The organism is Pseudomonas sp. ACN8, from assembly GCF_002303925.1.
GTDB lineage: Bacteria > Pseudomonadota > Gammaproteobacteria > Pseudomonadales > Pseudomonadaceae > Aquipseudomonas.
On the sequence record NZ_MRCS01000016.1, the window covers coordinates 57672 to 115342 of the forward strand.

Below are 57671 nucleotides of genomic sequence, written 5' to 3' on the forward strand. Positions count from 1 at the left end.
TGACGAGAAAACTCGCTCATTTCCGGTCAACGTCGGCATTGTGATTTACCCGCAACGCCTGGGCCAGGCCCACATCAAAATGCTCAAGGTGCTCAAGCATGATCCCAATGACGAAGCCGCTGGCGTGCGGCTGATCGGCACCTTCATCGAGAACGGCCTGCGTGCCCAGGCCCGCACCGGCAACTTCCTGACCGGCCAGTTGTACATTGCCCTGGACTTCTACCCCAAGGCCGACAAAGTCGCCTTCGATGCAAACGCGCGCCCGGTCATGATTCCGACCATTCCCGGAAGCCTCGAGCAATTGCAGGAAAAACTCGAATCCATGGTCGACAAGATCAACAAACTGCCGATCGAGCGTATCGCCGGCAATCTCGATGGCAACCTCGTCGAACTGCGCAAAGGCATGATGCAATTCAACGGCAAGATCCTGCCTGGCGTGCAAACCACCCTGTCGGATGTCAGCAAGACCCTGGAAACCGCCAATTCGACCCTGCAATCGGCCAGTTCGACCCTGGCAGATGATTCGCCACAACGGGAAAAACTGGGGCAGACCCTGGATGAACTGGGACGCACGTCGAGATCCTTGCGTGATCTCTCGGATTACCTGGGACGGCATCCGGAATCGCTGATTCGCGGCCGTCCGAACAATGCCGCCCCCATGGATCTGCAAGGGCCACCGCGCAATTGAACACAGGAGCAACACCCATGGCTTTACCGCTGAAGTTCACATTGGTCACCGCGATGTTGCTGCTAGCCGCCTGCCGCAGTGACCCGATTCAATTCCACACCCTGACCCCGGCGCAGCAGGGCGATCACTCAAGGACCACTGTCGGGGTGATCCAGATCGAGACGATCAGCGTGCCGCCCCAGGTCGATCGAGCGCAGATCGTCATTCGCGAGGGCAACAGTGGCCTGGCGATCCTGGAAACCCAATGGTGGGGCTCGACTCTCGTGGACGAATTGCGCAGTGCGCTGGTCGATCAACTGAGCAACAGTCCTGTACAAGGCCGACATTCGGTGCGGATCGATGTGCAGCGTTTTGACTCGGTCCCCGGCCAGTACGCCTTGATGGACGTGGAATGGCGCCTTCGCAGTGCCAGCACCGGCGACACGGCCCGGGTGATCTGCCGCAGCACCTTGCAAACGCCCTCGGGCGCGACCATCGATGACCTGGTGCTTGCCCAGCAAAACAACGTCAAACGCCTGGCCGCGCTGATCAGCCAGGCGGCAGTCAGACCACAGGTGAGTTGCCCCGCGCCCTGAACGCCTTCGCCTCCGGATTAACGGCGACAAGTTCGCCGTTAATCCGTCCCTTCTGTGTTCCGCTGTAATTCTGCGCAACAGAAAAAGATAACAATCCCCAGTAACCGACTAATGACTCGCTGGCCCCCTCCCCTGCAATTTTTTCACATTCCTTTCACTGTGCCGACACTTGCAGAGATGTAACTTTCGCTGCAGTTAATTTGCCGAACTTAGTCTCCGTGGAATTTTTGTACTGTTTCGTGTTTTGTTTAAATAGAACCGTCGCCGTGCCGGTCACCGGTTTTGTCCTGCGACCAGGATCCCCGACCACTCTGGCCCAAGAGAGCCCGCAAACCCGGGTCCGATCACGGACGCGCAGTACGACAGCGCGCTGTTTGTTCGCGTCGATGGCCACGGGCAGTTGTAAGTGCCAGGCCATGTAAATACCGAAGACTGGAACACTCTGCTACAAGAGTAAAACTTGAGCCATAAGGGATCGAAAACTTTGGCAATAAGTCATTTCAAAGCTAACTGAATAACAGCTGAACAAACAACGAAAAGCATGAATTAACTTCTTGCCATTCAATATCATTCCGATTTTCTCTCTGCAAGTTACCCATCACTCTTTAATCAGCCATCCGAGTGCCAAGGTCGAACCGTGACGACAATTCAGCCATTGCCAAAATTTGCCGGCCATTCTTCCCCCCTGCACGCCCCGACGGCGCCTGCCAGCGAGCGCTGGATGCTATTGGCCTTGCTCCTGGCGTTCATGGCGTTCTACTTGCTGCCGCTGATGAGCCACGGCCTGTGGATTCCCGATGAAACCCGTTATGCCCAGATCAGCCAGGAAATGCTGCACGGCGGAAACTGGATTTCGCCGCACTTCATGGGCCTGCGCTATTTCGAAAAACCCATTGCCGGGTACTGGATGATCGCCATCGGTCAGGCGGTGTTTGGCGACAATCTGCTCGGGGTGCGTATCGCGTCTGCACTGTCTACCGGGGTGAGTGTGTGGCTGACCTGCCTGATTGCCCGCCGGTTGTGGAACGATCCGCGCAAAAGCTTCGCCTGCGCACTGTTGTACATGAGCTTCGGGCTGATTGCCGGTCAGGCCGGGTACGCCAACCTCGACCCGCAGTTCACCCTGTGGGTCAACCTGAGCCTGATCTGCCTGTGGTTCGCCATTGACAGCCGCACCACCCGTGCCCGACTGGGCGCCTGGGCAGTGCTGGGCATTGCCTGCGGCATGGGCTTCATGACCAAGGGCCTTCTGGCCTGGCTGCTGCCGGCGGTGATCGCCCTGCCCTACATGGTCTGGCAGCGCCGCGTTGGCGAGTTGTTGCGATACGGGCCACTGACTGTCGTGGTCGCCGCGGCCGTCTGCCTGCCCTGGGCGCTGGCCATCCATCATCAGGAACCGGATTTCTGGAATTTCTTCTTCCGGAACGAGCACGTACGCCGCTTTGCCGCCGACAATGCGCAACACGCCCGTCCGTGGTGGTTCTACCTGCCGATGCTGGTGGTTTCCGTCCTGCCCTGGGCCGTGTTGTTGCCGACGACATTCATCCAGGCCTGGAACAACAAACGTCAGCCTGCCGGCGGTTTTCTCCTGCTCTGGTTATTGCTGCCATTGGCGATTTTCAGCATGAGCAGCGGCAAGCTGCCGACCTACATCATGCCTTGCCTGTTGCCGCTGGCGCTGCTGATGGGGCACGCGCTGACCGGCCTTTTGGAACGATCCAAATCACGGACCATTCGTTTCAACGGTTGGCTCAACGTGATCATTGCCACGACGGCGATGGCTGCTTTGCTTTACCTGCAATTGAGCAAAGAGATTTTCGAGAATACCGAGATGTTCAGCCTGTCCCTGGCGTTCATCGTGCTGCTGGGCTGGATCATCGCCAACGCCCTGCAGATCCTGCGGCCATTGACGTTATGGGCGATGCCGGCCCTCGGCATATGGCTGCTGGTAGCGCTGCTGCCCGCCGCCATGCCGGGCCGGATCGTCGACAGCAAGATGCCCGACCGGTTTATCTCCGAACACCTGGACAGCCTGAACCAGACCACCACGCTGCTGAGCAACGACCTGGGGGCGGCTTCGGCCCTGTCGTGGCTGACCAGGCGACCTGACGTTGCGCTGTACAACGTGGTCGGTGAAATGAAATACGGCCTCTCTGATCCGGCGGCGGCCTCGCGCAAGGTGACCCTGCAAGACGTCGGGCAATGGATGACCGAGGCGCGCAAGAAGGGCTCGGTCGGGGTGGTGATGAGGGTCAACAGCGTCGCCGAGGTTCAGGAAGTCGAGGCGCTGCCCACCGACGGCAAGCGCTATCGGCGCGGCAATCTGCAGGTCCTGATCTTCCCGCCCATCCAGCCCTGACGGAGAAGACGCCAAAAAGGGCCGGCAGGCATCCGAAACTGCGTCATATCCTGATCGACGATCATCCTTTTATGGACGAGTCGAACCGCAGTGGGCACAGTGCTGCTAATCTGAATGAAAATTACATGTATTAACGGTTTTTTTGACGTTATTTTCTCATTTGGACCTCTACATTTCCCGCACTTCAAAAACATGCAAATGATTCGCATTGGTTTACAGGCGGTTCAATGCGCATGACTTTCAAAAAAATGCACCAGGAGCAGCCCGCAGAATGATTCCAAAAATCCCTTCGTTCTTGAAAAAAGCCCTGTTGGCCACCGCTTTGCTGAGCGCCGGCCAGGTCTATGCCGCTGACTCCGTCGGCATCGTGGTGTACAACGCGCAACACGAAGGCCTGACCAAGGCCTGGGTCGAGGGCTTTACCCAGGAGACCGGTATTCCCGTCACCTTGCGCAACGGCGACGACACCGAGATGGGCAACCAGATCGTGCAGGAAGGCGCGGCTTCTCCGGCGGACGTGTTCCTGACCGAAAACTCCCCGGCCATGGTCCTGGTCGACAACGCCGGGCTGTTTGCGCCTGTCGACAAGGCCACGCTGGAACAGGTTGACTCTGCCTACCGCCCGGCCCATGGCAAATGGGTCGGGATCGCCGCGCGCTCCACGGTGTTCGTCTATAACCCGAGCAAACTGCCGGAAGCCGACCTGCCGAAATCGATCATGGACCTGGCTTCGCCGAGCTGGAAGGGTCGCTGGGGGGCATCGCCAGGCGGTGCTGACTTCCAGGCCATCGTCGCGGCCATCCTCCAACAAAAGGGTGAAGCCGCTACGCTGGATTGGCTCAAGGGGATGAAAACCAACTACGCCAACTACCGCGGCAACAGTTCGGTACTCAAGGCGGTAAATGCCGGGCAGATCGACAGCGGCGTGATCTACCACTATTACAGCCTGGTGGATCAGTCCAAGACGGGCGAAAACAGCAAGAACACTACACTGCACTATTTCAAGCACAAAGACCCTGGCGCTTTTGTTAGCATCTCCGGCGGCGGCGTCCTCGCTTCCAGCAAACACCAGGAACAAGCCCAGGCGTTCCTCAAATACATTACCGGCAAGGATGGCCAGGCCGTCCTGAAAAACGGCAAATCGTTTGAATACGCCGTGGGCAAAGACGCTGCATCCAACCCTAAACTGGTGCCTCTGAATCAACTCGATGCGCCCACTGTCGATGCTTCGAAACTCGACAGTAAAAAAGCCGTGGAGCTGATGACACAGGCCGGACTGCTCTAAATTGATGCCAGAAACCCTGCCTGCGGGGGTCGCTGAGGCGACGCCCGCACATTTGCGTCGACGATCCCGCGGAGTCTTTGCGGGACGTGGCGGTGTATGGGTGATCGGTTTGTCGGTGCTGGTTTCATTACTGGCACTGCTACCGATCGCTTACGTGATTGGCGTGTCCCTGCAGACAGGCTGGTCAACCGTTGTGGCCCTGGTGTTCCGCCCTCGGGTCGGTGAACTGCTGGTCAACACCGTGTTGCTGGTGCTGCTGACGATTCCTTTGTGCGTGGCGCTGGGGGTGACACTGGCCTGGCTCACGGAACGCACGAATCTGCCGGGGCGGCGTTGGTGGTCGTTGCTGGCCACCGCGCCGCTGGCGGTGCCGGCGTTCGTTCACAGCTACGCCTGGGTCAGCCTGGTGCCACCGATTCACGGTTTGTTTGCCGGTGTCCTGGTCTCGGTCATCGCCTACTTCCCATTCCTGTATTTGCCGGTAGCGGCCACCTTGCGCCGGCTCGACCCGGCCATCGAAGACGTCGCCGAATCCATGGGGCTCAAACCCTGGAAAGTGTTTTTCCGCGTGGTGTTGCCGCAATTGCGCCTGGCGATCTGCGGCGGTGCCTTGCTGGTCGGCCTGCACTTGTTGGCCGAATATGGCCTGTACGCCATGATCCGCTTCGACACCTTCACCACCGCGATCTTCGATCAGTTCAAATCAACCTTCAACGGTGCGGCTGCACACATGCTGGCCAGTGTGCTGGCGCTGTGTTGCCTGGCGATGTTGACGGCCGAATCCGCCGCCCGGGGCTCCGCGCGTTACGCTCGCGTCGGCTCCGGAAGCGCCCGGGAGCAACGGGTCGTGCGCCTGAAACCGGCCTCCACCCTGCTCTCGCTGACGCTGCAAATCGCGACCTGCGCCCTGGCCCTGGGCGTGCCCTTGATCACCCTGGGCAAGTGGCTAATTGCCGGTGGCGTGGAAGTCTGGAACATGGCCGAATTGTTGCCCGCCCTGGAGCAAACCCTGCTGCTTGGCATTGCGGGCGCGGCGCTGACCACCTGCGCGGCAATCCCGATTGCCTGGCTGTCGATCCGTTACCCCGGCCGACTGCAGCGGGTGCTGGAAAGCTGCAACTACATCACCAGCTCCTTGCCGGGCATTATCGTCGCGCTGGCACTGGTGACCGTCACGATCCATTTTGCCCGGTCGATCTACCAGACCACCTTCACCGTGCTGCTGGCGTATCTGTTGATGTTCTTGCCCCGTGCGCTGGTGAGCCTGCGCGCAGGCATTGCCCAGGCCCCGGTGGAACTGGAAAACATCGCCCGCAGCCTTGGCCGCTCACCGGCCCGGGCACTGTGGCTGATCACCTTGCGCCTGGCTGCCCCGGGGGCGGCCGCCGGCGCGGCACTGGTATTCCTGGCGATCACCAACGAATTGACCGCCACCCTGCTTCTGGCCCCTAACGGCACGCGAACCCTGGCGACAGGTTTCTGGGCCTTGACCAGCGAAATCGATTACGCAGCCGCCGCGCCCTACGCCGTATTGATGGTTGTGCTGTCGCTTCCGTTGACCGGACTTCTTTATCACCAATCGAAAAAAACGGCTGGCCGATGAACACTCTTGAATTGAATGCCCTCTACAAGTCCTATGGCGCCCATTGCGCCCTGGACAACGTCAGCCTGTCGGTGCCCAGCGGCAGTCGCACGGTCATCGTCGGTCCTTCCGGCTCCGGTAAAACCACGTTACTGCGGATGATTGCCGGCTTCGAATTCCCCGACGCCGGGCGTCTTTCGCTCAATGGCCAGACTCTGGTCGACGGCACCCACGAAGTGCCGGCCCATCAACGCCTGATCGGCTACGTGCCACAAGACGGCGCGCTGTTCCCGCACATGACCGTGGCGGCGAACATCGGCTTCGGCCTGGCGACCAAGGGCACTGAAAAACACCAGCGCGTCGCCGAACTGATGGACAGCGTGGCGCTGGACGCGAAGATGGCCGAGCGCTGGCCTCACGAGTTGTCCGGTGGCCAGCAACAGCGAGTGGCCCTGGCCCGGGCGTTGGCGCAACAACCACGGCTGATGCTGCTGGACGAGCCGTTCTCGGCGCTCGATACCGGATTGCGCGCCGCCATGCGCAAGATGGTTGCGCGGCTGCTGGAGGACGCGGGTGTCACCACCATCCTGGTCACCCATGACCAGAGTGAAGCCCTGTCGTTCGCCGATCAGTTGGCGGTGATGCGTCATGGCCGTCTGGTACAGTCCGGGCATCCGCTGGATCTTTACCGCTATCCCGAAGACGAACAGACCGCTTTGTTCCTGGGGGATGCCGTGGTGATGCCTGCACGCATCGAGGCCGGTTGGGCCCATTGCGACCTGGGGCGGATCCCGGTCAACAACCACCGCAACAACAGCTCGGCGCAGATCATGCTGCGCCCCGAACAACTGCTACTGGCCAGCATCCTCCCCAGCGACCCTGAAGCCAGCGGGTGCCGGGCCGTGGTCACCGATCGGGATTTCAGCGGCAACACCTGCACGCTGACGGTGGAGCTCCAGCCATTGACCCGCAACGAGCAATCGGGCCGATCATTGCTGGTGCGCAGTTCAGGCATGTATGCGCCACCGGCCGGCAGCGCGGTTCAAGTCTCGACCATTGGCCACGCCCATGTACTGAGCGAGATTTAATCGCTTACAGATCGAATCGATCCACCGCCCGGCGCCGCTCGTTGTCGTCGCGCACATCGTAGTTGGCCGTGGTCTGGATGTTGCTGTGGTGCGCCAGTTTCTGTGCAATCGACAAGTCATGCTCTTCGATCACCCGGGTGATGAATGAACGCCGGAAGTCGTGGGGCATGATTTTCACCCCGACCTGCGCACCCCGTTGCCGGGCGATGTAGTAGATCGCATGCTTGGTGATGCGCTCACGAGTAATGTGACTGCCGCGGCGGATGCGGTTGAACAGGAACGGGTCGTCCGGCTCGCCGTCCTTGAGCAGCGAACGGCGCAGCTCAAGCCAGGCTTCAAGCTTGGCGAAGGCCCAGGCCGGGGCGTACTTGATCAACTGTTTGTTGCCCTTGGCCGTCACCCGCAGGCTGCGCTCGGTGAAGTCGACCTGGTTCAGCTCCAGGTTCACCGATTCGGATTTACGCATTCCCGAACCGTACAAAATCCCGATGATCGCGGCATCCCGCAGGCCTTGCGGCCGCGGATCGGCGGCGCAGACCGCCATCAGCTCCTGGATCAGTGTGCGCCTGAGATTACGCCCCTGGGGCAGCCGCGTACCGGCCATGCCCTTCACCGAACGCATCTTCAGCAAGTGATCCTGAGAGATCAGGCTCATGCGCCACGCTTCGTTCATCACCCCGCGCACCGCGTTGACGTAGAGCGACGACGTGTTCGGCGCATAGCCGTCCGAACGCAAGGTGGCCACCAACGCAATGACGTCCTCTGGCTGCAGATTGTGCCAGGGGATTTCCTCTATATCGTGGTCTTCGAAGCCCAGGCGGTCGGCGGCGTCCTGCAGCACATAACGCATGGTCAGTTGACTGGACGGTGCCAGCCGCGCCAGATACAGGGTCAGCGGATTGGTGATGGCGGTGCGGGAATCAGTTACAGGTAAGTCAATCAAACGAAACGGCCTTGAATGAAAATAGTTCAATGAAACAACTAAGAAGTGAAATAACGATGAAGTAAAAGACATTACAGCTGTAGGACTTTTCCTAAGATCTACCATAAATGTCGGAAGTCTGAACAGCAGCTTAATAGCTTTCAGATAAACGATTCCCCAACCGTTTTTTCATGTTCCTTTCACAAAATCGGGCATAACCTTCTATAAAGTCGAAGCAACCCGAATGGACGTCCAACCTGCCGCCCATGGCGATAAAAGTCAACCGATGCAATTTTTACTGCTACTCGGTAACTATTTGATTTGATGCAGGTTCTTATTAAGCGTTCAAGCTGATTTGTGGATCCCCTTAGCCTCGAAGGCTATTTACGTTTACAGCCTCTGAGGTGCCCATGAGCAAGGCGTTTCTCCCTTTCTCCCGTCCCGGTATCGGCGACGAAGAAATCGCAGCCGTAGAGCAAGTATTGCGTTCCGGATGGATCACTACCGGGCCGAAGAACCAGGCACTGGAAGAACACTTCGCCAACTACGTCGGTTGTCGACATGCCGTGGCACTTTCCTCGGCCACCGGCGGGATGCATATCACCCTGCTGGCATTGGGTGTCGGTCCCGGCGATGAAGTCATTACACCGTCGCAGACCTGGGTTTCCACCGCCAACATGATCACCCTGCTGGGCGCCACGCCAGTGTTCGTCGACGTCGACCGCGACACGCTGATGACCGACGTGACCGCTATCGAGGCTGCGATCACGCCGCGCACCAAAGCCATCATCCCGGTGCACTACGCCGGTGCGGCATTCGACCTCGACCCGCTCTACGCCCTGGCCGACAAACACGGCATTGCCGTGATCGAAGACGCCGCCCACGCAGCTGGCACTTACTACAAAGGTCGTCACGTCGGCTCCAAAGGCACGGCGATCTTCTCGTTCCACGCAATCAAGAACATGACCTGCGCCGAAGGCGCCATGTTCGTCAGCGACGACGAAGCCCTGGCCTCGCGGGTACGCATGCTCAAGTTTCACGGGCTCGGGGTTGATGCCTACGATCGCCTGACCCATGGCCGCAAGCCCCAGGCCCAAGTGATCGAGCCAGGCTTCAAGTACAACCTGGCCGATATCAACGCGGCCATCGCGCTGGTGCAACTGGAACGCCTGGACGAGATCAACGCCAAGCGCACTCAATTGGCGCAGACCTACCTGCAGCGTCTGGAAGGCTTGCCGGTGCAACCCCTGGCCGTCCCCGCACATTCGCAAAAACACGCCTGGCACCTGTTCATCCTGCGTATCGACGCCGAGCTGTGCGGGCTGGATCGCGAAGCGTTCATGAAAGCCCTCCAGGAACAGAATATCGGCACCGGCATTCACTTCATTGCAACGCACCTGCACACCTACTATCGCCAACGTTTCCCCAACCTGTACCTGCCCAACACCGAATGGAATTCGGCGCGGCTGTGTTCGATCCCGTTGTTCCCCGACATGACCACCGATGATGTCGAGCGCGTCGTCGGCGCCATTGAAAACTGCATGGACAGAAGCCTTTGAGACCTTACCCAATCAACTTCGTTTCGATCGTCATTCCGGTCTACAACGAACAGGAAAGCCTGCCTGAGTTGCTTCGTCGCACCGAAGCAGCGTGTCAGCAACTGACCCATCCCTATGAGATCGTTCTGGTCGACGACGGCAGCCGCGATGATTCCGCGCAGATCCTGGAAGATGCCGCATCCCGTGAAGGCAGCCCGGTGGTGGCGGTGATCCTCAACCGCAACTACGGCCAGCATGCGGCGATCATGGCCGGTTTCGAGCAGTGCAAGGGCGATGTCGTCATCACCCTCGATGCCGACCTGCAAAACCCGCCCGAAGAAATCCCACGACTGATCGCGCAGGCCGAACTTGGCTATGACGTCGTCGCGACGGTGCGCAACAACCGCCAGGACTCAGCCCTGCGCCGCTGGCCATCGAAGCTGATCAACCTCGCCGTGCAACGTTCCACCGGCGTGGCCATGAGCGACTACGGCTGCATGCTGCGCGCCTACCGGCGCACCATTGTCGATGCCATGCTTGCCTGCCGTGAACGCAGCACCTTCATTCCGATCCTGGCCAACAGCTTTGCCCGCCACACCACGGAAATCCCCGTGACCCACGCCGAGCGTGAACACGGCGATTCCAAGTACAGCCCCATGCGCCTGATCAACCTGATGTTCGACCTGGTCACCTGCATGACCACCACGCCGCTGCGACTGCTGAGCATCGTCGGCGTCGGCATGGCGGCCCTGGGCATGCTGTTCGCCATCGCCTTGATCGTGCTGCGCCTGGTGTTCGGCGCCGGCTGGGCCGGTGGCGGCACCTTCGTACTGTTCGCCGTGCTGTTCGTCTTCACCGGCGGTCAATTCATCGGCATGGGCCTGCTGGGTGAATACCTGGGCCGCATGTACAGCGACGTGCGCGCGCGTCCGCGCTTCTTCATTGAAAAGGTGCTGCGCAGCCAGCCCGCCGCGCCCGCTTGCGTTGTTACCGTCGACGGCCTTACTTCCACTTCTTCAGACCGGGTTCCTTCATGAGTGCAAAAGCTGTTGTCTTCGCCTATCACGATATTGGCTGCGCCGGCATCGAATCCCTGCTCTCCTCCGGTTTCGAGATCGCGGCGGTGTTCACCCACGCCGACGATCCGAAGGAGAACGCGTTCTACGGCTCCGTCGCGCAACTGTGCGCGCGCCACGGCATCGCCGTGCATGCACCGGAAGATGCCAACCATCCGCTGTGGATCGAGCGTATCGCCAAGCTCGACCTCGACTACATTTTCTCTTTCTACTACCGCAACCTGCTGAGCGAGCAGTTGCTGGCCACGGCGAGCAAAGGCGCGTTCAACCTGCACGGTTCGCTGCTGCCACGCTACCGTGGTCGCGCACCGGTCAACTGGGTGCTGGTCAACGGCGAAACCGAAACCGGCGTGACCCTGCACCGCATGGTCAAGCGTGCCGACGCGGGCGCCATCGTTGCCCAGCAAAAGGTTGCTATCGAGCGCAGCGACACGGCGCTGAGCCTGCACGGCAAATTGCGCACGGCGGCCGCTGACCTGCTGCGCGACACCTTGCCAGCGCTGCTGCAAGGCAAGACCAGTGAAACACCGCAAGACGAATCCAGGGCCACGGTATTCGGCCGTCGCACCCCGGCCGACGGCAATCTGGTCTGGGCCAGGCCGGCCAAAGAACTGTTCAACCTGGTCCGTGCCGTTACCCAGCCGTACCCGGGCGCCTTCTGCGCGGTGGGCGAGCACAAGCTGATTGTCTGGAGCGCCGAAGTCGCCAAGGGCAACGAAGGCCTGGCGCCGGGCCGCGTCATCAGCGTCGACCCGCTGCGCATCGCCTGCGGTCAAGACTCGCTGATCATCAACGCCGGCCAGCGCAACGACAACGGTCTGTACCTGAGCGGCCCACAACTGGCCAACGAACTGGGCCTGGTGGACGGTTCCGTGCTGCGCGGCGCCGAATCCGGTCGCGCCCCGCGTCGCACCCGCGTGCTGATCCTCGGCGTCAACGGTTTCATCGGCAACCACTTGTCCGAGCGCCTGCTGAGCGACGACCGCTACGAAGTCTACGGCCTTGATATTGGCTCGGACGCCATCGACCGCCTGCGCAGCCACCCGAATTTCCACTTCGTCGAAGGCGACATCAGCATCCACTCCGAGTGGATCGAATATCACATCAAGAAGTGCGATGTGGTGCTGCCGCTGGTGGCCATCGCAACGCCAATCGAATACACCCGCAACCCGCTGCGGGTATTCGAACTGGACTTCGAAGAGAACCTGAAACTGGTTCGCTACTGCGTCAAGTACAACAAGCGTGTGATCTTCCCGTCGACATCGGAAGTCTATGGCATGTGCCAGGACAACAACTTCGACGAGGACAACTCCAACCTGGTGGTCGGCCCGATCAACAAGCAACGCTGGATCTACTCGGTCTCCAAGCAACTGCTGGACCGCGTGATCTGGGCTTATGGCCAGAAGGGCCTGAACTTCACCCTGTTCCGTCCGTTCAACTGGATGGGCCCACGCCTGGACCGTCTGGATTCCGCCCGTATCGGTAGCTCCCGAGCGATTACCCAACTGATCCTGAACCTGGTGGAAGGCACGCCGATTCGCCTGTTCGACGGTGGCGAGCAAAAACGTTGCTTCACCGACATCGCCGACGGTGTGGAAGCACTGGCGCGGATCATCGACAACGATAACGACGTCTGCAACGGCCAGATCATCAACATCGGCAACCCGGACAACGAGGCCAGCATCCGTCAGTTGGGCGAAGAGCTGCTGCGTCAGTTCGAAGCTCACCCGCTACGCGCAAACTTCCCTCCGTTCGCCGGTTTCCGTGACATCGAAAGCAAGGCGTTCTACGGCACCGGCTACCAGGACGTGTCGCACCGCAAGCCAAGCATCGCCAACGCCAAGCGCCTGCTGGACTGGACGCCAACCGTTGAGATGAGCGAAACCATCGGCAACACCCTGGACTTCTTCCTGCGCGAGGCCATGCTCGAAATCGCGGACAAGCGTTGATGCAGGCGGGACTGCGGATTGATGTCGACACCTACCGGGGTACCCGTGACGGGGTGCCACGGTTGCTGGAAATCCTTGATGAAGCTCAGGTCAAGGCGACGTTCTTCTTCAGTGTCGGGCCGGACAACATGGGGCGCCATTTGTGGCGTCTCATCCGTCCACAGTTTCTCTGGAAAATGCTCCGTTCCAACGCAGCCGGCCTGTATGGCTGGGACATTCTGCTGGCCGGTACCGCATGGCCCGGAAAACCGATCGGCCGCGACCTGGGGCACCTGATGCGCCAGGCCCGGGATGCCGGGCATGAGGTGGGTTTGCACGCCTGGGATCACCATGGCTGGCAAGCCAATGCCGGGACCTGGAGCGACGCGCAACTGATCGAACAGATCCGCAAGGGTGTAGACACGCTCAGCGACATTCTCGGCGAGAAAGTCGACTGCTCGGCGGTCGCCGGCTGGCGTGCCGACGAGCGCGTGATCGAAGCCAAGCAGGGCTTCGCTTTTCGCTACAACAGTGACTGCCGCGGCCAGAGTCTGTTCCGGCCGCGACTGGCCAATGGGCAATTGGGTACGCCGCAAATCCCGGTGGACCTGCCGACCTTCGACGAAGTGGTCGGTCCGAGCGTCGCAGCCAAAGATTTCAACCGTTTCATCCTGGACCGGTTCACCCCGGAAAAACTCAACGTCTACACGATCCATGCCGAGGTAGAAGGGATTCTGATGGCCAACGATTTCCGTCAACTGCTGAACGATGCGCGTCAGCGAGACATTCGTTTTCACCCCTTGGGCGACTTGTTGCCCCAGGCCCCTGACAGTTTGCCGATCGGCCGCGTGGTACGCGGTGCGCTCGAAGGTCGCGAAGGCTGGCTGGGAGTGCAAGGCGCATGAGCAAACGCTGGGCTTTGCCGTTATTGCTGGCCATGATGGCGCTGGCGTACTTGCTGCCACTGGGCAGTCATGGCTTGTGGATTCCCGACGAAACCCGCTACGCCCAGATCAGCCAGGGCATGCTCCTGAGTGGCAACTGGGTGTCGCCGCATTTCATGGATGTGCGCTATTTCGAAAAACCCGCGGCCGGCTACTGGATGATCGCCCTCGGGCAGGCGCTGTTCGGCCAGAACCTGTTCGGGGTGCGCTTCGCCTCGGCGCTGAGCACCGGCCTGGGCGTGCTGCTGTGCTATCTGGTCGCCCGCCGGATGTGGAACGAGCCGCGCAAGAGTTTCGCCTGCGCCATGATCTTCATGAGTTTCACCATCATTGCGGCCATGGCGGGGTATGCCAACCTCGATCCGCAATTCAACTTCTGGGTCAACCTGAGCCTGGTGGCGCTATGGTTCGCACTCGACAGCACGAGCCGTGGGCAACGCCTGGTCGCCTGGGCGGTGCTGGGCCTGGCTTGCGGCATGGGCTTCATGACCAAGGGTTTCCTGGCCTGGCTGTTGCCGGTGCTGATCGCCCTGCCCTGGATGATCTGGCAAAAACGCTGGCGTGAACTGCTGGTCTACGGACCCGTGGCGGTGGTGGTCGCCATCGTCGTCAGCCTGCCGTGGGCACTGGCCGTACACGCCCAGGAGCCGGACTACTGGCGATTCTTCTTCTGGCACGAGCATATTCGCCGTTTTGCCGGGGACGATGCCCAGCATGATGCGCCGTGGTGGTTTTACCTGCCGTTGCTGGTGGGTTTCAGCATGCCGTGGGTTGCCTTGCTGCCGCCCGCGTTCAAGCAAGCCTGGCAGAGCCGCCGCCAATCCAATATCGGGTTCCTGCTGCTGTGGCTGTGGATGCCGCTGTTCTTCTTCAGCCTGAGCAAGGGCAAGTTGCCGGCCTACATCCTGCCGTGCCTGCTGCCCCTGGCATTGTTGCTCGGCCATGCGCTGGCTGACCGATTGAAGCTGGAACAAGGTCGCGCCCTGGGCATCAACGGCCTGCTGAACCTGGCAGTGGGTGTGGTCACCCTGCTGGCTTTGGTTTACCTGCAATTGAAAAAGCCGATTTACGATCATGAACTGCACAACCTGATGTTGGTGTTCATCGGCTTGATCGGCTGGATCATGGCCAACCTGCTGCAGGCCTTCCGCCCGTTGCAGTGCTGGGCGGCCCCGGCGTTTGGCAGCCTGTTGCTCGCCGCCGTGCTGCCCGCCGGACTGCCCAACTCCGTCGTCGCCAATAAAACCCCTGACCAATTCATCCTCGATCATGCCCAGGAACTTGGCCAGAGCGCCAAATTGTTAAGCAACGATCTGGGGGCCGCGTCGGCGTTGTCCTGGCGGGTGAAACGGCCTGAAGTGGCTTTTTTCAACACGATAGGCGAATTGAAATATGGCCTTGCCTATCCTGACTCGCTTAAGCAGCGCGTCAACTCCGATCAGGTGCAACAGTGGATGCACGACGCCCGCCAGCAAGGCTCGGTGGGTGTGGTCATGCGGGTCAAGGGCGAAGAAGAGTTGCGCGAACTTGAACAGTTGCCCAAAGAGGGCAAGCGGTATGAACAAGGCAATCTGGTGATTTTGATTATTCCTCAGGCGGCACCATGAGCCTGCTATTGCTGTTAGTGGCCTGCCTGCTGACCTGCCTGGGCCAGATCGCCCAGAAACATGCGGTAGAAAGCTGGCGCGGCCAACCTGCCGGATGGGCGGACAAACTGCGTTCGCCCTGGCTTTGGCTGGCCCTCGCCTCTTTGGGCCTTGGCCTGCTGGTGTGGCTGCTGGTGCTGCAACGCCTGGAAGTCGGGATTGCCTACCCGATGCTGAGCCTGAACTTCGTGCTGATCACCCTGGTCGCGCGTTTCGTGTTCCACGAAACCATCGACCGCCGCCACTGGTTGGGTGTGGCACTGGTGATTGGCGGTGTGGCATTGCTGGGGCAACACGCATGAACCTGAGTCGCGGTATCACCTTCGCACTGGGCAGTGTTTTGCTGGTCAGCGCCGCCCAACTGGGCATGCGCTGGAGCATGAGTCACCTGCCGCAACCCGAACAATGGCTCAGCGCCCCCATCGACCTGACAGCAGTTGCCGTGGTGCTCCTGGCCATCGTCGCTTACGCCCTGTCGATGCTCTGCTGGCTCGCCGCCCTGAGGGACCTGCCCCTGGGCCGCGCCTACTCGTTGCTGAGCATCAGTTACGCATTGGTGTACTTGCTGGCCGCCAGCCTGCCGCTGTTCAACGAAACGTTCAGCCTTACAAAAAGCCTTGGCGTGGCATTGGTCATCCTCGGCGTCATCACCATCAATTCTCGACCTGCTCGTGCGCCCGAATCAAGGAGTGTTCCATGAAAATCAGTGTGTTTGGTAGCGGTTATGTCGGCCTGGTGCAGGCAGCGGTATTGGCGGAAGTCGGCCACGATGTGGTCTGCATGGATGTTGACGAGAATAGAGTCGACCTGCTCCAGCAGGGCCACGTGAGTATTTTCGAACCCGGGCTGGCCAGCCTGGTACGCGAAGGCCTGGATGCCAAGCGGTTGCAGTTCACCAGCGACGAAAAACTCGCTGTCCAGCACGGACAGGTGCTGTTCATCGCGGTCGGTACTCCGTCCCGGGACGACGGCTCGGCGGACTTGCGCTACGTGATGTCGGTGGGCGACGCCGTGGCCCGTCATCGCGAGCAACCGGCGATCCTGGTGGAGAAATCCACCGTCCCGGTCGGCACCGGCGATGCCTTGCGTGCACACATCGACAAATGCCTGCTCAACGCCGGGCGCGTGTTGCAGTTCGATATCGTCTCCAACCCGGAATTCCTGAAAGAAGGTTCGGCCGTGGCCGACTGCCGACGCCCGGACCGTATCGTCATCGGTTGTGAGCGCGAAGAAGTGCGTGACGTGATGCGTGACCTGTACTCGCCCTTCAACCGCAATCATGAACGCATCATGTTCATGGACCTGCGCAGCGCCGAGCTGACCAAGTACGCCGCCAACTGCATGCTGGCGACCAAGATCAGCTTCATCAACCAGATCGCCGAGCTGGCCGAACACCTGGGTGCCGATATCGAATCGGTACGCCTGGGCATCGGTGCCGACTCGCGCATTGGCTATCACTTCATCTACCCCGGTTGCGGCTACGGTGGCTCATGTTTCCCCAAGGACATGCGCGCCCTGATCCACAGCGCCGAAGAGGCCCATTGCTCCAGCGACCTGCTGCAAGCGGTGGAAGCCATCAACGAGCGGCAGAAATACAAGCTGTTCGAGCGCATCAACGCGTTCTACAAGGGCGACTTGCGTGGCAGGACCTTTGCCTTGTGGGGCCTGGCGTTCAAGCCAAACACCGACGACATGCGTGATGCGCCGAGCCGGGTGTTGCTCGAATCGTTGTGGGCCGCCGGGGCGAATGTCCGTGCGTTCGATCCGGAAGGCATGCAGGAAACCCAGAAGCTGTATCCCGATGAATCGAAACTGATGCTCATGGGTACGCCCGAGTCGGTCTTGTCCGGCGCCGATGCACTGATCATCTGCACCGAATGGCAACAGTTCAAGGCGCCGGACTTCGAACTGATTCGCCAGCGGCTCAACGCACCGGTGATCTTCGACGGCCGCAACCTGTACGACACAGACCGTCTGGCACGCATCGGTTTCAGCTACTTCCCGATCGGCCGGGGCGAGTCGAGCAAATTGCCGATTCCGCACCTGCAATGGTTTGCCGAGTCAGTGGTCGCCTGAATACCATGCGCCCTCACATCCGCCAACAGTCCCTCGCACTGGGTCTGTTGGCGCTGTTGTTGTTCTGCGCCGGAACTTACCAGCAAGCGGCCATCGGCTTCGATTCGCGCTTCGTGCTGTTCGCCCAGGAAATGCTGCGCAATGGGCCGTCTTTTTTTCCGACGACCTATGGTCAGCCCTACGCCGACTATTCGGGTCTTTCAACGGTGTTCATCTGGCTGCTTTCACTGCCGTTCGGCCAGGTCACCAGCCTGACCGCGTGGCTGCCGAGCGCCATCGCCGCAGCGGTCATCGTCACCTTGATGTACCGCCTGCTGGCGCCTTACTCCCCGCGTTGGGCGCTGCTGAGCATCGCCTTGATGCTGCTGACCAACACCTTCATCACGCAAACCCGCGCCGTTTCCCTCGACCTGATGCTGGCGGCCGTCTCGTTCAGCGTGTTCTACCTGGGCTATGCCGCCGACCACTTCTCGGCGCCGCGCCGCCAGGTTTTGATCTTTGCATTGCTGATGCTGGGCTTCTGGATTCGCGGGCCCATCGGCCTGGTCATCCCTACGGGGATGCTCTGCAGCTATTTTCTGCTCAATCGCCAATGGCGACGGCTGATTGTCTTCGGATTGCTGGCGTCCATGCTGTTGGTGGTGTGCATTGGGGTGTTGTTGTGGCTGGCGGACGTCAGCGGCGGCCCGGCCTTCTTGCAGGACGTGATTCGCATGCAGTTCATGGGCCGCATGGACGGTAGCGAAGGAAGCAACGGTCTGTTGTATTACTTCACCAGCTCGCTGGGCAATTACTCGCTGGCCTGGCCGTTGGCCGTGCTGACGCTTGTGGCCGTTGCGTTAACCGGCCCGAAGGAAGCCGGGCCGGCATTGCGCCTGATGCAGTACTGCGTAGCGGCCGGACTGATCGTGATGCTCGGCCTTTCCGTCCCGCAGGCGAAAAAGGCCCGCTACCTGCTGCCGATGTTGCCCATGGCGGCCATCGTGGCCGCGTATCCGTTTTACGCGACTCAGGGTCGATGGTTTGCCTGGCTGCGAGGGTTGATGCAGGGGCTGTGGCTGCTGATCCCGAGCCTGCTGATCGCGGCATTGCTGGTGGTACGGGAAAAATTCCCCGAGGACGTGGCTCACCTCACTTCCTTGTTCATCCTGCTCGGTGTGCTGCAAGTGATCGCCCTGGCAGCGCTCAAGCACTCCCGCTGGAGAGCTCAGACGTTGGCCTTCTGCGCGGTCCTGGCACTTTGGTCGTTCTACATCCTGCAGTTCGAGCCCATTCAACGACAGCTCTACGACACCCGGACCTTCAGTCGCGAAGCTTTTGAGCTCGTGCAAAAAGACCCGGCGCCGCTGGTCATCCACGGCATGGGCAAAGACGCGAAGGCCATCAAATTCATGGTCAACATCCCGCAGGACCTGCACCCGGTTTTCACCGACGCCCCACCGGAGCTTGAAACCCTCAAGGGCCCGGCGTGGCTGATGATGGACCTCAACGCCTACAAGACATTGCAAGGCACGGCTATTGGCGCATTGCCGCCAGTGCTCAGCGGGCGCTTCGACAAGAATGATTTCGTGCTGCTGCACCTCAAGCAAATCCCGTAGCAACGACCGCGTGTCCGACTGCTAGAGTAGCGCTCACGATCAGGCTGATGCCGGCCCGACCGAATAAGGACATTCACACCGTGACCCGCTACTCCCCCCTCATTCGCCGCCTGCTGATCTGCTCGCTGACCATCGTCGTCAGCCGCGCCATCACCAGCCCGTTGCTCACACTGTTCGTCAGCGACAAGCTTGGCCTCAACCAACAGGACGTTGGCGTGCTGCTCGGCATCGCGGTGTTCATCGCCACCCTGCTCTCCCTCTATGGCGGCTACATCATCGACCGCTTCGAAAAACGCCGATTGCTGATTCTCTCGATGGCGTCCAGCGCTGTCGGCCTGGTGTTGCTGACCTTTGCTGAAAACCTCTACCTGACCACCATCACCCTGATCGTCACCGAAACCGCTTCATCGCTGTTCCTCATCGGTTCGAAAGCGATCCTCAGCGACAACCTTGCGGTGGGTCAGCGCGCCAAGGCGTTTTCCCTGAGCTATACGCTGACCAACATTGGCTACGCCGTCGGTCCGATGCTCGGCGTGCTGATTGCCGGCGTCTTTGCCAGTGCACCCTTCCTGATCGCTGCGGCCATCGCCTTTTTCAGCATTTTCCTGATGACCGGGATCGCGAAGGATCCGGCGCGCTCACCTGCCAGCGGTCAGGCGCAGAGTTTCCTCAAGACCCTCATCACCCTGAAAAACGACCGCACCCTGATCCTGTTCACCGCCGGCTGCCTGCTCAGCACCGTGGTGCACGGGCGATTTACCTTTTACCTGTCGCAGTACCTGCTGGTGACCAGCAATCCCCAACACACCATGGAAATCATGGCCGCCCTGCTCGCCTGCAACGCCATCAGCGTGATCTTGCTGCAATACCAGATCGGGCGTTTTCTCAAGCGCGAACAATTGCGTCAATGGATCGTTGTCGGCACCGGCCTGTTCATCCTCGGGCTGATCGGCTTCAGCGTGGCGGACAGCCTGGTGAGCTGGTGCGTGGCGATGTTTATCTTCACCCTCGGCGAAATCATCATTTACCCGGCCGAGTTTCTCTTCGTCGACACCCTGGCCCCGGAAGAATTGCGTGGCAGCTACTACGGCGCGCAAAACCTTGCTGCCCTTGGCGGTGCGCTGAGCCCGGTGATTTGCGGCTTCATGTTGATGCACACCCCAGCGCCGACGATGTTTTATGCCTTGAGTGCACTCGCGGCCCTGGGCGGTTTGCTGTGCTACACAAGCGGCCGACGAGGCAAATTACAGCAAATATAATGCACTGAAAGCTCATTAATATGAATTTGTCAGTAGCTGGATTGAACGGCACACTGTGCGGGTTCCTCCCCCAACAGTTGGAACAACTTCAAGGGCTTTCTGGGTTCCCCAGTTAAGCCCTTTTTTTGCCTGGACTTTTTCTGCCGGAGTCGTCTCGAAATGCTTGCTCGCTGGTTGCCCGCCGCCATCAACACCCGCCCCACCGAATGGAGCCGCGCTGCCATCGGCATGGCCTTGGGGACTCTGATGAGCGTGTGGCTCTGTAGCCAGGTGTTCGGCATCGAGGTGGCCCAGCACCTGATCGGCCCGTTGGGGGCCTCGGCGGTGTTGTTGTTTGCCGTGTCTTCGGGCGCGCTCGCCCAACCCTGGTCGATTCTCGGCGGCTACCTGAGCGCCGGGGTGATTGCCTTGCTGGTGGCCCATGTGTTGGGCCGAACCCTGGGTAGCGCTTGCCTGGCCGCGGGCATGGCGTTGATCCTGATGTGCTGGCTGCGGTGCCTGCATCCACCGGCCGGTGCCTTGGCACTGACCCTGGTGCTGGCCGATCCGGCGACCATTGCCATGGACTGGAGAGCCATGGGACCTGTGATGCTCAGCGCGGCGACGATGCTGCTCTGCGCCCTGGCCTACAACAACCTGACCCGCGTTCGTTACCCCAAGAGTGCCAGCGAGCCGGTGGCCAGGATTCCTGCCGATCACCCGCCGGTCGACCGTCAGGCCATCACCGCCGAAGACCTGAAACTGGCGTTGGCCGACATGGAAGCGTTCTATGACGTCACGCCCGAAGACCTCGAACAGTTGATCCAGGCCAGCCAACTGCACGCCAAACGCCGCAGCGTGGGCGAAGTGCTCGCCCCACGACTGTAAGTCGCTGTTCTGGAGGTTCTTTTGCCGTAGCCGGGCGGTTCTGGCATCCTGCGCCTCCATTTTCTGACCCGGCCCGCCTTCTGGCACGCAAACCACCATGACCGCCTCCGAAAAAGCCCCCGCTCCACGCCATAGCGACCTGATCTACGGCCTCGATGACCGCCCGCATCTGACCGCCACCGTCTTTGCCGCCCTGCAACACGTGCTGGCGAGCTTCGTCGGCATCATCACCCCGACGCTGATCATGGGCAGCGCCCTGGGCCTGCAAAGCGAAATTCCTTACCTGATCAGCATGGCGCTGTTCGTCTCCGGTCTGGGCACCTTCGTGCAGGCGCGGCGCTTCGGCCCGGTAGGCTCCGGCCTGTTGTGCCTGCAAGGCACCAGTTTCTCGTTCATCAGTGTGATCCTCAGCGCCGGTTTCATGGTCAAGGCCCGCGGCGGCGGCACCGATGAGATTCTCTCGACCATCTTCGGCGTGTGCTTTTTTGCCGCGTTCATCGAGGTGGTGTTGAGCCAGTTCATCGGCAAATTGCGCATGCTGATCACCCCGGTGGTGACCGGAACGATCATCACGCTGATGGGCTTGTCGCTGATCAAGGTGGCGATGACCGACATCGCCGGCGGCTTCGGCGCTCCGGATCTGGGGGCGGCCAGTCACCTGGCCCTGGCGGCGCTGGTGCTGGGCACCATCGTGGTGCTGAACCGGGTGGACGTGCCGTTTCTGCGCCTGGGAGCAATTGTCATCGGCCTGACCCTGGGCTACGGGGCGGCATGGTTCATGGGCCAGGTGGATTTCAACAGCCTCCCCGAAGTGCCGCTGATGAGCGTACCGGTACCCTTCAAGTACGGGTTCTCCTTCGATTGGGTGGCGTTCATTCCGGTAGCGGTGATCTTCCTCGTGTCGCCGCTGGAGGCCGCCGGTGACCTTACGGCCAACTCGATGATCTCCCGGCAACCGGTCAAAGGCCCGGTGTACATTCGCCGGATCAAGTCCGGCCTGCTCGCCGATGGCCTCAACTCGGCCATGGCCGCAGTATTCAACAGCATGCCGATGGTGACCTTCGCCCAGAACAACGGGGTGATCCAGCTCACCGGCGTGGCCAGCCGCTACGTGGCGTTTTTCATTGCCGGATTGCTGGTGGTGCTTGGTCTGTTCCCGATGATCGGCGCGGTACTGCAACTGATGCCGAAACCGGTGCTCGGTGGCGCGGAACTGGTGATGTTCGGCACCGTCGCGGTGGCCGGGATCAAGATTCTCGCCGAGGCCGGCCTGCATCGGCGCAACATGCTGATCGTGGCGATCTCCGTCGGCATGGGCCTGGGCGTGGCCGCCGTGCCGGAAGTCCTGCGTGAACTGCCCAAGGCCCTGCACAACATTTTCGAATCACCCATCACCGTCGGCGCGCTGTGCGCTATCGTTCTTAATATCTTCCTGCCCGAGGAATTCATCGAACTGGAAGAGGACGAATTCGAACCGGAGGCCTCCGTGCTTCAGGTGATGCAGAACCCCGATGTGACCGCCAGAGATGAACCCACAAAGGCTGCGGTGGTCGCACAGTCGAACCACTAGACCGGCTCAAGGGCTGAGCCGCTGGCGGTTCAGCCTTTTTCAGATGAGAGCACGTCCATGCGCAGCCTCCACGCCGTCCTGATTTCCCTTCTGCTCTGCCTGAGCGCCTGTTCCTCGCTGCCCAATCGAGACCCGTTGAAAATCAACGTCGTGGGTGTCGAGCCCCTGCAAGGCGAGGGCATGGAAGTGCGCTTTGCCGTGAGAATCCGCGTGCAGAACCCCAATGACACCACACTCACCTACAGCGGCGTCGCCCTGGACCTGGACATCAACGGCCAACCCTTCGCCTCCGGCGTCACCGATGAGAGTGGTACGATCGGGCGTTTTTCCGACACCGTCGTGAGCGTGCCGGTCAGCGTTTCGGCGTTTTCGGTGATCCGCCAGACCTATGGCATCAGCCAGATGAAAACGCTCAACAACATGCCTTATGTCCTGCGTGGCAAGCTCTCGGGTGGGGTGTTCAACACGATGCGTTTCGTCGACAGTGGCACCCTCAATCTGCCAGGGCCGACCACTGGCAGCCGTAAAACGCCTGCAAAAAAATGACCGTTGCGCCGCTGAACTTAATCGGTGTCATTGAGTATCAGGCTGCGGTAATGCCCCGGATTTGACCCCGACCATTTGCGAAACGCCTTGTAGAACGAACTGACGTCAGCGAACCCCAGCCGCGCGGCGATTTCACTGAAGCTGATCGCGGGTTCGGCCAGCCAGACAATCGCCAGTTCCTTGCGCACACTGTCCTTGAGGCCTTGATAGGTTTGCCCTTCTTCGGCCAGTCGGCGGCGCAAGGTTGAAGCCGACATGCACAGGCGTTGCGCCAATGCTTCGGTTTCCGGCCAGTGTTCGGCCGGCAGGTGGCGCAAGTCGTGTTTGATGCGGCTGGCCAGGCTCTGCGGATCGCGGTACTTCACCAGAATGTTCGCCGGCGCACGGGCCAGGAATCGCTCGAGCTCTTCAGGGCTGCGCTTGATGGGCAGGTCCAGGCAATCGGCGGAGAAAATCATCCGTGTGCGTGGGCGGTCGAAGCGCAGGTTCTCGGAAAACATCACCTGATAGTCATCGCAGAAATCCGGCTTCGAACAGCGCAGTTCGATGGCCAGGATCGGAATCCTCCGCCCTGCCAGCCAGCAGGCAACACCGTGCACGATCATCCAGTAGGTGAAATAGGTGAAGGCCCGGCGCGGGTCCTTGTCGTCCTCCAGCAGGACGATTTCCGCCAGGCTTTGCTGGCGCACCAACTGTGCCGGCAAGTGTTCGAGGATCAACGACAGAAACCCCAGGCCGCTGGCCACTCCCGCCGCCACGTTGGGCTGGAGCATGGCGCTGCGACACAGGAACGCAAAGCTGCCGGATTTGAGTTTGCGTGGGTCCATGCCAAAGAACTCATCATCGCCGCGCCGTGCCAGCAACCGCCACAGGCGCGCATAAGCCGTGGCCGGAACACGGGCGTCGGTGCTGCCCAACAGTTGCGGGTCGATGCCGACCTTGCTCAACACCTCGTCCGTGGCGACGCCCGGCGCGCAGCTTTGCAACAGTGCTTCACGCACCAGTTGAATGGAGATGGTGTCTTTTTCCGACATGGATCGCGGCAAGCCCTGTTCTTGTTCGAGTGGGGGGCATATTAGCTGAAACCGTCTGCCTGGCGCTGATCCCTGTGGGAGCGAGCCTGCTCGCGATTGTTTTTCTGAGGCCCACCGGGTTTACAGAATGCGATAAAGCAACCGCTCGATCCGCACGCGACTCACTCGCTTGAGGAACTTGGCCACGCCCGCCGGGTATTCGGCCAGGGTTTCCAGGTTCTGGAATTGCTCGATTCGACGGGTGTGCTGGAAGATCTCTGCCAGCTCTTTGCCACGCGGCTCCAGCAGTTCGCCATGGGAATCATCGATCAACAAGGCGTTTTCCAGATCGAGTCGAAACGCCCGCGGGTTGAGATTGTTGCCGGTCAGCAAGGTATAGCGCCGGTCGATCCACATACCCTTGAGGTGATAGGTGTTGTCACCATCACGCCACAGGTGCAGGTTCAACTGCCCGCTGTCGATGTTGCGCTGATGACGCTTGGCAAACCGGCGCAAACTGATTTCGTAAAGGTACGGCAGCGCCGAAATGACCCTGAACGGTTCGCTCGGCGGAATGTAGAAGTCGTTGGCCGTCTTGTCGCCGACCACAATGTCGATCTTCACCCCGCGGGCCAGCGCGCGGTTGATCTCGCGGATGATCGCCAGCGGCAGGTTGAAGTACGGGGTGCAAATGGTCAGTTGCTGCCGGGCGCTGGCGATCAGTTCACAGATCACCCGGTTCAGCGGATTGTTCTTGCCGACACCGAGCAGCGGGCTGACGGACAGACCGCTCCTGTCGGTGGTGCCCTGCGTGGTGTCGTACGCCGCGTGCTTGAGGCGGCTGCGCAGGTCACCGATGTCATGGCGCAGGCTGCGGGTGGTCGGCAGGTTCGGCAGATCGAGGCGATGCACCGCCTTGGACGCCACCAGGCCGTGCTGCACCAGGTGCTGCATCGAATCGGCCAGTTCACGATTGTGCAGCAGGTGATAGCGGTCGTAGCGGTACTTGTCGAACTTGTGCAGATAGACGTTGTTAAGGCTCGCGCCGCTATAGATCACGCAGTCATCGATCACGAAGCCTTTAAGGTGCAACACACCGAACAGTTCGCGGGTTTGAACCGGAACGCCGTAGATCGGCACTTCGCTGGCATGGGTGAGGGTCATTTCCTGATACCAGGCGGAGTTGCCCGGTTGCTTGCCGGCACCGATCAGCCCGCGCTGGGCGCGCAGCCAGTCGACGACCACCACCACGTCCAGTTCCGGACGCGCCAGCTTGGCCGCGTGCAAGGCATCGAGAATTTCCTGGCCGGCTTCATCCTGTTGCAGGTACAGCGCAACGATGTAGATGCGCCGGGTCGCGCTGGCGATTTTCTCCAGCAGGCAACGACGGAATTCGGCAGCGCCGGAGAGGACGCCAACGGCATCGGCCGTCAGCGGAAAACTGCGCAACTTGGGCAGCAGGGAGCGTTTGAAAAGCGACGGCATAGGGCTCGCAATGGGTCGAATCCGAAGAGCCCATGAGCTTACACCATCGATGGGGTCGGGTCTTGTTACCGTCTGTAATGTCCCCTTCGCGAGCAGGCTCGCTCCCACAGGAGAATGCATTTCAATGTGGGAGCGAGCCTGCTCGCGAAGACAATTTGTCAGACACCACAAAAAACCGATTGACCAAGGAGAACGATCGTTCTACTGTTTGCAACATGAACGAAATCACTAGCAATGACACACGCGACATCATTCTGGATGTCACCGAAAAGTTGATCTACAAAAGTGGCATAGCCGCCACTGGCATGGATCTACTGGTGAAAACCGCCGGCGTCTCCAGAAAAAGCATCTACCGCTACTTCGCCAACAAGGACGAGCTGGTGGTAGCCGCCCTGCAACGCCGCGACCAGCGCTGGATGCACTGGTACAGAGGTGCAGTCGACCAGGCACAAACACCGGCCGAGCGACTGCTCAACCTGTTTACCGTGCTCAAGTCGTGGTTCGCCTGCGAAGGTTTCCGTGGCTGCGCCTTCATCAACACCAGCGGCGAAACCGGCGACCCGCAGGACCCGGTGCGCCTGGTCGCCAAAGAGCATAAACAGAAGCTGCTCGACTACCTGTGCGAGCTGTGTACCGAACATGGCGCCGAGGATCCGCAGCTGCTGGCCAGACAGCTGCTGATCCTGATCGACGGTGCCATTACCGTGGCGCTTGTAATGGGTGATCACAGTGCCGCCGATAATGCGCAATGCATGGCGCGAAAGTTATTGGACCTGTAGCAACTCAATCAAGCTCGACACTATGTTTCAACTTTAACTTGATACGGAGACTTGAAATGTCTAATGCCGAAGTTCGTCCGCCATTACCCCCTTTCACCCGTGAATCGGCCATTGAAAAAGTTCGCCTGGCCGAAGACGGCTGGAACTCCCGGGACCCGGAGCGCGTGTCCCTGGCCTACACCCTGGACACCCAATGGCGCAACCGCGCCGAGTTCGCCCACAACCGCGAAGAAGCCAAAGGCTTCCTGACCCGCAAATGGGCCAAGGAGCTGAACTACCGGCTGATCAAGGAGCTCTGGGCCTTTACCGGCAACCGCATTGCCGTGCGTTATGCCTATGAATGGCACGATGATTCCGGCAACTGGTTCCGCTCCTACGGCAACGAAAACTGGGAGTTCAACGAGGACGGACTGATGGCCCGCCGCTTCGCCTGCATCAACGACATGCCGATCAAGGAAAGCGAGCGCAAGTTCCACTGGCCGCTGGGGCGTCGGCCTGACGATCATCCAGGGCTGTCGGATCTTGGCCTGTAATTCAGCTTCACGCTAAACCCTGTGGGAGCGAGCCTGCTCGCGAAGAGGTCGTCAGATCCAGCATCAGTGTTGGCTGACAAACCGCTTTCGCGAGCAGGCTCGCTCCCACAATGGTGTTGTGTTGCGCAGGTGGTTAAGATGCTGCCCTTCCCCGCAGCCTCTTTCTGCACCCGCCGAATAAGCCGATCCCATGCCCTTCGAACTCAGCGTTGACCTCTCTACCCTGGCCATCCTGGCCCTTGTCGCTTTTGTTGCCGGTTTCATCGACGCCATCGCCGGTGGCGGTGGGCTGTTGACCACCCCGGCCCTGTTGACCGCCGGCCTGCCGCCGCACCTGGTGCTGGGCACCAACAAGCTCAGCTCGACCTTCGGCTCGGCCATTGCCAGTTTCACCTTCTACCGGCGCAAGCTGTTCCACCCCGCGCAATGGGTGCACGCCATCGTCGGTACACTGGTCGGCGCGCTGACCGGTGCCGTGGTCGCCCATTACCTGCCGGCGGAATGGCTGAACAAGATGCTGCCGGTGATCGTCTTCGCCTGTGGTGTCTATCTCTTGTTTGGCGGCACGCCGAAAGCGCCGTTGGACAGCGAGGCACCGATCAAGAAAAAGTGGCAGTCGACCCAAGGCTTCAGCCTCGGCTTCTATGACGGCGTGGCCGGTCCCGGCACGGGTGCGTTCTGGACCGTGAGCAGCCTGCTGCTCTACCCCATCGACCTGGTCAAGGCCAGCGGCGTGGCGCGCAGCATGAACTTCGTCAGCAACGTGGCAGCGCTGTCGATCTTCATCTTTTCCGGTCAGGTGGACTGGATCATCGGCCTGTGCATGGGCTCGTCGTTGATGGTCGGCGCGTTCTTCGGCGCCCGCACCGCCATCAGCGGCGGCGCGAAATTCATTCGCCCGGTGTTCATCACCGTGGTGCTGGGCCTGACCGTGCGCCTAGCCTGGCAGCACTGGTTCAGCGTGGCCTAAACGCCGGGCCACGTAGACGTCTATCAGGTAGCGGGCAATCGAGCGTGACGCCGGCAACGGCGGCAGCTCGTGCACGTTGAACCACTGGGCGTCCTCGATCTCGTCTTCCTGACAGACGATCTCGCCACCGGCATATTCGGCGTGAAAACCGAGCATCATCGAGTGCGGGAACGGCCAGCACTGGCTGCCCATGTACTGGATGTTCCTGACCTCGATGCTCACCTCTTCGCGAACCTCGCGAATCAGGCAATCCTCAGCCGATTCGCCCGGCTCGGCAAACCCCGCCAATGTGCTGTAGACACCGCTGACGAAACGCGGCGAGCGTGCCAACAGCACTTCATCGCCTCGAGTGACCAGTACGATCATGCTCGGCGAAATCCGTGGGTAGCTGCGCAGATCGCACGGCTGGCAATACATCGCCCGTTCGCGCGGCACCTGGGTCATGGCCTGACCGCAGTTACCGCAAAAGCGATGCTCGCGGGCCCAGGTGCCAATCTGCGCGGCGTAACCGAGCACCTTGTAGAGCGTGTGATCGCCTTCGAGCATGAACGCCCGCAGGCCTTTCCAGTTGCAACCCGGCACTTCGCTGTGACTGCGCAACTCCAGCAGATAGACCGGCTCGCCATCGAGGTGACCGATGCCATGTTCTGCCAGAACCGACAGGTCCTGACGTTTAAGCCATTCGCGCGGGAACAATGCGCCGTTGTCATCGAACAGAAAGCCTTCGGGGCTGCGCGCGACGGCCCAGCCGCCGGGTTGATCGGTGTCCAGTACTGCGGTGGTCCAGCGAGGAATCATGGTTAATCAATCCAGAAATTCGGGTTTCTGTTTGCTCATATGGGCGGCCATGGCCACGCGCAGATCGGTGGATTGCAGCATGGCGGCGTTCCAGGTGGCGATGTATTCGAGGCCGTCATCGATGCGATGGTCGCGCATGTAGCTGATCATCTCCTTGGTGCCGGTGACGGCGATCGGCGACTTGCCGGCGATTTCCCAGGCAATGCCCATGACGCCGTCGAGCAGGCTGGCGTTGTCGCTGTAGACGCGATTGACCAGGCCCATGCCCCGCGCTTCGTCGGCGCCGAAGGTGCGACCAGTGTAAGCCAGTTCGCGCAGCATGCCGTCACCGATGATCCGCGGCAAGCGTTGCAGCGTGCCGACGTCGGCGGCCATGCCGATGTCGATTTCCTTGATCGAGAACTGTGCGTCCTCGGCGGCATAACGCATGTCGCACGCGGCAATCAGGTCGATGGCGCCTCCCAGGCAGTACCCCTGAATGGCCGCAAGCACCGGTTTGCGGCAGTTATCGACGGCATTGAACGAGGCTTGCAGGGTAAGGATCTTGCGTCGCAGCAGGCGCGCATTGCGCCCGACGTCCTTGCCCAGTTCATTGGCCACACCGGCCAGCATCATCAGGTCGATCCCCGAGGAGAAATGCTTGCCTGCCCCGCTGAGGACCACCACGCGCACTTCATCGGTGTCGTCGATCCACTGGAAGATCTCGACGATCTCGCTCCAGAACGCCGCGTTCATCGAGTTGATCTTCTCCGGGCGGTTGATCTGCACATGGGCGATTTTATCGGCCAGTTCGACGTTGAACGCTGTGTACTGCGACATGCCAGTGATCCTTTTGCGGGCAAAAATGAGGCCCGAACTATAACAAGGCATCAAGGTGGGCAGTAAGGCAGCGGTTCGGCCAAATGCGGGACTCAAAAACGCGCACCGCAATGGTGCGTGCCTGATAAATCACATCGCACATTTATGTGACTGCCCAGTGACTTTTTGCGGCGCAATCGCAAAAAAACATGCACTTCGTCGGGGCGTTTGCACCTCGATCAGGCACGTCCGTACCGCTACAAACCGATTGTCGAACAATTTTGCCATCCGGCCTTCACCGCTCTAAGTTCTGGCCTAGACTCATTTTCTCAAAGCGAAACCGGTCGGTCACAAAGTGGAAAAATAGTCGAAACTTTTTCCAATCCCGATCGGTCCTCTGACAAGAAGGTGCGTTGCGACTGGTGCAATCTTTGCAACGGCTGATTCAACCCTTTTGCTTCGACGCATTGGGCAGCGCTTGCTCACTGATGCGCAGCGCGTTTGCGCCGGCCACGGGAAATCGGCCATGAAACACCGTTTGCCAGACCTAAGAATTAGATCAACAACACGGGAGATTCATATGATCAGTACGGCTTTGGAAATACAGGGAGAGCGTGCTCATCAGGTCGGCGAATCGAGCGCCGTTACTGCCGCAAACACCCAACCCGTCAGCGTTCCAGGCACAAGGACCCTGACCCCGGCAGCCAACCGGAATCCGAACCGTAAAAAAGTCCTGTTCGTCACCTCGGAAATTGCTGACCTGGTGAAAACCGGTGGCTTGGGTGACGTCTCCGCGGCGCTGCCACGGGCCATGGCCCATCTGCACGATGTACGGGTGTTGATCCCCGGTTACCCGCAGGTGCTGCACAGCGAAAATCCGATCCATATCATTGGCGAGCTTGGCGGTCATGCTGCGCTGCCACCGTGCAAGATCGGGCGCATGGACATGCCCGATGGCCTGGTCATTTACGTACTGATCTGCCCCGAACTCTACGAGCGCGAAGGTTCACCTTACGGCGCCAACAACGGCCGCGACTGGCCGGACAACCATATCCGTTTCGCCCGCCTCGGCCTGGCAGCTGCCGATATTGCCGCCAACCTCGCGCAGATCCACTGGTGCCCGGACCTGGTGCACGCCCACGACTGGCCCGCCGGCCTGGCTCCTGCCTATATGCACTGGCGTGGACAGCGCACGCCGACGCTGTTCACCATTCACAACCTGGCCTACCAAGGCGTGACGAGCCTGGGCTCATGCCCTGAACTGGGCATCCCCCATCACGCGCTGCAACAGGAAGGCATGGAGTTCTACGGCAAGATGTCGTTCCTCAAGGCCGGCATGGCCTATTCGAGCCATATCACCACGGTCAGCGCGACCTATGCCCAGGAAATCACTACCCCGGATTTCGGCTGCGGTCTGGACGGTTTCCTCGCCGCCAAGACCCAGCAAGGCCTGCTCAGCGGCATTCCCAACGGCATCGATGAAAGCTGGGATGCGGCGACCGATCCGCACCTGTTCTGCCCGTTCGACATCGGCGACTGGGAGGGCAAGGCCGTGAACGCCGCCCATGTCCGCGAGCTGTTCGGCCTGCAAGACTCCGAAGGGCCGCTGTTCGCCGTGGTGTCGCGACTGGTCTACCAGAAAGGCCTGGACCTGACCGAAGCGGTGTCCGAGTACATCGTCAAAAACGGCGGGCAGATCGCGATCATCGGTCGCGGCGAGCCGGAAGAAGAACAGGCCATGCGTGAACTCGCCCTGCGTTTCCCCGGGCAGATCGGCGTGCGCATCGGCTTCAACGAAACCGACGCCCGGCGCATGTTCGCCGGCAGCGACTTTCTGCTGATGCCTTCGCGTTACGAGCCATGTGGCTTGAGCCAGATGTACGCCCAGCGCTTCGGATCGTTGCCGGTGGCACGCAACACCGGCGGCCTGGCCGACACCATTGAAAACGGCGTGACCGGTTTCCTGTTCGATGAATCCACGGTGCAGAGCTACCAGGAAGCCCTGAGCCGCGCGTTCAAGGTGTTCGCCTTTCCCGACCTGCTGCACGCCATGCGCTGCCGAGCCATGGCGGCGCCGTTCAACTGGTGCAAGGCGGTCGAACCCTACGCCGAGCTCTACGAACAGCTTGTGGCTAAAGCATTGGGGAAATCGAACAAACAGTAAGAGGCTTTCAAGATGCCGTTACGGACCCTTGAGACCTGGCCCCACGGCGCAATCATGCTGGACGCAGAGCACACGCGATTCGCGTTGTGGGCGCCAGATGCGTTCTACGTCAGTGTCGAACTGGAAAATGGACAGTCCTTGCCGTTGCTGCCCCAGGCCGACGGCTGGTTCGTGAGCAACACCCGATGCGCGGCGGGTACGCGTTACCGCTACAGCATCGATGGCGAACTGGAAGTGCCCGACCCGGCCTCCCGCGCTCAGGCCGGCGATATCGACCGGCACAGTGTGGTGGTCGATCCGCTGGCCTATGCCTGGCAACACAGCGCCTGGTTGGGACGGCCGTGGAACGAAGCGGTGATCTACGAGCTGCATGTCGGTGCGCTCGGCGGCTTCAGCGCCGTCGAGCAGCATCTGGCGCGGCTGGTCGAACTGGGTGTCACCGCCATCGAACTGATGCCCATCGCGCAGTTTCCCGGTGAGCGCAATTGGGGTTATGACGGCGTCCTGCCCTACGCGCCCCAGGCGTCGTACGGCTCCCCCGAGCAGCTCAAGCACTTGATCGACACCGCCCATGGCCACGGCCTGGCGGTGATTCTCGATGTGGTCTACAACCACTTCGGCCCCGACGGCAATTACCTGCATCGTTATGCCAAGGGCTTTTTTCGCGAGGACAAACACACGCCGTGGGGCGCGGCCATCGACTTGCGCCGTCGCGAAGTACGAGACTTCTTCATCGAAAACGCCTTGATGTGGCTGCTCGAATACCGTTTCGACGGTTTGCGCCTGGACGCGGTGCACGCCATCGAAGATCCGGACTTCCTTCAGGAGCTGGCGCGACGGGTGCGCCAGCAGACGGGACCGACGCGGCACGTGTGGCTGATGGTGGAGAACGAACACAACCAGGCCAGCCTGCTCGAACAGGGTTACGACGCGCAGTGGAACGATGACGGCCACAACGCCCTGCATGTGTTGCTGACGGGCGAAACCGACGCCTATTACGCCGACTACGCGCAAAACCCCACCGAACAACTGGCGCGCTGCCTGAGCCGGGGCTTCGTGTTCCAGGGCCATCTCAATCGCCATGGTGTGGCGCGGGGCGAACCCAGCGGACATCTGCCGCCCAGTGCCTTCATCCTGTTTTTGCAGAACCATGACCAGATCGGCAACCGGGCCTTCGGCGAGCGCCTGCATCAACTTGCCCATCCGCAAGCGCTGCGGGCCGCTACGGTGTTGTTGCTGTTGTCGCCGATGATTCCGCTGCTGTTCATGGGCGACGAGTTTGCCGTCGAACAACCCTTTCTGTATTTCACCAGCCATCACGGTGAATTGGCCAAACAGGTTCGCGACGGCCGGCGCAATGAGTTCGCGGCGTTCAGCACTTTTGCCGACCCGATCCTGCGCGAACAGATTCCTGACCCCAATGATCCGCGGACGTTTGCAGCGTCCCGCCCGGTCCTGCCATTGACCGGTCAGTGCGAGATGCACGACCTGTATCGCCGACTGTTGCAGATCCGTCACCGCCACATCCTCCCGCGCCTGCCAGGCGCCCAGGCTCTGGGCACCGATGTGCTGGGCGAAGGCGCGGTCAGTGCTTGCTGGCGTTTGGGCGATGGCAGCCAACTGCGCATTGACCTGAACCTCAGTGCCAGGCCCGTAGTCCACACCTCACAGACCGGTGCCACGCGGTTGTTCGAATACCCGCCACAGAACCCCGACCTGCCGGCCCCAGACACCCTTGCCCCGTATTGCGCGCTCGTCAGCCTCGCCGCCGCAGCCCCCTTTGCTACCTCGTTTGGAGAGCGTCCATGAGTGATGCGCAACTGGAAATCCTGGCCAGCCGTGCCGGCCTCGCCGTCGACTGGATCGACGCCAACGGCCGCCCGCAAAAAGTCCCGCCGTCCGTGTTGCGCAACGTGTTGACCGGCCTTGGTCATCCGGCCGGCAGTGCCCAGGAAATCGATGCCAGCCTGCTGGAACTGCAAGAGGCGCAACAGACTCATCACTTACCGCCATTGATCACCGCCGATGTCGGGGCGGGCCTGGACCTGGCGCGTTTTTTCGAGCCAGGAACTCCTTGCGAAATCCACCTCGAAGACGGTTCGCGGCTCAACCTGAAACTCGACGCCAAGGCGGTGCTGCCGGGGCTGGTACCGGTCGGCTATCAACAGGTCAGCATCGACGGACAAAACTTCACCCTGGCCGTGGCCCCGGCCCGTTGCTACAGCGTGGCCGATGCCGTGGACAACCCCATCCCGCGTGCCTGGGGCCTGAGCGTGCAGTTGTATGGATTGCGCCGCGCCGGCGATGGCGGATTTGGTGATACAAAGGCACTGGAGGACCTCGCCCGGGTGGCCGGCGAGCGTGGCGCCGAGGCACTGGCGATCAGCCCGCTGCATGCGATGTTTTCCAGTGACACCCAACGCTACAGCCCGTACTCGCCGTCCAGTCGTTTGTTTCTCAACAGTCTTTACTGCGCCCCCGGCACCATTCTCGGCGAACGCGCGCTGCGCACCGCCATCGATGCGACCGGTCTGGCCGCTGAACTCAAGGCGCTGGAAGAGCGCACGCTGATTGACTGGCCGGCCGCCGCTGCCGCCAAGCATCGGTTGCTGCAGTCGCTGTACGAAGGTTTCGTCCAGGGTGAACACCCGTTGCACGAAGACTTCAGCAGTTTTCGTCACGCCGCCGGCGAAGCGCTGGAAAACCATTGCCGCTTCGAAGCCATCCAGGAAGCGCGCGCCGCCCGGGGTGAACACCTCGACTGGCGGCAGTGGCCCGAACCCTGGCGTAATCCGCGTAGCGCCGAATTGGCGGCATTTGCCGAGGAGAATGCCGGGCGCATCGGCTTTTTCGCTTTCTGTCAGTGGCTGATCACACGCTGCCTGGAGCGTGCGCAGACCGCCGCCCGCACCAGCGGCATGAGTATCGGCCTGATCGCCGACCTGGCCGTTGGCGCCGATGGTGGCGGCAGCCAGGCCTGGAGCCGTCAGGATGAACTGCTCGCCTCCCTCACCGTCGGAGCACCACCGGACATTCTCAACCGTACTGGCCAGGGCTGGGGGATTTCCGCGTTCTCCCCTGAAGGCCTGGTGCGCAATGGTTTCCGGGCCTTCATCGAAATGCTGCGGGCCAACTTTGCCCACTCCGGTGGCTTGCGCATCGATCACGTCATGGGCTTGCAGCGTTTGTGGGTGATCCCCAATGGTTCGCCGCCGGCCGACGGCGCCTACCTGTATTACCCGGTGGACGATCTGCTGCGTCTGCTGACACTGGAATCCCATCGCCATCAAGCCATCGTCCTCGGCGAAGACCTCGGCACCGTGCCGGACGGCCTGCGGGAAAAACTCATCGCCCGCTCGATGCTGGGCATGCGAGTGTTGCTGTTCGAACAGGACAACACCCACTTCAAGCCGATCCTCGACTGGCCGGACAACGCCCTGGCCACCACCAGCACCCATGACCTGCCGACCCTCAACGGCTGGTGGCATGGCCGCGATATCGACTGGAACGCCCGACTCGGCATGGTCGATGCCAGCGGCGAAATCGAATGGCGCCAGCACCGCGAGCGCGAGCGTGAAGGCCTGCGCCGGGCGTTGAGCCAGGACCCACAGAACTTTCGCGAAGAGTCCCACGAAACCGACCAGGTGCTCGATGCCAGCGTGCGTTTTCTTGGTCATACCCGGGCCCCCTTGGTGCTGCTACCGCTGGAAGATGCCCTTGGCGTCGAACAGCAAGCCAACCTGCCCGGCACCACCGACACCCACCCCAACTGGTCGCGGCGCTTGCCCGGTTACAGCGAAGCCCTGCTCGATGTAGCGGATGCCGCACGACGCCTGGAGTTGCTCGCCTGTGCGCGACTCCAGGCGGCCGAGCGTGATCGATGACCCAGGTGCCGACCCGTCCACTGCGCGCCACCTTGCGCCTGCAATTTCACAAAGGCTTCACGCTCGAAGATGCGGTGCCACTGGTGCCGTATTTCGCCCGCCTCGGCATCAGCCATGTCTACGCCTCCCCGCTGCTTCGTGCCCGCGCCGGGTCGATGCATGGCTACGATGTTGTGGACCCGACCAGGGTCAACCCGGAACTGGGCGGTGAGGCGGCGCTGCGCAGCCTGGTCACTGCCCTGCACGGGCACAACATGGGCTTGATCCTCGACGTTGTCTCCAACCACATGGCGGTCGGCGGCAGTGACAATCCCTGGTGGCTGGATTTGCTGGAGTGGGGACGCCTGAGCCCCTACGGCGAGTTTTTCGATATCCAGTGGCACTCACCCGATCCGTTGATGGAAGGCCAGTTGCTCCTGCCGTTTCTGGGCAGCGACTACGGCGTCGCGCTGCAGAACGGCACCCTGCCCCTGCGATTCGATGCCTGGCACGGCAGCTTCCATGTCGAGCATTACGAACACCGCTTTCCCATTTGCCCCAGCGATTATGGGGAGCTACTCAGGACCGATGCACCGCTCGATACGCAACAGGCCGAACAACTGAAATACCTCGCCGATCGCTTCAGCACCCTGCGCTACCAGACCGATGCCCACAGTCTGGCCCTGCCGCTTAAAGCGGAACTTCGCGATCTGGTCAGTGATCCGGCCCTTGCCCAGGCCATCGAGCAACACCTGAGCAACTACGACTCACTGACCGGCGAAGGCTTCCAACGCCTGCACAACCTGCTGGAGCGCCAGAGCTATCGCCTCGCCAGTTGGCGCACCGCTGCCGATGACATCAACTGGCGGCGCTTCTTCGATATCAATGAACTGGGCGGGCTGCGCGTCGAGCGTCCCGCCGTGTTCGAAGCCACCCACGCGAAAATCTTCCAACTGGTGGCTGAGGGGCTGATCGACGGCTTGCGCATCGACCACATCGACGGCCTCGCCGATCCCCGGGGCTACTGCCGAAAACTGCGCCGCCGGGTCGACAGCCTGTCAGCGGGCCGCCACCTGCCCATCTATGTCGAAAAGATTCTCGGCGAAGGCGAAACCCTGCATCGCGACTGGTCGGTGGATGGCACCACCGGCTACGAATTCATGAACCAGGTGTCACTGCTGCAACAGGATCCAAGGGGCGCGCAGACATTGGCCGAGCTCTGGCACCGCCACAGCGAGCGGCCCGCCAACTTCTGCCAGGAAGCACAACTGGCCCGCCAGCAAATCCTCAACGGTTCCCTGGCCGGAGATTTCGAAAGCGTTGCCCACGCCTTACTCCAAGTGGCCCGGGACAACCTCATGAGCCGCGACCTGACCCTCGGCGCCATTCGCCGGGCCTTGCAGGCGCTGATCGTGCATTTTCCGGTGTACCGCACCTACATCGGCCCCCTTGGCCGGTCGGCCCAGGACGAGGCGTTTTTCCGCCAGGCCATGGACGGTGCCCGTCAAACCCTCGGCGAAGCGGACTGGCCGGTGCTCGACTGTCTGGCCGGCTGGCTCGGCGGTGAACCCTGGCGGCAGCGCCCGGCCGGTCGCGAGCGCAAACGCCTGAAGCACGCCTGCGTACGTTTCCAGCAACTGACCTCGCCGACGGCGGCGAAAGCGGTGGAAGACACCGCACTCTATCGTTCGGCCGTCCTGCTCTCGCGCAATGACGTTGGTTTCAACACCGAACAGTTCAGCGCGCCGCTCGCCGACTTTCACCAGGCCTGCATCGAACGCCTCGACACCTTCCCGGACAATCTGCTGGCCAGCGCCACCCACGACCACAAACGCGGCGAAGATTCACGGGCGCGGCTGGCGGTACTCAGCGAGCGCAGCCACTGGTACGCCGACCAGATTGGCCTGTGGCGCGCCCTCGCCCGGCCCTTGCGCAACGACGATCAAATGCCGTCGACGGGGGATGAATTGATTCTGTACCAGGCGATCCTCGGCAGCTGGCCGCTGGATTTGGGAATCGATCATCCACCGGCCCTCGAGGACTACGCAAAACGCCTGTGGCTTTGGCAACGCAAGGCCCTGCGCGAAGCCAAACTGCAAAGCAGCTGGAGCGCACCCAATGACCCCTACGAGCAAGCGACCGAGGACTTCATCCAGCATCTGTTGCTCAGCCCCGAAGGCGAACTGTTGCGTACGGCCCTTGCCAAGGCTGCCCGCTCGATTGCCGTCCCCGGCGCACTCAACGGTTTGGCGCAAACCTTGCTGCGCATGACCGTGCCCGGCGTACCGGATTTGTATCAGGGCAACGATTTCTGGGACTTCAGCCTGGTCGACCCGGACAACCGTCGCCCCGTGGATTACGCCAGCCGCCAGCAGGCATTGCAGCAAACGGTGGACCTGCCAGACCTGTTGCTGAACTGGCGTGACGGGCGCATCAAGCAAGCCTTGATTGCGCGCACCCTGAGCCTGCGTGCCGAGCATGCCGAGCTGTTTCGGCGTGGCACTTACAAGGCCCTGGAAGTGGTGGGCAGCGAGGCCCATCGAGTGCTGGGTTTTGTCCGTGAACGGGGGGGGAATCGCGCCATCGTGATTGTGCCGATACGTTGTGCCGAACTGCTGGAAAACGGTGCCGACCCACTGGTCCACGCGCTGCAGTGGGGCGATACCCGGGTCAAATTGCCGTTCACCGCCCCTGACGAACATCTGCAGGGACTTTTTTCCGGCATCACAGTCACAAAACACAGGGAGCTGCCGATCAGCACCGCGCTGGGGGATTTCCCGGTCAATCTCATTTTTCAAACTGCCCACACTTGAGTTCAGTTCAGGAGCATTGCGATGAGTACCGACGATAAACGCATCCGCGAATTTGCCTATCAGATCTGGGAATCCGAAGGCAAACCCGAAGGCCAGGAAGCCCGCCACTGGGACATGGCGTGCAAACTGGCGGAAGCCGAAGCACTGGCCCCGAAAAAGTCCACGAAGGCCCCCGCCAGCAAGGCAGCGCCGAAGAAAACCGGCGACGCAAAACTCAGCCCGGACAAGACCCTCAATGGCAAGACCGCCGCGCCGAAAGCCAAGGCCAAACCTGCGGTAGCTTCGAAAGTCATCCCGCCCGGAGAAAAGGCCGCCGAGAAAAAGCCCCGGGCTGCGCGAAAACCGCCGGCGGTTTGAGGCGCACGCCGTTTGACCTGATTGAAGGGGTGCCGAGTCCGCTTGCCACGTTGGGTAATGCTCGCCCTGAAAAACTGTGGGAGCGAGCCTGCTCGCGATATCGGTCCACCATCCAACACCCATGTGGACTGACACACCGCTATCGCGAGCAAGCTCGCTCCCACAGGTTGCAGTACAGACAAGTATTTGTGGGAGTACCTATGACCAGTCCGAAGAAAGCCGCGCCAGCCCCCCGCGCCGAAGCCACACGAATCCGCGAAGGCCTGCCCTTTCCGCTGGGTGCCACCTGGGATGGTCTGGGAGTCAACTTCGCCCTGTTTTCCGCCCACGCCACCAAGGTTGAACTGTGCCTGTTCGACGACGCCGGCGAGGTGGAACTCGAACGCATCGAACTGCCCGAATACACCGACGAGATCTACCACGGCTACCTGCCCGACGCCCATCCGGGACTGATCTACGGCTATCGCGTCTACGGCCCCTACGACCCGGCCAACGGCCATCGCTTCAACCCCAACAAACTGCTGATCGACCCCTACGCCAAACAACTGGTCGGCAAACTGAAATGGTCCGAAGCGCTGTTCGGCTACACCATCGGCCACCCCGACGCCGATCTCAGCTTCGATGAACGGGACAGCGCGCCCTTCGTACCCAAATGCAAGGTCATCGACCCGGCTCACACCTGGGGCCACGATCATCGGGTCAGCGTGCCGTGGGACAGGACGATCATTTATGAAACCCATGTGCGCGGCTTCAGCATGCGTCACCCTGCCGTTCCCGAAAACCTGCGCGGCACCTTTGCCGGGTTGATGGTCGATGATGTGGTGGAGCACATCCGCAAGCTCGGCGTGTCGACCGTGGAGTTGCTGCCGATCCACGCGTTCGTCAATGACCAGCACTTGCTGCACAAGGGCATGACCAATTACTGGGGCTACAACAGCATTGCGTTCTTCGCCCCCGACCCACGCTACCTGGCCAGCGGCAAGATCGCCGAATTCAAGGAAATGGTCGCGCACCTGCACGAGGCCAACCTGGAGGTGATCCTCGACGTGGTCTACAACCACACCGCCGAGGGCAACGAGCAAGGCCCGACCCTGTCCATGCGCGGTATCGACAACGCGTCCTACTACCGCCTCAAGCCCGACGACAAGCGCTTCTATATCAACGATTCCGGCACCGGCAACACCCTGGACCTGAGCCACCCGTGCGTGCTGCAAATGGTCACCGACTCCCTGCGCTACTGGGCCTCGGAAATGCACGTGGACGGTTTCCGCTTCGACCTGGCGACCATTCTGGGGCGTTATCACGACGGTTTCGACGAACGCCACAGTTTCCTGGTGGCCTGCCGCCAGGACCCGGTGCTGCGCCAGGTCAAACTGATTGCCGAACCCTGGGACTGCGGCCCCGGCGGTTATCAGGTCGGCAATTTCCCGCCGGGCTGGGTCGAGTGGAACGACAAGTTCCGCGACACGGTGCGCGCCTTCTGGAAAGGCGACGACGGCCAACTGGCGGACTTTGCCAGCCGCCTGACCGCTTCGGGCGAGATGTTCAATCAACGTGGTCGGCGGCCTTACTCATCGGTCAACTTCGTCACCGCCCACGACGGCTTCACCCTCAACGACCTGGTGTCGTACAACGACAAGCACAACGAAGCCAACGACGAAAACAATCAGGACGGCAGCAACAACAACCTGTCCTGGAACCACGGCGTCGAAGGCCCTACCGACGATCCCGAGATCAACGCGCTGCGCCATCGGCAGATGCGCAATTTCTTCGCCACCCTGCTGCTGGCCCAAGGCACGCCGATGCTGGTGGCCGGCGACGAGTTCGCCCGAACCCAGGACGGCAACAACAATGCGTACTGCCAGGACAGCGAAATCGGCTGGGTCAACTGGGACCTCAGCGAAGACGGCAAGGCCCTGCTCAAGTTCGTCAAACGCCTGATCAAGTTGCGCCTGACCTACCCGGTCCTGCGGCGCGGGCGTTTCCTGGTGGGCAATTACAACGAGGACATCGGCGTCAAGGACGTGACCTGGCTGGCGCCGGACGGTACGCAAATGACCACCGAGCATTGGCACGATGCGCACAATCGATGCCTGGGCATGCTGCTCGATGGCCGCGCCCAGGAAACCGGCATTCGCCGCAAAGGCGTCGACGCGACGTTGATGCTGGTGGTCAACGCGCATCACGACATCGTCAATTTCCGGCTGCCGGAAGTGCCTGACGGCGGTTTCTGGACGTGCATGATCGACACCAACCAGCCGGCGATCCGCGGCCAGGAGCGCTTCGAGTTTGGCCACGAGTACTCGGTCACCGGCCGCTCGTTGCTGCTGTTCGAGTTGCAGCATGAGGAAGAAGAGTAAAAAAACCTACAGGCATTTATGGTCGCAACACCGCAGAGCGGAAAAATCATTCTGGACAGGTTCGCGACGCGACGAACAGCGTTACATGAGCAATACTCGATTCGCGGCAATCCGGAGTCTGGCTTGTCGCACGGCTATCAACGAGCCCTCACGGGTCTGCCGGGCTTGTCCCGTGCACGACTGAAGGCGACGCAGAACAAGGACGTATCCACCATGAAATCCGTTTCCCTGAGCGAAGCCAGCCTGCCATCACAGATCTGGAACAGCGCCCCGCAACTGGACAGTATTCCGGTCATCAGTACCCAGTCGCTGGTGCCTACCGGCGCACGCGCGGTGCTCATTGCCCCGCACCCCGGCGATGAGGTCGTGACCTGCGGCGGCCTGCTGCAGTTGCTCAGTAACCTCGGCCACCCGCTGCAATTGATCTCGATCACCGACGGCAGCGCCAGCCATCCGGGCTCTCGGCAGTGGTCGGAAAAACGCCTCAGCGTATTTCGTCCCCAGGAAAGCGTCGAAGCCATCCGCCGACTCGGGTTGCCGATGCACAGCCTGAAGTGGATTCGTGGCGGGTTTACCGACAACGCCCTGGTGGAACACGAAGATCAGATCGCCCAATTCATCATGCGCTACCTTCGCCCCGGTGATGTGGTGTTCAGCACCTGGCGCCAGGACGGCAACGTCGACCACGACACCGTTGGCCGCGCCAGCGCCAGGGCGGCGGCCGCTATCGGGGCCACCTACAACGATGTACCGTTTTGGGCCTGGCACTGGCCGGCACGGGACCGGGAGCTGATTCCCTGGCACCGTGCCCGCAAGGTGCGCCTCGATACCTGGACCGTCGCCCGCAAGAGCCACGCCACCCATGCCTACGCCAGTCAACTGGACGGCGAACCGGCCATCGGCCTCGCGCCGTCGCTTCCCCGACCGCTGCTGGAGCGTATCCGTTTGCCTTATGAAGTCGTGTTGGTATGAACTCATCGATTATCGGTTCGACTCAGCCCATCGGACTGAACTGACTGCCGTCGCATCAGTCGCATACATAAGCAGCCCTGAGTCAGAGGAGTGTAAGTGGCCAGTCATTCAAAACGGCAGGCAGCCGAATCGACACCCTTGAACACGCCCCCGGCGATTCATCGGCTTCGGGTGCTGACGGTCAACACCCATAAGGGGTTTACCGCACTCAACCGGCGTTTCGTCCTCCCCGAGTTGCGTGAAGCGGTGCGCAGTACGTCGGCAGACCTGGTGTTTCTGCAAGAAGTCGTCGGCGAGCACGAGCGCCACTCCTCCCGCTACAACGATTGGCCACAAACCTCGCAGTATGAATTCCTCGCCGACAGCATGTGGAGCGACTTCGCCTATGGGCGCAATGCCGTCTATCCCGACGGTCACCATGGCAATGCCCTGCTGTCGAAATACCCGATCCGCGAGTATCGAAACCTCGATGTTTCCATTACCGGCCCGGAACGCCGTGGCCTGCTGCACTGCGTGCTGGATGTGCCGGGGCATAGCGAAGTGCATGCCATCTGCGTTCACCTCAGCCTGCTGGAAAGCCATCGTCAGTTGCAGTTGCAGTTGCTCTGTCAGCTCCTCGAATCCTTGCCGGATGATGCGCCGGTTATCATTGCCGGCGACTTCAACGACTGGCAGATGCAGGGCAATGCCGCCCTTGCCCGCCGCCACTACTTGCACGAAGCCTTCGAACGCCACCTTGGGCGTCCGGCCAAAACCTACCCCGCACGGTTTCCCTTGCTGCGCCTGGACCGCGTCTACCTGCGCAACGCCAGCAGCCATGAGCCGCAAATACTGGGAAACAAGCCCTGGACGCACCTGTCTGACCATTTGCCGCTGGCGGTGGAAGTGCATCTCTGAATCACGGCCATTCATTGCCAGGTGTCGGCGTCGACTGCACCGGCCCCTTCGCGAGCAGGCTCGCTCCCACACTGGATTGATGTCGTACTCAAAACCCGTGTGGGAGCGAGCCTGCTCGCGAATAGCAGCAGCACCGCCGACTTCGGATCAGCCCTGCGGCCTTAACATCAACACCGCCAACGGCGGCAAATTCAGCACCAGCGACAACGCCTGGCCATGGCTCGGCGCTTCCTCGGCAACCGCCCCACCACTGTTGCCGTAGTTGGAACCGGCATAGATGGACGAATCGCTGTTGAACACCTCGTTCCACTGCCCGGCAAACGGCACCCCGACGCGATAAGCTTCCCGTGGCACCGGCGTAAAGTTGGCCACCACCAGCACCGGTTCGCCATCCTTGCTCCAGCGCATCCACGCATAAACGCTGTTGATCGCGTCATCGCCGATCAGCCATTGGAATCCCTGTGGCACATCGTCCTGCTCATGCAGCGCCGGCGCTTCGCGGTACAAGCGGTTGAGGTCGGCCACCAGTTTCTGCACACCTTTGTGCTCGGGGTATTGCAACAGATACCAGTCCAGTTGCTGGTCATGGTTCCATTCGCGCCACTGGCCGAACTCGCAGCCCATGAACAACAGCTTCTTGCCCGGATGCGCCCACATGAAACTCAGGTAGGCCCGCAGGTTGGCGAATTTCTGCCAGCGATCACCGGGCATCTTGTCGATCAATGAGTGTTTGCCGTGCACCACTTCATCGTGGGAGATCGGCAGGATGAAGCGCTCTGACCACGCATACACCAGGCCGAAACTCAGCTCGTTGTGGTGATGGGCGCGGTACACCGGGTCTTGCTGGATGTAATGCAGCGAATCGTGCATCCAGCCCATGTTCCATTTGTAGGCAAAGCCCAGGCCGCCCTGTTGCGTGGCCTGGCTGACACCCGGCCATGCGGTGGATTCCTCGGCGATCACCAGCGCCCCGGGCGCCTCGAGGGCCACCACGTCATTGAGGTGACGCAGGAAGTCGATGGCTTCCAGGTTCTCCCGCCCGCCATGGCGGTTCGGCACCCACTCGCCGGCCTTGCGCGAGTAGTCGCGGTACAGCATCGAGGCCACCGCATCGACCCGCAGGCCGTCGACATGAAAATGCTTGAGCCAGTGCAGCGCCGACGCCAGCATGTAGCCGTGCACTTCGGTGCGGCCCAGGTTGTAGATGAGTGTTTCCCAGTCCTGGTGGAACCCTTCCTGCGGGTTGCCGTACTCGTACAGCGCCGTGCCGTCGAACTGGGCCAGGCCGTGGATATCGGTGGGAAAATGCGCCGGTACCCAATCGAGAATCACCCCGAGTTCGGCCTGGTGGCAGGCGTTGATGAACGCGGCGAACTGGTCCGGCGTGCCATAGCGCGCACTCGGCGCGAATTGCGACAGCAACTGATAACCCCACGAACCGCCGAACGGGTGTTCCATGATCGGCATCAGTTCGATGTGGGTGAAGCCCAGGTCTTTGACATAGGGAATCAGCCGCTCGGTCAATTCGGGCCAGGTGTACTGGCGCGCCACTTCGCCCAGGTCGTCCAGCTCGCATTGCCACGAGCCGGCGTGCAATTCGTAGATCGACAACGGCGCCGTCACCCGCTGACGGTCGCCCCGGGACATCATCCAGTCCTGGTCCTGCCAGTCGATGTTCAACGGCGAGGCGACTTTAGAGGCGGTGTCCGGTGGCAGACTGGTGGCCAGCGCCACGGGATCGGCCTTCAACGGCAGGATGCCGTGGGCGCCGAGGATTTCGTATTTGTAGGTGTCCCCGGCTTGCAGGCGCGGGATGAACAACTCCCAGACGCCGGTGGGATGACGTAGGCGCATCGGATGCCGGCGCCCGTCCCAGATGTTGAAATCGCCGACCACCGAGACCCGCCGGGCATTCGGCGCCCACACGGCGAAACGCACGCCGTCGACGCCGTCCACGGTCTTGAGTTGCGCGCCCAGGCACGCGCTGAGGTCGCGGTGATTGCCTTCGGCAAACAGGTACAAATCCATTTCGCCCAACAACGGGCCGAAGCTGTAAGGATCTTCTGCGGTCTGCTCGCCTCCGGCCCAATGGGTACGCAGCAGATACGCCTGCGCATGCTGGAAATGCCCGACGAACAACCCCGGCGTCTGCGTGGTTTCAAGTTGACCCAGCTCCTCGCCGGAGTCCCTGGCCAACACCTGGACACTCAGGGCGCCCGGCAGGTACGCGCGAATGAATTGCCCGCCGGCACCATCGGCGTGGGGGCCGAGTATGGCGAAAGGATCGATATGCTCGGCACGCACCAATGCATCGATATCCCGTGCGCTGGGCAGCAGCGTTTCTTTGTGATGACCCTGTTCCTTGTTCGAGACACTCATGACTACTCTCCACCAAGATCGGAAAAGGGTTTAAGCCCACTCAATAATCCATATAAACCGTGCAACGGCACGGGCAACCAGGCGGGGCGATTTTCCGCCTCATAAGCCACTTCATACGCCGCCTTCTCCAGCCCGAACAACGCCAGCGCGGCCTCCTCGCCTTCGGGATCTTGCCATGCATGGGCAAGACTAGCTGCCGCCAGCCGATAAGCGTCGACAAATGCTTGCCGCGCCTCGCTCAAGTAGCGATCGGTGACCCGCAAGCGCGCAGCATCGGCCGCTGCGGTGTTGTCGACGCTCTGCACATTGATCGCCATCGCCGCCGCATAGTCGAAGGAACGCAGCACACCGCTGACATCCTTGTACGGGCTGTGTTTGCCCCGTCGTTCATGCAATGGCCGGGCCGGCTCGCCTTCGAAGTCGATCAGGTAGGCATCGCCCTTGATCACCAGCACCTGCCCCAGATGCAGGTCGCCGTGTACACGAATGCGCAAGCCGCCCGCGGTCTTTTTGCCCAACGCTTGAACATGGCCGAGGATGGCTTTCCTGTTGTCCAGTAAACGGCCGACCAGGGTCTGGTCCGCCGAATTCAGTTGATTCTTATGCTGCTTGAGCAAGTTCAGCGCGTGCTCGATTTGCGCCGCAACATCCTTGGCCGAGGCCAGCGCCTCTTTCTGCGTGGTGACCTGGGGCAAGAAGTCCGGGTTGGCACTGGGCGCCGCCAGCACCTGATGCATTTCCCCCAGGCGCTGACCGAGCATAGCGGCGAAATCTTTCAGTTCGCCGAGCGCGTTGTAATGTTGCTCCTGCTCGGACACGGCGTCGGCCAGTTCATCGCGTAGCGCCCGCTCGAGGTTATTCTGCGTCCATTCCCAGGCGTCACCCTGGTTGTTCAGATAGCCTTGGGCGATCATCAGTAAATTGTCTTCGCCCGCCCCGTCCCGGCGCACCACGGCCCCCAGCAACGGCGAAATATTGCTGAACCCGGCTTCGGTCAGGTACGCACTCATTTCAAGCTCAGGGTGCACACCGGAGGCGACTTTGCGGATCAGCTTCAGCACCAGGCTGTTGCCGATCACCACCGAGCTGTTGGACTGTTCGGCGGACAGGTAACGTACCGGCGACTCGGCATTGAGGCCGAGTTTTTCCAGCTCCGCGGTGGACTCGAAGCGGATGTCGCCATCGCTGGAGGCCAACACGGTACCGGTCTGAATGCCCTGCAATACGGCGTGCACAAAGGTGTCCAGGCTGAAGGCATCGGTGATCAGGCCGACCTGGCGGCCGCGCCGTACCCGTGACAATGCCAACTGCTGCGGCAACGGAGTACCGACCTGATCTTCCGAGATGAAGCCAAACGGCAACTGGTAACGGCTGCTCTGACCACCACTGGTGACATTGATCTCACTGAACAGCACCGGATGCTGCGGATCACCGAAGCGCACGCCATAGGCCATATCGACCTGTTCGATGGCGGCGTCCTTGCCAGCGAACCAGCGACGGTTTTGCAGCCAGCTGGGCAGAATGCTTTGTTCCAGCGTGGTGCGCGACGGCGCCTCCAGCAGTTCCTCCATGCGCTTTTTCAGCACCAGCGTGGTGAAGTCCGGCAGGCCTTGTGCGGGCTCCACGTGCCAGCTCGGCATCTGGTTTTCGGCGGCAAGGCCGAACCAGTAGAAGCCGTAAGGCGCCAGCGTCAGGAGGAAATTCAACTGGCCGATGGGCGGGAACGCGTTACCCCCGAGCATTTCCACCGGCACCATGCCGACGTAGGCCGACAGATCCAGCTCGGCGGCCTGGGCACTGCGCGACACGTTGGCCACGCACAGAATGACTTCGTGCTTGCCGTCCACTCCGGTGTATTCACGGGTGTAGGCCAGAATCCGCCGGTTGCTCGGCGACAGCATCTTCAACGTACCGCGTCCGAAGGCCTTGGATTGCTTGCGCACGGCGAGCAGACGCCGGGTCCAGTTGAGCAGAGAATGCGGATCGCCGGCCTGGGTTTCGACGTTGACCGACAGGTAGCCATATTGCGGGTCCATGATCGGCGGCAGCACCAGGCTCGCCGGGTCGGCCCGGGAGAAACCGCCGTTGCGGTCGATGGACCATTGCATCGGCGTACGCACACCGTCGCGGTCGCCGAGGTAGATGTTGTCGCCCATGCCGATTTCGTCGCCGTAATACAGGGTCGGCGTGCCGGGCATGGACAACAGCAGGCTGTTGAGCAGCTCGACCCGGCGGCGGTCGCGCTCCATCAGTGGTGCCAGGCGACGGCGAATCCCCAGGTTGATCCGCGCGCGACGGTCGGCGGCGTAGTAATTCCACAGGTAGTCGCGCTCCTTGTCGGTGACCATCTCCAGGGTCAGCTCATCGTGGTTGCGCAGGAAGATTGCCCACTGGCAGTTGGCGGGAATGTCCGGGGTCTGGCGCAGAATGTCGGTAATCGGGAAGCGATCTTCCTGGGCCAGCGCCATGTACATGCGCGGCATCAACGGGAAGTGAAAGGCCATGTGGCATTCGTCGCCGTTCAGGCCTTTCTTGTCGGTATCGCCGAAGTACAGCTGTGTGTCCTCCGGCCATTGATTGGCCTCGGCCAGCAGCATGCGGTCGGGGTAGTTGGCGTCGATTTCGGCACGGATCTGTTTCAGGACGTCGTGGGTTTCCGGCAGGTTCTCGTTGTTGGTGCCATCACGCTCGATCAGGTAGGGAATGGCGTCCAGGCGCAATCCGTCGATGCCCATGTCGAGCCAGTAACGCATCACCGACAGCACCGCTTTCATGACTTGCGGGTTATCGAAGTTCAGGTCCGGCTGGTGGGAGTAGAAACGGTGCCAGAAGTACTGGCCAGCCACCGGATCCCAGGTCCAGTTGGACTTCTCGGTGTCGAGGAAAATGATGCGGGTGCCGTCGTATTTATGATCGTCATCGGACCACACATAGAAGTCCCGCGCCGCCGATCCGGGTTTGGCCTTGCGCGCCCGTTGGAACCAGGCGTGCTGGTCGGAGGTGTGGTTGATGACCAGTTCGGTGATCACCCGCAGGCCGCGCTTGTGCGCCTCGGCAATGAAACGTCTGGCATCGGCCAGGGTGCCGTAGTCGGTATGTACGCCGCGGTACTCGGCGATGTCATAACCGTCGTCGCGCCGTGGCGAGGGATAGAACGGCAACAGCCAGATGGTGTTGACGCCCAGGTCGGCGATGTAGTCGAGCTTGGCGATGAGGCCGGGAAAGTCGCCAATCCCGTCGTTATTGGAGTCGAAATACGATTTGACGTGGACTTGATAGATCACCGCGTCCTTGTACCAGAGCGGGTCCTTGATGAACGTGGCTGCCTTGGGTTTCTTCGCCATGTGAAACTCCTGGTGAATTCGATAAAGCCGCTGGACCGTTCGCCTGCCTCGAACGCGATGACTTGCCTGTGGGAGCGAGCTTGCTCACGATGACAATTGAACATTCAACAAAAAAGTTGCCCACAAAATTGCTATCGCGAGCAAGCTCGCTCCCACAGGTTTTGCGTTTAAACAGTTATCCTCCAAATCCCGAACGGCTGATACGCCGGGTCGATCCGCATGAATTGCTGTTTGCCATGCCAGGTCCAGCGATGGCCATTCATCAGGTCCTCGCCGTGGGTGCTGGCGTAGTCCGGCAAGCCCATTTCCCACAGCGGCAACTCGAAGTTCGCCTCCTGCACGTTGTGCGGATCGAGGCTGACCGCCACCAGGATGAAATTGCCTCCATCGGCGCTGCGTTTGCCGAAGTACAGGATGTTGTCGTTCCAGGCGTTGTAGACCTTCAGGCCCAGATGCGTGTGCAGCGCCGGGTTCTGCCGACGGATACGGTTGAGTTGGGCGATCTCGGCAATGATGTTGCCCGGCGCGTTGAAGTCCCTGGGGCGGATCTCGTACTTCTCGGAGTCAAGGTACTCCTCCTTGCCCGGCACCGGTGCCGACTCGCACAACTCGAAACCCGAGTACATGCCCCACAGGCCAGAGCCCATGGTCGCCAGCACGGCGCGGATGAGAAACCCGGGGCGCCCGGATTCGTGGAGGAACGCCGGGTTGATGTCCGGTGTATTGACGAAAAAGTTCGGCCGGTAGCATTCGCGCCAGGGCGACTCGTTGAGTTCAGTGAAGTAGGTCGCCAGTTCGGCCTTGGTGTTGCGCCAGGTGAAATAGGTGTAGCTCTGGGAATAACCGACCTTGCCCAGGCGCGCCATCATTGCCGGGGTGGTGAAGGCTTCGGCAAGGAAGATCACCTCGGGGTACAGCGCCCGTACATCGGCGATCAGCCACTGCCAGAACGGCAACGGCTTGGTGTGCGGGTTATCGACGCGGAAAATCTTCACGCCCTCCTCGACCCAGCCGACCACGATGTCGCGCAGTTCCACCCACAGGCTCGGAATTGCATCCGGGGCATAGAAGTCGACGTTGACGATGTCCTGGTACTTCTTCGGCGGGTTCTCCGCATACTTGATCGTGCCGTCCGGCCGCCAGTTGAACCAGCCCGGGTGCTGCTTGAGCCACGGATGGTCCTGGGAGCACTGGATGGCAAAATCCAGGGCGATTTCCAGGCCATGGGCCGCGGCGGCCGCCACCAGTCGGCGAAAGTCTTCGCGGGAGCCCAACTGCGAGTGAATCGCCTCGTGACCGCCCTCCTCGCTGCCAATCGCATAGGGGCTGCCCGGATCATCGGGGCCCGCCGTCAGCGAATTGTTCGGGCCCTTGCGGTAGCTGCGCCCGATCGGGTGGATCGGCGGAAAATACAGCACGTCGAAGCCCATGTCCTGGATCATCGCCAGCCGCGAATGCACGTCATTGAAGGTGCCATGGCGCGCCGGGCTGTCGGTGATCGAACGCGGGAACAATTCATACCAACTGGCGAACTGCGCCAGTTCGCGCTCCACATCCACCGGGTACTCCGGGCTCAGGCTCAAGTAGGCGCGATGATCGACGCGGGCCATGAGGTCGGCGCTACGCGGGTGCAAAAACAGTGCAATCTGCTCGGTTTCAAGCAGCCCTGACAGTTCATGGTGCAACGCCGCCAGTTGCTCGCTGAGATGCCCTTCGCTGCGTTCGGCGGCTTGTTGCACATGAATCCGCCCTTCCTGCAATTCCAGGCTGACTGGAACGGCAGCCGCATGTTTCTTTTCCAGCTCGTAGCAAAAACTGGCGAACTGATCGATCCAGGCTTCGATACAGAACAGATAACGGCCCTGGCTGGCGACCCGGAACTGCCCTTGCCAACCGTTGTTACCCAGGTCGTGCATGGCTGCGCTTTGCCAGGCGCCCTCGTCTTCGGCCCGCCAGCGCACGCGAACCGCCAGCTTGTCATGCCCGTCGGCGAAGACCTTGGCCGTCACCACTACGTCCTGCCCCACCACGGCCTTGACCGCGAATTGTCCGCCCTCAAGGGTCGGCATGATGTTTTCAATGACGATACGTGGCAGCAACAGCGCCTGCGACAGCGGCATGTGCGGGTTGTAGCTCAACTCAGTCGGTTTTTCAGCCGTCATCGAGCCTCTCTCCTTACGCCCCATGGACGCGCTTGTGTCTGGTCGCCACCCCGCCGGGCGATCCGCCCCGGAATGCACTCACTTAGGTTCCGAGCGACAGCCGCCGGGAAAGTTTCATCGACAATTTCCGGAATCAAGTCCTTCGTGCCGCGGTCAACCGATCAGTCCATCTACTTAAGCACGACTCACGCCATGTGCCACTGAGGCTTGACAATGAACAATCCATTCCCGGCGGACACCCCCGATCCCAACATCGACAACCCGGTGATACCGCCGAGCGAACCGCAGCCGATACCCGAACAGGATCCGCCCGACAAGAACCCGCCGCCAAGGGAAGAACCGCCACCGACGATGCCACCGGTGATTGTGAACCCTGAATGACGACAGTTGATCGTTCCCCCGTGCTGGCAGGAGAACGAGCTCATGGGTGATCCCTGTCGATCAGTTTCACAATCCCCGGCATCACACTGAACACCCCCAGCGCCAACAACGTACTGAGCACCGCCGTCGCCTCCCGGCCCAGTCCGGCCGCGACGCCGATGGCGGCGGTCATCCACAGGCCGGCGGCGGTGGTCAGGCCTTTGACGTGGCCCTCATCGCCATCGTGGTTTTTCAGGATGGTGCCGGCCCCCAGGAAGCCGATCCCGGCAATCACGCCCTGCACCACCCGGCTCATGGCATCGGCCTGCGAACCGGACATCTGCGGCACCAACACGAACAGCGCCGCCCCCATCGCCACCAGCATGTGGGTACGCACGCCGGCAGCCTTGCCCTGGTGTTCACGCTCGAACCCGAGAATCCCGCCCAGCACCGCGGCCATCAACAGGCGCACGGTCACTCGTGTCAGTTGCGAGGCATCGGCGATGTCGGTGAACTCGGCTTGCAGGGTCAGCCAGACTTCGTGCCACCAGGTATTCATGGGGTTGTCCTTGTGAGAGGCCATGGAGGGTGGACCGCAGCGACCTTTAATCGGTTGCACAGAACGATGACCGGTGGCTGCGGCCTGAAACTTTAGATTCCATTGAAAAAAGGACCCCGCCATGACTGTGCGCATCGAGAACCAGACCTGCTTTTTCACCACTGAAAATGGCGAACTCATTCGTCTGTGTCCCGACGTGACCATCATCACCGACGGTGCCAAGGCCATGTCGGCGGTGGACGTCGAAGGTCAGCGCATCTACATCACGGAAGCCGAGGCCGACGCCTTGACCGTCGCAGGCGCGGTGGATGGACGCCGGCACCTGAAAGCCACCGACAGTGGTTCGGTGATTTGACCGGGATTGATCCGCACCTGCCGTCACTGTTTTGGAAAGGCCCTTGGGCCCGACAACGACGGGTGCTTCAAGTTGTCGCAGGTGATGCGGGCACGACCATCTGATCCGCTTTTTAATGCAATACCTGAGTCTGTTATGCAAACAGATCGCCGCTCATAGTGCTCATGCCTGATGGAGGCTGATGAGCGAAAGACCATGAGCGAAAGAATCCCCGTCCGAACCGTAGAAACCTTCGAGCCTTCGCGTCCAAAGATAAAGGCCAAATCCAGCGACAACCTGATCCACACCCGCAGCTTCACCGGGCTGTTCCGCAACCTGCGCATCAGCGGCGCCGGTTTTCTGTTTTTGCTGTTTTTCGGCACTGTGTGGCTGAACTGGGGCGGCCGCCAGGCGGTGCTCTGGGACCTTTCCGAAAGCAAGTTCCATATCTTCGGCGCCACTTTCTGGCCGCAGGATTTCATTCTGCTTTCGGCGTTGTTGATCATCGCCGCGTTCGGCCTGTTTGCCATCACCGTATTCGCGGGACGGGTCTGGTGCGGCTACACCTGCCCGCAAAGTTCGTGGACCTGGATCTTCATGTGGTGCGAGAAGATCACCGAAGGCGAACGCAACCAGCGGATCAAGCTGCAAGCCGCGCCCTGGGGCCTGAACAAGCTGATGCGGCGCTCGGCCAAGCACACCTTGTGGCTGGCCATCAGCCTGCTGACCGGCCTGACGTTCGTCGGCTACTTCACGCCGATCCGGCCGTTGGCCGAAGAGCTGCTGACCTTCCAGATGAGTGGCGTCAGCCTGTTCTGGGTGCTGTTTTTTACCGGCGCCACGTACATCAATGCCGGTTGGCTGCGTGAAGCGGTGTGCATGCACATGTGCCCCTATGCGCGGTTCCAGAGCGTGATGTTCGACAAGGACACCCTGACCATTTCCTACGACGTGGCCCGAGGCGAAAACCGTGGCCCGCGCAAGCGCGAGGTCAAACCCGCCGAAGTCGGTTTGGGCGATTGCATCGATTGCCAGCTGTGCGTACAGGTCTGCCCGACCGGCATCGACATTCGCGATGGCTTGCAGATGGAATGCATCGGTTGCGCCGCATGTATCGACGCCTGTGATTCGATCATGGACAAAATGGGCTACGCCCCGGGGTTGATCAGTTACACGTCCGAGCATCAGTTGCAGGGTGGCAAGACTCACCTGCTGCGTCCGCGCCTGATCGGCTACACCGCCGTGCTGCTGGTGATGATTGCCGCCCTGGTGATGGCGCTGGTGGAACGGCCGATGGTGTCCCTCGACGTCAGCAAGGACCGAGGCCTGTTCCGCGAGAACAGCCAGGGGCAGATCGAAAACATCTACAGTCTGAAGGTGATCAACAAGACCCAACAGCGTCAGGACTATCAATTGAGCCTGGTCGATGCCGGTGATTTCCAGTTGCAGGGCAAGACCGAATTCAGCCTGGCGCCGGGCGAGATTGTCGATGTGCCGGTGTCGGTGGCAATGCTCACGGAGCGCCCTGCCAGCAGTTCGCAGAGCATCGGCTTCAAGGTGGTCGACAGCGATGAGCCTGGTGTCTACAGCGTGGCGAAGAGCCGGTTTGTTGCGCCGATGAATCGCTGAGCCTTTACACTGCGGTGCTGCCATTCGCGAGCAGGCTCGCTCCCACACGAGCCTGCTCGCGATGAAATCACTTCGTTTTCCTGAATGACCTCAACCGGGCTTTTGATGAAACGCTACGAAAAATTCGCCGACGACATCGCAGAACTGATCCGCTCCGGCGTCCTGGGTCCCGGCCAGCGGGTGCCGTCGGTGCGCTACGCCAGCCAGACCTACGGCGTCAGCCCGTCCACGGTGTTCCAGGCCTATTACCTGCTGGAACGTCGTGGCCTGATCCGCGCCCGTCCGCGCTCCGGCTACTTCGTCAACGCCCATGCACCCCGGCCGTTTTCCGAGCCGGTGATCAGCAATGAGGTCAACGAGTCCACGGAAGTCGACGTCAGCGAACTGGTGTTTTCGGTGCTCGACTCGATCAAGGACCCGAACACCGTGCCCTTCGGCTCGGCGTTCCCCAGCCCGACGCTGTTTCCCCTGCAACGCTTGTCCCGCTCCCTGGCCAGCGCCAGCCGCGAGATGGACCCGCGCATGGTGGTCACCGACATGTCGCCGGGTAACCCGCAACTGCGTCGGCAAATCGCCCTGCGCTACATGGTCGGCGGGCTGATGCTGCCCATGGAAGAACTGCTGATCACCAACGGCGCCCTCGAAGCACTGAACCTGTGCCTGCAAGCGGTGACGGAGCCCGGCGATCTGGTGGCCATCGAAGCACCGGCGTTCTACGCCTGCCTGCAAGTGCTCGAGCGACTGAAACTCAAGGCCGTGGAAATTCCCGTGCACCCGCGCGATGGCATCGACCTCGGTGTGCTCGAACAAACCCTGGAGCGCCATCCGATCAAGGCCTGCTGGTGCATGACCAGCTTCCAGAATCCCATGGGCGCGACCGTGCCCGAGGTAAAGAAACAGCAGCTTGTTGAATTGTTGCGGCGCCACCAGGTGCCCCTGATCGAAGACGATGTCTACGCCGAACTGTATTACGGCCAGCAAGCACCGAAACCGGCCAAGGCCTTCGATACCGAAGGCCTGGTGATGCATTGCGGCTCGTTCGCCAAGAGCCTGGCCCCCGGCTACCGCATCGGCTGGGTCGCCGCCGGGCGTTACGCGCAGAAAGTCGAACGACTGAAACTCATGACCTCGCTGTGCGCTTCGATGCCGGCCCAGGCCGCCATCGCCGATTACCTGCAACACGGTGGCTACGACCGGCACCTGCGCAAATTGCGCCACGCCCTGGAAGACCAGCAAAGCGCCATGCTCGCCGCCATCGCTCGCTATTTCCCGGCACAGACGCGGGTGAGCCAACCCGCCGGCGGGTACTTTCTGTGGCTGGAATTGCCGGAGCAGATGGATTCGTTGAAGTTGTTCCAGATGGCATTGGCCCAAGGCATCAGCATCGCACCGGGGCCGATCTTTTCGCCGACCCAGCGTTTCAGGAACTGTATTCGGTTGAATTATGGCAGTCCGTGGACCGAGGAATCGGAGAAGGCGATGGAGACGTTGGGGCGGATTGTACGGTCGTTCTGAGGGTTGGATGTTGCCTGCTCTATCGCCTTCGCGAGCAGGCTCGCTCCCACAAGGGTTTATCGGTGCACACAATATCTGTGAACACTGGAGATCCACTGTGGGAGCGAGCCTGCTCGCGATGAGGCCATATTCAACAACACAAAACTGAAGCGTTAACGCCCACCCCCCAGATCAACAAAAGTCCCCGTCGCATAAGAAGCCTTGTCCGACAGCAACCAGACAATCGCCTCCGCCACTTCATCCGGACGTCCGCCCCGGGCCATAGGAATCGCCGACTCCAGCTTGCTGACCCGATCCGGATCGCCGCTCAAGGCATGGAAATCGGTGTAGATGTAGCCCGGACGCACGGCGTTGACCCGAATCCCCTCGCCCGCCACTTCCTTGGACAGGCCGATGGTGAAGGTGTCCAGCGCGCCTTTGGACGCTGCATAATCCACGTACTCGTTGGGTGCCCCCAATCGCGAGGCGACCGACGATACGTTGACGATGCTGCCACCCTGCCCGCCGTGCCTGGGCGACATGCGCAGGATCGCGTGCTTGGCACAGAGGATCGGCGCCAGGACGTTGGTTTTCATGATCTTGAGAATGCGGAACTCGGACATCTCGTCGACTCGGGACTTTTGTCCGACGGTGCCGGCGTTGTTCACCAGCGCGGTGACCCGGCCCAGTTCACTGTCCACCCGATGGAACAGCGCGATGACTTCGTCTTCGATGCTGACGTCGGCCCGCACTGCAATGGCTTGCGCACCGATTGCGCGGACTTGCTCCAGCACGCCGAGGGCGGCCCGTTCGTCCGCCTGATAGTTGATGCAGATCCGATAGCCCTGCGCGGCGGCCAACAGAGCGGTGGCCGCACCAATGCCGCGGCTACCGCCGGTGATGACGATGACTTTGTCCATGCGAGCTTTTCCCCCAATCGAAGCTTAAGCGGTCGGGGGCAAGAATAACCGCCATTGGCGTTTTTTGCATGGCTTCACGTCAGCTGTCATGTCATCGACATTTCACGCTCGGTACTGGCTTTGAGCGGTTCGACCAATAGCTCCCCGCGATGGATTTCCATCATGAACCCTGCGGCCGGCAGCGGATGCCCCAGCAGGTAACCCTGCAACGAATCGCAGCCGAGCTGAGTCAGGAAATCCTGTTGCACACCCGTCTCCACACCTTCGGCGACGATGCGCAGCCCCAGCGCCTGGCCGAGGGCGACGATGGCCGAAACGATCGCAGCGTCGTCGCTGTCGTGCTCCAGGTCCCGCACAAACCCCCGATCGATTTTCAGTTCGTTGGCCGGCAAGCGCTTGAGGTACATCAAGCTCGAATAGCCCGTACCAAAATCGTCGATGGACAGGTCGACACCCATTTCCGACAGTTCCTGCAGCACCGTCATACTCGCATCAGCATCGCTCATGGCGGTGGTTTCGGTGATTTCCAGGGTCAGGCTGTTGGCCGGCAGATGGTGGGTCGCCAGGGCCTTGGCGACGCTCTGGACCAGCCCGGCATGGCAAAACTGAATGGCCGACAGGTTCACCGCGATGCGCCAATCGGTGTAGCCGAGCACGTACCACTCGCGCATCTGGCGGCACGCTTCGTTGAGCACCCACTCGCCGATTGGAATGATCAGCCCGGTTTTTTCCGCCATGTCGATGAATTTGTCCGGCAACAGCATCCCTTGCGTCGGGTGCTCCCAGCGCAACAAGGCCTCTGCGCCCACTGGCCGGCCATTGGCGGCGTCGAACTTGGGCTGGTAATGCAGGCTGAATTCCTGCTGTTCCACGGCATTGCGCAGGTCCTGCAGCAATTGCAGCTGTTTGCGGGCGTTGCTGTTCATCGAAGCATCGAAAAAGCTGTAGCCGTTTTTACCCGCACCCTTGGCGTGGTACATCGCCGCGTCGGCGTTCATCAACAATTCGTGGGCGGACTGGCCGTTACCCGGGTAGAGCGCGATACCGACGCTGGCGGAAATGTGCAAATCATGTTCGGCAACCCGGAACGCACGCGCGATCAATCCGACCTGACGCGCCGCCAGGTTCAAGGCGTCATTCT

45 protein-coding genes (2 of these 45 cut by a window edge) are annotated in these 57671 nt (G+C 61.1%); 34 read left to right on the plus strand and 11 right to left on the minus strand.

Features of this window, described 5'->3' with window-relative positions:
* The 6 genes from BSF44_RS11255 to BSF44_RS11280 form a co-directional block, all read left to right on the plus strand.
* Positions 1 to 688, plus strand: the final stretch of a protein-coding gene (locus tag BSF44_RS11255) for an intermembrane transport protein PqiB (RefSeq protein ID WP_095943559.1). 989 nt of this gene lie to the left of the window's left edge; the window shows 688 of its 1677 coding nt (coding positions 990-1677); its start codon lies beyond the left edge, outside the window; the stop codon is at positions 686 to 688.
* 17 nt (positions 689 to 705) lie between these two features.
* On the plus strand, positions 706 to 1263 hold the full coding sequence (locus BSF44_RS11260) for a membrane integrity-associated transporter subunit PqiC (protein ID WP_095943560.1): 558 nt from the start codon (positions 706 to 708) through the stop codon (positions 1261 to 1263).
* Between the two features lie 637 nt (positions 1264 to 1900).
* On the plus strand, positions 1901 to 3622 hold the full coding sequence (gene arnT / locus BSF44_RS11265) for a lipid IV(A) 4-amino-4-deoxy-L-arabinosyltransferase (RefSeq protein WP_095943561.1): 1722 nt from the start codon (positions 1901 to 1903) through the stop codon (positions 3620 to 3622).
* Between the two features lie 271 nt (positions 3623 to 3893).
* Entirely contained in the window at positions 3894 to 4907 is a 1014-nt protein-coding gene (locus tag BSF44_RS11270) for an iron ABC transporter substrate-binding protein (RefSeq protein ID WP_095943562.1), read from the plus strand.
* A 4-nt stretch (positions 4908 to 4911) separates the two neighbouring features.
* Entirely contained in the window at positions 4912 to 6510 is a 1599-nt protein-coding gene (locus tag BSF44_RS11275; RefSeq protein WP_095943563.1) for an iron ABC transporter permease, read from the plus strand.
* Positions 6507 to 7577, plus strand: a complete 1071-nt coding sequence (locus tag BSF44_RS11280; protein WP_095943564.1) for an ABC transporter ATP-binding protein — start codon at positions 6507 to 6509, stop codon at positions 7575 to 7577. Before BSF44_RS11275 ends, BSF44_RS11280 begins: the two co-directional genes overlap by 4 nt.
* A 4-nt stretch (positions 7578 to 7581) precedes the next feature.
* On the opposite strand, the gene xerC is transcribed toward BSF44_RS11280, so the two are convergent.
* Positions 7582 to 8520 carry a tyrosine recombinase XerC gene (gene xerC / locus BSF44_RS11285; protein WP_095943565.1) on the minus strand — a complete coding sequence of 313 codons (939 nt, stop codon included), beginning with the start codon at positions 8518 to 8520 and terminating at the stop codon, positions 7582 to 7584.
* A gap of 389 nt (positions 8521 to 8909) precedes the next feature.
* Here xerC and arnB point away from each other — a divergent pair, with 389 nt between their 5' ends.
* The 13 genes from arnB to BSF44_RS11350 all read left to right on the plus strand — a co-directional run bounded on the left by arnB (position 8910) and on the right by BSF44_RS11350 (position 23547).
* Positions 8910 to 10058 (plus strand): UDP-4-amino-4-deoxy-L-arabinose aminotransferase, encoded by a 1149-nt coding sequence (arnB, locus tag BSF44_RS11290; RefSeq protein ID WP_095943566.1) that lies wholly within the window; start codon positions 8910 to 8912, stop codon positions 10056 to 10058.
* Positions 10055 to 11074 carry an undecaprenyl-phosphate 4-deoxy-4-formamido-L-arabinose transferase gene (gene arnC / locus BSF44_RS11295; protein WP_095943567.1) on the plus strand — a complete coding sequence of 340 codons (1020 nt, stop codon included), beginning with the start codon at positions 10055 to 10057 and terminating at the stop codon, positions 11072 to 11074. Before arnB ends, arnC begins: the two co-directional genes overlap by 4 nt.
* On the plus strand, positions 11071 to 13062 hold the full coding sequence (arnA, locus tag BSF44_RS11300; RefSeq protein WP_095943568.1) for a bifunctional UDP-4-amino-4-deoxy-L-arabinose formyltransferase/UDP-glucuronic acid oxidase ArnA: 1992 nt from the start codon (positions 11071 to 11073) through the stop codon (positions 13060 to 13062). The genes arnC and arnA overlap by 4 nt, the downstream gene beginning before the upstream one ends.
* The gene (gene arnD / locus BSF44_RS11305) at positions 13062 to 13946 is read left to right on the plus strand and encodes a 4-deoxy-4-formamido-L-arabinose-phosphoundecaprenol deformylase (protein ID WP_095943569.1); all 885 of its coding nucleotides are present in this window, start codon (positions 13062 to 13064) and stop codon (positions 13944 to 13946) included. Before arnA ends, arnD begins: the two co-directional genes overlap by 1 nt.
* Positions 13943 to 15592 carry a lipid IV(A) 4-amino-4-deoxy-L-arabinosyltransferase gene (arnT, locus tag BSF44_RS11310; protein ID WP_095943570.1) on the plus strand — a complete coding sequence of 550 codons (1650 nt, stop codon included), beginning with the start codon at positions 13943 to 13945 and terminating at the stop codon, positions 15590 to 15592. The genes arnD and arnT (BSF44_RS11310) overlap by 4 nt, the downstream gene beginning before the upstream one ends.
* A complete protein-coding gene (gene arnE / locus BSF44_RS11315; protein ID WP_095943571.1) occupies positions 15589 to 15933 on the plus strand; it encodes a 4-amino-4-deoxy-L-arabinose-phosphoundecaprenol flippase subunit ArnE in 345 nt (114 codons plus the stop codon). Before arnT (BSF44_RS11310) ends, arnE begins: the two co-directional genes overlap by 4 nt.
* Positions 15930 to 16331, plus strand: coding sequence for a 4-amino-4-deoxy-L-arabinose-phosphoundecaprenol flippase subunit ArnF (gene arnF, locus BSF44_RS11320; protein WP_095943572.1), 402 nt, complete (start codon positions 15930 to 15932; stop codon positions 16329 to 16331). Before arnE ends, arnF begins: the two co-directional genes overlap by 4 nt.
* A complete protein-coding gene (locus BSF44_RS11325; protein WP_095943573.1) occupies positions 16328 to 17707 on the plus strand; it encodes a UDP-glucose/GDP-mannose dehydrogenase family protein in 1380 nt (459 codons plus the stop codon). Before arnF ends, BSF44_RS11325 begins: the two co-directional genes overlap by 4 nt.
* A 5-nt stretch (positions 17708 to 17712) precedes the next feature.
* Complete coding sequence (locus BSF44_RS11330; RefSeq protein WP_256589058.1) at positions 17713 to 19305, plus strand: glycosyltransferase family 39 protein; 1593 nt, start codon at positions 17713 to 17715, stop codon at positions 19303 to 19305.
* A 47-nt stretch (positions 19306 to 19352) separates the two neighbouring features.
* On the plus strand, positions 19353 to 20564 hold the full coding sequence (locus BSF44_RS11335) for an MFS transporter (RefSeq protein WP_371918243.1): 1212 nt from the start codon (positions 19353 to 19355) through the stop codon (positions 20562 to 20564).
* 159 nt (positions 20565 to 20723) lie between these two features.
* Entirely contained in the window at positions 20724 to 21431 is a 708-nt protein-coding gene (locus BSF44_RS11340) for an HPP family protein (RefSeq protein ID WP_095943575.1), read from the plus strand.
* A gap of 97 nt (positions 21432 to 21528) precedes the next feature.
* Positions 21529 to 23001, plus strand: a complete 1473-nt coding sequence (locus BSF44_RS11345) for a nucleobase:cation symporter-2 family protein (RefSeq protein ID WP_095943576.1) — start codon at positions 21529 to 21531, stop codon at positions 22999 to 23001.
* Positions 23002 to 23058: 57 nt separating this feature from the next.
* A complete protein-coding gene (locus BSF44_RS11350) occupies positions 23059 to 23547 on the plus strand; it encodes an LEA type 2 family protein (RefSeq protein ID WP_095943577.1) in 489 nt (162 codons plus the stop codon).
* A 17-nt stretch (positions 23548 to 23564) separates the two neighbouring features.
* Here BSF44_RS11350 and BSF44_RS11355 read toward each other — a convergent pair whose 3' ends face one another.
* The gene (locus BSF44_RS11355; protein ID WP_095943578.1) at positions 23565 to 24581 is read right to left on the minus strand and encodes an AraC family transcriptional regulator; all 1017 of its coding nucleotides are present in this window, start codon (positions 24579 to 24581) and stop codon (positions 23565 to 23567) included.
* A gap of 120 nt (positions 24582 to 24701) precedes the next feature.
* Positions 24702 to 26045 carry a CDP-diacylglycerol--serine O-phosphatidyltransferase gene (gene pssA, locus BSF44_RS11360; protein ID WP_095943579.1) on the minus strand — a complete coding sequence of 448 codons (1344 nt, stop codon included), beginning with the start codon at positions 26043 to 26045 and terminating at the stop codon, positions 24702 to 24704.
* A gap of 215 nt (positions 26046 to 26260) precedes the next feature.
* On the opposite strand from pssA, the gene BSF44_RS11365 reads away from it, so the two are divergent.
* From BSF44_RS11365 to BSF44_RS11375, 3 genes are all read left to right on the plus strand, one after another.
* Positions 26261 to 26824 carry a TetR/AcrR family transcriptional regulator gene (locus tag BSF44_RS11365; protein WP_095943580.1) on the plus strand — a complete coding sequence of 188 codons (564 nt, stop codon included), beginning with the start codon at positions 26261 to 26263 and terminating at the stop codon, positions 26822 to 26824.
* A 56-nt stretch (positions 26825 to 26880) separates the two neighbouring features.
* Complete coding sequence (locus BSF44_RS11370; RefSeq protein ID WP_095943581.1) at positions 26881 to 27357, plus strand: nuclear transport factor 2 family protein; 477 nt, start codon at positions 26881 to 26883, stop codon at positions 27355 to 27357.
* A 190-nt stretch (positions 27358 to 27547) separates the two neighbouring features.
* Complete coding sequence (locus tag BSF44_RS11375; protein ID WP_095943582.1) at positions 27548 to 28327, plus strand: TSUP family transporter; 780 nt, start codon at positions 27548 to 27550, stop codon at positions 28325 to 28327.
* On the opposite strand, the gene nudC is transcribed toward BSF44_RS11375, so the two are convergent.
* The gene (nudC, locus tag BSF44_RS11380) at positions 28295 to 29125 is read right to left on the minus strand and encodes an NAD(+) diphosphatase (RefSeq protein ID WP_095943583.1); all 831 of its coding nucleotides are present in this window, start codon (positions 29123 to 29125) and stop codon (positions 28295 to 28297) included. The two genes, BSF44_RS11375 and nudC, sit on opposite strands and share 33 nt — an antisense overlap.
* Positions 29126 to 29131: 6 nt before the next feature.
* Positions 29132 to 29944 (minus strand): crotonase/enoyl-CoA hydratase family protein, encoded by an 813-nt coding sequence (locus tag BSF44_RS11385; protein ID WP_095943584.1) that lies wholly within the window; start codon positions 29942 to 29944, stop codon positions 29132 to 29134.
* Between the two features lie 559 nt (positions 29945 to 30503).
* Between BSF44_RS11385 and glgA the strand changes: the two genes are divergently transcribed.
* The 8 genes from glgA (at position 30504) to BSF44_RS11425 (ending at position 43349) form a co-directional block, all read left to right on the plus strand.
* Positions 30504 to 32087, plus strand: a complete 1584-nt coding sequence (glgA, locus tag BSF44_RS11390) for a glycogen synthase GlgA (protein WP_095943585.1) — start codon at positions 30504 to 30506, stop codon at positions 32085 to 32087.
* A 12-nt stretch (positions 32088 to 32099) separates the two neighbouring features.
* Complete coding sequence (gene treZ / locus BSF44_RS11395; protein WP_095943586.1) at positions 32100 to 33896, plus strand: malto-oligosyltrehalose trehalohydrolase; 1797 nt, start codon at positions 32100 to 32102, stop codon at positions 33894 to 33896.
* On the plus strand, positions 33893 to 35971 hold the full coding sequence (gene malQ, locus BSF44_RS11400; protein WP_095943587.1) for a 4-alpha-glucanotransferase: 2079 nt from the start codon (positions 33893 to 33895) through the stop codon (positions 35969 to 35971). Before treZ ends, malQ begins: the two co-directional genes overlap by 4 nt.
* Positions 35968 to 38763, plus strand: coding sequence for a malto-oligosyltrehalose synthase (locus tag BSF44_RS11405; protein ID WP_095943588.1), 2796 nt, complete (start codon positions 35968 to 35970; stop codon positions 38761 to 38763). The genes malQ and BSF44_RS11405 overlap by 4 nt, the downstream gene beginning before the upstream one ends.
* Positions 38764 to 38784: 21 nt before the next feature.
* A complete protein-coding gene (locus BSF44_RS11410) occupies positions 38785 to 39120 on the plus strand; it encodes a DUF2934 domain-containing protein (protein WP_095943589.1) in 336 nt (111 codons plus the stop codon).
* Between the two features lie 200 nt (positions 39121 to 39320).
* Entirely contained in the window at positions 39321 to 41480 is a 2160-nt protein-coding gene (gene glgX, locus BSF44_RS11415) for a glycogen debranching protein GlgX (protein ID WP_095943590.1), read from the plus strand.
* 213 nt (positions 41481 to 41693) lie between these two features.
* Positions 41694 to 42452 carry a PIG-L deacetylase family protein gene (locus BSF44_RS11420; protein WP_095943606.1) on the plus strand — a complete coding sequence of 253 codons (759 nt, stop codon included), beginning with the start codon at positions 41694 to 41696 and terminating at the stop codon, positions 42450 to 42452.
* Between the two features lie 96 nt (positions 42453 to 42548).
* Positions 42549 to 43349, plus strand: coding sequence for an endonuclease/exonuclease/phosphatase family protein (locus tag BSF44_RS11425; RefSeq protein ID WP_095943591.1), 801 nt, complete (start codon positions 42549 to 42551; stop codon positions 43347 to 43349).
* A 147-nt stretch (positions 43350 to 43496) separates the two neighbouring features.
* Here BSF44_RS11425 and glgB read toward each other — a convergent pair whose 3' ends face one another.
* The 3 genes from glgB to BSF44_RS11440 all read right to left on the minus strand — a co-directional run bounded on the left by glgB (position 43497) and on the right by BSF44_RS11440 (position 51234).
* Complete coding sequence (gene glgB, locus BSF44_RS11430) at positions 43497 to 45728, minus strand: 1,4-alpha-glucan branching protein GlgB (protein WP_095943592.1); 2232 nt, start codon at positions 45726 to 45728, stop codon at positions 43497 to 43499.
* Positions 45729 to 45730: 2 nt separating this feature from the next.
* A complete protein-coding gene (treS, locus tag BSF44_RS11435; RefSeq protein ID WP_095943593.1) occupies positions 45731 to 49072 on the minus strand; it encodes a maltose alpha-D-glucosyltransferase in 3342 nt (1113 codons plus the stop codon).
* A 167-nt stretch (positions 49073 to 49239) separates the two neighbouring features.
* The gene (locus BSF44_RS11440) at positions 49240 to 51234 is read right to left on the minus strand and encodes an alpha-1,4-glucan--maltose-1-phosphate maltosyltransferase (protein WP_095943594.1); all 1995 of its coding nucleotides are present in this window, start codon (positions 51232 to 51234) and stop codon (positions 49240 to 49242) included.
* Positions 51235 to 51447: 213 nt separating this feature from the next.
* On the opposite strand from BSF44_RS11440, the gene BSF44_RS30310 reads away from it, so the two are divergent.
* Complete coding sequence (locus tag BSF44_RS30310; RefSeq protein ID WP_172435337.1) at positions 51448 to 51615, plus strand: hypothetical protein; 168 nt, start codon at positions 51448 to 51450, stop codon at positions 51613 to 51615.
* A 40-nt stretch (positions 51616 to 51655) separates the two neighbouring features.
* Here the strand turns inward: BSF44_RS30310 and BSF44_RS11445 are convergent, their stop codons facing one another.
* Complete coding sequence (locus BSF44_RS11445) at positions 51656 to 52153, minus strand: MgtC/SapB family protein (protein WP_095943595.1); 498 nt, start codon at positions 52151 to 52153, stop codon at positions 51656 to 51658.
* 121 nt (positions 52154 to 52274) lie between these two features.
* Between BSF44_RS11445 and BSF44_RS11450 the strand changes: the two genes are divergently transcribed.
* The 3 genes from BSF44_RS11450 to mapR all read left to right on the plus strand — a co-directional run bounded on the left by BSF44_RS11450 (position 52275) and on the right by mapR (position 55631).
* The gene (locus BSF44_RS11450) at positions 52275 to 52508 is read left to right on the plus strand and encodes a DUF3203 family protein (RefSeq protein WP_095943596.1); all 234 of its coding nucleotides are present in this window, start codon (positions 52275 to 52277) and stop codon (positions 52506 to 52508) included.
* Between the two features lie 195 nt (positions 52509 to 52703).
* On the plus strand, positions 52704 to 54116 hold the full coding sequence (gene ccoG / locus BSF44_RS11455) for a cytochrome c oxidase accessory protein CcoG (protein WP_095943597.1): 1413 nt from the start codon (positions 52704 to 52706) through the stop codon (positions 54114 to 54116).
* A 105-nt stretch (positions 54117 to 54221) separates the two neighbouring features.
* On the plus strand, positions 54222 to 55631 hold the full coding sequence (mapR, locus tag BSF44_RS11460) for a GntR family transcriptional regulator MpaR (protein WP_095943607.1): 1410 nt from the start codon (positions 54222 to 54224) through the stop codon (positions 55629 to 55631).
* A gap of 152 nt (positions 55632 to 55783) precedes the next feature.
* Here mapR and BSF44_RS11465 read toward each other — a convergent pair whose 3' ends face one another.
* Complete coding sequence (locus BSF44_RS11465; protein WP_095943598.1) at positions 55784 to 56530, minus strand: SDR family oxidoreductase; 747 nt, start codon at positions 56528 to 56530, stop codon at positions 55784 to 55786.
* A gap of 86 nt (positions 56531 to 56616) precedes the next feature.
* Positions 56617 to 57671 carry part of the coding region annotated (locus BSF44_RS11470) for an EAL domain-containing protein (RefSeq protein ID WP_095943608.1) on the minus strand (this coding region is incomplete at its 5' end). The annotated region continues 712 nt past the right edge of the window, so 1055 of the 1767 annotated nt are shown.

Excerpts from the sequence above, each read along its gene's own strand:
- BSF44_RS11260 (WP_095943560.1), top strand. The coding sequence starts at position 706 with ATGGCTTTACCGCTGAAGTTCACATTGGTCACCGCGATGTTGCTGCTA.
- BSF44_RS11270 (WP_095943562.1), top strand. The coding sequence starts at position 3,894 with ATGATTCCAAAAATCCCTTCGTTCTTGAAAAAAGCCCTGTTGGCCACC.
- BSF44_RS11275 (WP_095943563.1), top strand. The coding sequence starts at position 4,912 with ATGCCAGAAACCCTGCCTGCGGGGGTCGCTGAGGCGACGCCCGCACAT.
- BSF44_RS11280 (WP_095943564.1), top strand. The coding sequence starts at position 6,507 with ATGAACACTCTTGAATTGAATGCCCTCTACAAGTCCTATGGCGCCCAT.
- arnB (WP_095943566.1), top strand. The coding sequence starts at position 8,910 with ATGAGCAAGGCGTTTCTCCCTTTCTCCCGTCCCGGTATCGGCGACGAA.
- arnA (WP_095943568.1), top strand. The coding sequence starts at position 11,071 with ATGAGTGCAAAAGCTGTTGTCTTCGCCTATCACGATATTGGCTGCGCC.
- arnD (WP_095943569.1), top strand. The coding sequence starts at position 13,062 with ATGCAGGCGGGACTGCGGATTGATGTCGACACCTACCGGGGTACCCGT.
- arnT (WP_095943570.1), top strand. The coding sequence starts at position 13,943 with ATGAGCAAACGCTGGGCTTTGCCGTTATTGCTGGCCATGATGGCGCTG.
- arnE (WP_095943571.1), top strand. The coding sequence starts at position 15,589 with ATGAGCCTGCTATTGCTGTTAGTGGCCTGCCTGCTGACCTGCCTGGGC.
- arnF (WP_095943572.1), top strand. The coding sequence starts at position 15,930 with ATGAACCTGAGTCGCGGTATCACCTTCGCACTGGGCAGTGTTTTGCTG.
- BSF44_RS11325 (WP_095943573.1), top strand. The coding sequence starts at position 16,328 with ATGAAAATCAGTGTGTTTGGTAGCGGTTATGTCGGCCTGGTGCAGGCA.
- BSF44_RS11330 (WP_256589058.1), top strand. The coding sequence starts at position 17,713 with ATGCGCCCTCACATCCGCCAACAGTCCCTCGCACTGGGTCTGTTGGCG.
- BSF44_RS11335 (WP_371918243.1), top strand. The coding sequence starts at position 19,353 with ATGCCGGCCCGACCGAATAAGGACATTCACACCGTGACCCGCTACTCC.
- BSF44_RS11340 (WP_095943575.1), top strand. The coding sequence starts at position 20,724 with ATGCTTGCTCGCTGGTTGCCCGCCGCCATCAACACCCGCCCCACCGAA.
- BSF44_RS11345 (WP_095943576.1), top strand. The coding sequence starts at position 21,529 with ATGACCGCCTCCGAAAAAGCCCCCGCTCCACGCCATAGCGACCTGATC.
- BSF44_RS11350 (WP_095943577.1), top strand. The coding sequence starts at position 23,059 with ATGCGCAGCCTCCACGCCGTCCTGATTTCCCTTCTGCTCTGCCTGAGC.
- BSF44_RS11355 (WP_095943578.1), bottom strand. The coding sequence starts at position 24,581 with ATGTCGGAAAAAGACACCATCTCCATTCAACTGGTGCGTGAAGCACTG.
- pssA (WP_095943579.1), bottom strand. The coding sequence starts at position 26,045 with ATGCCGTCGCTTTTCAAACGCTCCCTGCTGCCCAAGTTGCGCAGTTTT.
- BSF44_RS11365 (WP_095943580.1), top strand. The coding sequence starts at position 26,261 with ATGAACGAAATCACTAGCAATGACACACGCGACATCATTCTGGATGTC.
- BSF44_RS11370 (WP_095943581.1), top strand. The coding sequence starts at position 26,881 with ATGTCTAATGCCGAAGTTCGTCCGCCATTACCCCCTTTCACCCGTGAA.
- BSF44_RS11375 (WP_095943582.1), top strand. The coding sequence starts at position 27,548 with ATGCCCTTCGAACTCAGCGTTGACCTCTCTACCCTGGCCATCCTGGCC.
- nudC (WP_095943583.1), bottom strand. The coding sequence starts at position 29,125 with ATGATTCCTCGCTGGACCACCGCAGTACTGGACACCGATCAACCCGGC.
- BSF44_RS11385 (WP_095943584.1), bottom strand. The coding sequence starts at position 29,944 with ATGTCGCAGTACACAGCGTTCAACGTCGAACTGGCCGATAAAATCGCC.
- glgA (WP_095943585.1), top strand. The coding sequence starts at position 30,504 with ATGATCAGTACGGCTTTGGAAATACAGGGAGAGCGTGCTCATCAGGTC.
- treZ (WP_095943586.1), top strand. The coding sequence starts at position 32,100 with ATGCCGTTACGGACCCTTGAGACCTGGCCCCACGGCGCAATCATGCTG.
- malQ (WP_095943587.1), top strand. The coding sequence starts at position 33,893 with ATGAGTGATGCGCAACTGGAAATCCTGGCCAGCCGTGCCGGCCTCGCC.
- BSF44_RS11405 (WP_095943588.1), top strand. The coding sequence starts at position 35,968 with ATGACCCAGGTGCCGACCCGTCCACTGCGCGCCACCTTGCGCCTGCAA.
- BSF44_RS11410 (WP_095943589.1), top strand. The coding sequence starts at position 38,785 with ATGAGTACCGACGATAAACGCATCCGCGAATTTGCCTATCAGATCTGG.
- glgX (WP_095943590.1), top strand. The coding sequence starts at position 39,321 with ATGACCAGTCCGAAGAAAGCCGCGCCAGCCCCCCGCGCCGAAGCCACA.
- BSF44_RS11420 (WP_095943606.1), top strand. The coding sequence starts at position 41,694 with ATGAAATCCGTTTCCCTGAGCGAAGCCAGCCTGCCATCACAGATCTGG.
- glgB (WP_095943592.1), bottom strand. The coding sequence starts at position 45,728 with ATGAGTGTCTCGAACAAGGAACAGGGTCATCACAAAGAAACGCTGCTG.
- treS (WP_095943593.1), bottom strand. The coding sequence starts at position 49,072 with ATGGCGAAGAAACCCAAGGCAGCCACGTTCATCAAGGACCCGCTCTGG.
- BSF44_RS11440 (WP_095943594.1), bottom strand. The coding sequence starts at position 51,234 with ATGACGGCTGAAAAACCGACTGAGTTGAGCTACAACCCGCACATGCCG.
- BSF44_RS30310 (WP_172435337.1), top strand. The coding sequence starts at position 51,448 with ATGAACAATCCATTCCCGGCGGACACCCCCGATCCCAACATCGACAAC.
- BSF44_RS11445 (WP_095943595.1), bottom strand. The coding sequence starts at position 52,153 with ATGAATACCTGGTGGCACGAAGTCTGGCTGACCCTGCAAGCCGAGTTC.
- BSF44_RS11450 (WP_095943596.1), top strand. The coding sequence starts at position 52,275 with ATGACTGTGCGCATCGAGAACCAGACCTGCTTTTTCACCACTGAAAAT.
- ccoG (WP_095943597.1), top strand. The coding sequence starts at position 52,704 with ATGAGCGAAAGAATCCCCGTCCGAACCGTAGAAACCTTCGAGCCTTCG.
- mapR (WP_095943607.1), top strand. The coding sequence starts at position 54,222 with ATGAAACGCTACGAAAAATTCGCCGACGACATCGCAGAACTGATCCGC.
- BSF44_RS11465 (WP_095943598.1), bottom strand. The coding sequence starts at position 56,530 with ATGGACAAAGTCATCGTCATCACCGGCGGTAGCCGCGGCATTGGTGCG.